General features: G+C 71.4%; 47 protein-coding genes and 1 riboswitch (2 of these 48 running past the window's edge). Of the genes, 33 read left to right on the top strand and 14 right to left on the bottom strand.

The features are described 5' to 3' along the window. On the top strand, nucleotides 1-902 hold the 3' portion of the coding sequence (locus ACIBI4_RS25320; RefSeq protein ID WP_399206316.1) for a hypothetical protein. 247 nt of this gene lie to the left of the window's left edge; the window shows 902 of its 1,149 coding nt (coding positions 248-1,149); its start codon lies beyond the left edge, outside the window; its stop codon occupies nucleotides 900-902. A 63-nt stretch (nucleotides 903-965) separates the two neighbouring features. On the opposite strand, the gene ACIBI4_RS25315 is transcribed toward ACIBI4_RS25320, so the two are convergent. Continuing rightward, complete coding sequence (locus ACIBI4_RS25315) at nucleotides 966-1,493, bottom strand: TerD family protein (protein ID WP_399206315.1); 528 nt, start codon at nucleotides 1,491-1,493, stop codon at nucleotides 966-968. A gap of 109 nt (nucleotides 1,494-1,602) precedes the next feature. Here ACIBI4_RS25315 and ACIBI4_RS25310 point away from each other — a divergent pair, with 109 nt between their 5' ends. Continuing rightward, entirely contained in the window at nucleotides 1,603-2,208 is a 606-nt protein-coding gene (locus ACIBI4_RS25310; protein WP_399206314.1) for a YdbC family protein, read from the top strand. Between the two features lie 16 nt (nucleotides 2,209-2,224). On the opposite strand, the gene ACIBI4_RS25305 is transcribed toward ACIBI4_RS25310, so the two are convergent. Then, the gene (locus ACIBI4_RS25305) at nucleotides 2,225-2,935 is read right to left on the bottom strand and encodes a TetR/AcrR family transcriptional regulator (RefSeq protein WP_399206313.1); all 711 of its coding nucleotides are present in this window, start codon (nucleotides 2,933-2,935) and stop codon (nucleotides 2,225-2,227) included. 83 nt (nucleotides 2,936-3,018) lie between these two features. Between ACIBI4_RS25305 and ACIBI4_RS25300 the strand changes: the two genes are divergently transcribed. From ACIBI4_RS25300 to ACIBI4_RS25275, 6 genes are all read left to right on the top strand, one after another. Continuing rightward, complete coding sequence (locus ACIBI4_RS25300) at nucleotides 3,019-4,500, top strand: purine-cytosine permease family protein (RefSeq protein WP_399206312.1); 1,482 nt, start codon at nucleotides 3,019-3,021, stop codon at nucleotides 4,498-4,500. Further along, nucleotides 4,479-6,125, top strand: coding sequence for an amidohydrolase (locus ACIBI4_RS25295; protein WP_399206311.1), 1,647 nt, complete (start codon nucleotides 4,479-4,481; stop codon nucleotides 6,123-6,125). The genes ACIBI4_RS25300 and ACIBI4_RS25295 overlap by 22 nt, the downstream gene beginning before the upstream one ends. Before the next feature lie 92 nt (nucleotides 6,126-6,217). Further along, the gene (locus tag ACIBI4_RS25290; protein WP_399206310.1) at nucleotides 6,218-7,324 is read left to right on the top strand and encodes a C45 family autoproteolytic acyltransferase/hydolase; all 1,107 of its coding nucleotides are present in this window, start codon (nucleotides 6,218-6,220) and stop codon (nucleotides 7,322-7,324) included. A 98-nt stretch (nucleotides 7,325-7,422) separates the two neighbouring features. After that, nucleotides 7,423-8,088 (top strand): histidine phosphatase family protein, encoded by a 666-nt coding sequence (locus ACIBI4_RS25285; protein ID WP_399206309.1) that lies wholly within the window; start codon nucleotides 7,423-7,425, stop codon nucleotides 8,086-8,088. Nucleotides 8,089-8,212: 124 nt separating this feature from the next. Continuing rightward, a complete protein-coding gene (locus tag ACIBI4_RS25280) occupies nucleotides 8,213-9,133 on the top strand; it encodes an ADP-ribosylglycohydrolase family protein (RefSeq protein ID WP_399206308.1) in 921 nt (306 codons plus the stop codon). Nucleotides 9,134-9,490: 357 nt separating this feature from the next. Next, nucleotides 9,491-11,260: a DUF4153 domain-containing protein gene (locus ACIBI4_RS25275; protein ID WP_399206307.1), complete on the top strand. Its 1,770-nt coding sequence runs from the start codon at nucleotides 9,491-9,493 to the stop codon at nucleotides 11,258-11,260. 87 nt (nucleotides 11,261-11,347) lie between these two features. Here the strand turns inward: ACIBI4_RS25275 and ACIBI4_RS25270 are convergent, their stop codons facing one another. Continuing rightward, a complete protein-coding gene (locus tag ACIBI4_RS25270) occupies nucleotides 11,348-12,835 on the bottom strand; it encodes an MFS transporter (RefSeq protein WP_399206388.1) in 1,488 nt (495 codons plus the stop codon). 523 nt (nucleotides 12,836-13,358) lie between these two features. Here ACIBI4_RS25270 and ACIBI4_RS25265 point away from each other — a divergent pair. From ACIBI4_RS25265 to ACIBI4_RS25255, 3 genes are all read left to right on the top strand, one after another. After that, on the top strand, nucleotides 13,359-14,045 hold the full coding sequence (locus ACIBI4_RS25265) for a TetR/AcrR family transcriptional regulator (RefSeq protein ID WP_399206306.1): 687 nt from the start codon (nucleotides 13,359-13,361) through the stop codon (nucleotides 14,043-14,045). A 74-nt stretch (nucleotides 14,046-14,119) separates the two neighbouring features. Then, the gene (locus ACIBI4_RS25260; RefSeq protein WP_399206305.1) at nucleotides 14,120-14,824 is read left to right on the top strand and encodes a ribonuclease HII; all 705 of its coding nucleotides are present in this window, start codon (nucleotides 14,120-14,122) and stop codon (nucleotides 14,822-14,824) included. Nucleotides 14,825-14,928: 104 nt separating this feature from the next. Continuing rightward, nucleotides 14,929-15,597, top strand: coding sequence for a hypothetical protein (locus tag ACIBI4_RS25255; RefSeq protein ID WP_399206304.1), 669 nt, complete (start codon nucleotides 14,929-14,931; stop codon nucleotides 15,595-15,597). A 132-nt stretch (nucleotides 15,598-15,729) separates the two neighbouring features. On the opposite strand, the gene ACIBI4_RS25250 is transcribed toward ACIBI4_RS25255, so the two are convergent. Further along, nucleotides 15,730-16,455 carry a hypothetical protein gene (locus tag ACIBI4_RS25250; RefSeq protein ID WP_399206303.1) on the bottom strand — a complete coding sequence of 242 codons (726 nt, stop codon included), beginning with the start codon at nucleotides 16,453-16,455 and terminating at the stop codon, nucleotides 15,730-15,732. Between the two features lie 319 nt (nucleotides 16,456-16,774). On the opposite strand from ACIBI4_RS25250, the gene ACIBI4_RS25245 reads away from it, so the two are divergent. From ACIBI4_RS25245 to ACIBI4_RS25210, 8 genes are all read left to right on the top strand, one after another. Continuing rightward, complete coding sequence (locus ACIBI4_RS25245) at nucleotides 16,775-18,973, top strand: RecQ family ATP-dependent DNA helicase (RefSeq protein ID WP_399206302.1); 2,199 nt, start codon at nucleotides 16,775-16,777, stop codon at nucleotides 18,971-18,973. Between the two features lie 187 nt (nucleotides 18,974-19,160). Next, a complete protein-coding gene (locus ACIBI4_RS25240) occupies nucleotides 19,161-20,801 on the top strand; it encodes a DUF4192 domain-containing protein (protein WP_399206301.1) in 1,641 nt (546 codons plus the stop codon). A 278-nt stretch (nucleotides 20,802-21,079) separates the two neighbouring features. Further along, complete coding sequence (locus ACIBI4_RS25235; protein WP_399206300.1) at nucleotides 21,080-23,161, top strand: glycogen debranching N-terminal domain-containing protein; 2,082 nt, start codon at nucleotides 21,080-21,082, stop codon at nucleotides 23,159-23,161. A 310-nt stretch (nucleotides 23,162-23,471) separates the two neighbouring features. After that, a complete protein-coding gene (locus ACIBI4_RS25230; protein ID WP_399206299.1) occupies nucleotides 23,472-24,218 on the top strand; it encodes an NUDIX domain-containing protein in 747 nt (248 codons plus the stop codon). Between the two features lie 326 nt (nucleotides 24,219-24,544). Continuing rightward, on the top strand, nucleotides 24,545-26,392 hold the full coding sequence (locus ACIBI4_RS25225; RefSeq protein ID WP_399206298.1) for an ATP-binding cassette domain-containing protein: 1,848 nt from the start codon (nucleotides 24,545-24,547) through the stop codon (nucleotides 26,390-26,392). 193 nt (nucleotides 26,393-26,585) lie between these two features. Then, nucleotides 26,586-27,476: a FadR/GntR family transcriptional regulator gene (locus ACIBI4_RS25220; protein WP_399206297.1), complete on the top strand. Its 891-nt coding sequence runs from the start codon at nucleotides 26,586-26,588 to the stop codon at nucleotides 27,474-27,476. A gap of 330 nt (nucleotides 27,477-27,806) precedes the next feature. Further along, a complete protein-coding gene (locus ACIBI4_RS25215) occupies nucleotides 27,807-29,360 on the top strand; it encodes an RNA polymerase sigma factor (RefSeq protein ID WP_399206296.1) in 1,554 nt (517 codons plus the stop codon). Nucleotides 29,361-29,519: 159 nt separating this feature from the next. Continuing rightward, a complete protein-coding gene (locus tag ACIBI4_RS25210; protein WP_399206295.1) occupies nucleotides 29,520-30,356 on the top strand; it encodes a S1 family peptidase in 837 nt (278 codons plus the stop codon). Between the two features lie 136 nt (nucleotides 30,357-30,492). Here ACIBI4_RS25210 and ACIBI4_RS25205 read toward each other — a convergent pair whose 3' ends face one another. After that, nucleotides 30,493-30,723: a hypothetical protein gene (locus tag ACIBI4_RS25205; RefSeq protein ID WP_399206294.1), complete on the bottom strand. Its 231-nt coding sequence runs from the start codon at nucleotides 30,721-30,723 to the stop codon at nucleotides 30,493-30,495. A 497-nt stretch (nucleotides 30,724-31,220) separates the two neighbouring features. Between ACIBI4_RS25205 and ACIBI4_RS25200 the strand changes: the two genes are divergently transcribed. The 6 genes from ACIBI4_RS25200 to ACIBI4_RS25175 all read left to right on the top strand — a co-directional run bounded on the left by ACIBI4_RS25200 (nucleotide 31,221) and on the right by ACIBI4_RS25175 (nucleotide 38,205). Beyond that, on the top strand, nucleotides 31,221-33,338 hold the full coding sequence (locus ACIBI4_RS25200) for a type IIA DNA topoisomerase subunit B (RefSeq protein WP_399206293.1): 2,118 nt from the start codon (nucleotides 31,221-31,223) through the stop codon (nucleotides 33,336-33,338). 173 nt (nucleotides 33,339-33,511) lie between these two features. Then, the gene (locus ACIBI4_RS25195; protein WP_399206292.1) at nucleotides 33,512-34,012 is read left to right on the top strand and encodes a DUF1453 domain-containing protein; all 501 of its coding nucleotides are present in this window, start codon (nucleotides 33,512-33,514) and stop codon (nucleotides 34,010-34,012) included. 44 nt (nucleotides 34,013-34,056) lie between these two features. Beyond that, a complete protein-coding gene (locus ACIBI4_RS25190) occupies nucleotides 34,057-35,211 on the top strand; it encodes a sensor histidine kinase (protein ID WP_399206291.1) in 1,155 nt (384 codons plus the stop codon). A gap of 32 nt (nucleotides 35,212-35,243) precedes the next feature. Beyond that, nucleotides 35,244-35,954, top strand: a complete 711-nt coding sequence (locus tag ACIBI4_RS25185) for a response regulator (RefSeq protein WP_399206387.1) — start codon at nucleotides 35,244-35,246, stop codon at nucleotides 35,952-35,954. Between the two features lie 182 nt (nucleotides 35,955-36,136). Beyond that, nucleotides 36,137-36,616: a DUF485 domain-containing protein gene (locus ACIBI4_RS25180; protein ID WP_399206290.1), complete on the top strand. Its 480-nt coding sequence runs from the start codon at nucleotides 36,137-36,139 to the stop codon at nucleotides 36,614-36,616. Continuing rightward, entirely contained in the window at nucleotides 36,613-38,205 is a 1,593-nt protein-coding gene (locus ACIBI4_RS25175; protein ID WP_399206289.1) for a cation acetate symporter, read from the top strand. The genes ACIBI4_RS25180 and ACIBI4_RS25175 overlap by 4 nt, the downstream gene beginning before the upstream one ends. 9 nt (nucleotides 38,206-38,214) lie before the next feature. Here the strand turns inward: ACIBI4_RS25175 and ACIBI4_RS25170 are convergent, their stop codons facing one another. The 5 genes from ACIBI4_RS25170 to ACIBI4_RS25150 form a co-directional block, all read right to left on the bottom strand. Continuing rightward, nucleotides 38,215-38,895, bottom strand: coding sequence for a response regulator (locus ACIBI4_RS25170; protein WP_399206288.1), 681 nt, complete (start codon nucleotides 38,893-38,895; stop codon nucleotides 38,215-38,217). Then, nucleotides 38,892-40,640 carry an ATP-binding protein gene (locus ACIBI4_RS25165; RefSeq protein WP_399206287.1) on the bottom strand — a complete coding sequence of 583 codons (1,749 nt, stop codon included), beginning with the start codon at nucleotides 40,638-40,640 and terminating at the stop codon, nucleotides 38,892-38,894. The genes ACIBI4_RS25170 and ACIBI4_RS25165 overlap by 4 nt, the downstream gene beginning before the upstream one ends. 100 nt (nucleotides 40,641-40,740) lie before the next feature. Beyond that, nucleotides 40,741-41,694, bottom strand: coding sequence for a sucrase ferredoxin (locus ACIBI4_RS25160; RefSeq protein WP_399206286.1), 954 nt, complete (start codon nucleotides 41,692-41,694; stop codon nucleotides 40,741-40,743). Between the two features lie 185 nt (nucleotides 41,695-41,879). Beyond that, on the bottom strand, nucleotides 41,880-42,890 hold the full coding sequence (locus ACIBI4_RS25155) for a LacI family DNA-binding transcriptional regulator (protein ID WP_399206285.1): 1,011 nt from the start codon (nucleotides 42,888-42,890) through the stop codon (nucleotides 41,880-41,882). Nucleotides 42,891-43,034: 144 nt separating this feature from the next. Continuing rightward, the gene (locus ACIBI4_RS25150; RefSeq protein WP_399206284.1) at nucleotides 43,035-44,288 is read right to left on the bottom strand and encodes a citrate/2-methylcitrate synthase; all 1,254 of its coding nucleotides are present in this window, start codon (nucleotides 44,286-44,288) and stop codon (nucleotides 43,035-43,037) included. A 105-nt stretch (nucleotides 44,289-44,393) separates the two neighbouring features. Between ACIBI4_RS25150 and ACIBI4_RS25145 the strand changes: the two genes are divergently transcribed. Both ACIBI4_RS25145 and ACIBI4_RS25140 read left to right on the top strand, forming a co-directional pair. After that, nucleotides 44,394-45,548, top strand: coding sequence for a citrate synthase (locus ACIBI4_RS25145; RefSeq protein WP_399206283.1), 1,155 nt, complete (start codon nucleotides 44,394-44,396; stop codon nucleotides 45,546-45,548). A gap of 67 nt (nucleotides 45,549-45,615) precedes the next feature. Continuing rightward, on the top strand, nucleotides 45,616-46,257 hold the full coding sequence (locus ACIBI4_RS25140; RefSeq protein ID WP_399206282.1) for a DUF6082 family protein: 642 nt from the start codon (nucleotides 45,616-45,618) through the stop codon (nucleotides 46,255-46,257). Nucleotides 46,258-46,338: 81 nt separating this feature from the next. On the opposite strand, the gene ACIBI4_RS25135 is transcribed toward ACIBI4_RS25140, so the two are convergent. Together ACIBI4_RS25135 and ACIBI4_RS25130 are read right to left on the bottom strand one after the other, a co-directional pair. Then, a complete protein-coding gene (locus tag ACIBI4_RS25135; RefSeq protein ID WP_399206281.1) occupies nucleotides 46,339-46,575 on the bottom strand; it encodes a hypothetical protein in 237 nt (78 codons plus the stop codon). 186 nt (nucleotides 46,576-46,761) lie between these two features. Next, nucleotides 46,762-47,334, bottom strand: a complete 573-nt coding sequence (locus ACIBI4_RS25130; RefSeq protein ID WP_399206280.1) for a DUF6082 family protein — start codon at nucleotides 47,332-47,334, stop codon at nucleotides 46,762-46,764. A 347-nt stretch (nucleotides 47,335-47,681) separates the two neighbouring features. Between ACIBI4_RS25130 and ACIBI4_RS25125 the strand changes: the two genes are divergently transcribed. After that, complete coding sequence (locus ACIBI4_RS25125) at nucleotides 47,682-48,794, top strand: CobW family GTP-binding protein (protein ID WP_399206279.1); 1,113 nt, start codon at nucleotides 47,682-47,684, stop codon at nucleotides 48,792-48,794. A gap of 26 nt (nucleotides 48,795-48,820) precedes the next feature. On the opposite strand, the gene ACIBI4_RS25120 is transcribed toward ACIBI4_RS25125, so the two are convergent. Then, the gene (locus tag ACIBI4_RS25120; RefSeq protein ID WP_399206278.1) at nucleotides 48,821-51,274 is read right to left on the bottom strand and encodes a DNA topoisomerase (ATP-hydrolyzing) subunit A; all 2,454 of its coding nucleotides are present in this window, start codon (nucleotides 51,272-51,274) and stop codon (nucleotides 48,821-48,823) included. Between the two features lie 187 nt (nucleotides 51,275-51,461). Between ACIBI4_RS25120 and ACIBI4_RS25115 the strand changes: the two genes are divergently transcribed. The 4 genes from ACIBI4_RS25115 (at nucleotide 51,462) to ACIBI4_RS25100 (ending at nucleotide 56,242) form a co-directional block, all read left to right on the top strand. After that, complete coding sequence (locus ACIBI4_RS25115) at nucleotides 51,462-52,805, top strand: M16 family metallopeptidase (RefSeq protein ID WP_399206277.1); 1,344 nt, start codon at nucleotides 51,462-51,464, stop codon at nucleotides 52,803-52,805. Further along, nucleotides 52,802-54,187 carry a M16 family metallopeptidase gene (locus tag ACIBI4_RS25110; protein ID WP_399206276.1) on the top strand — a complete coding sequence of 462 codons (1,386 nt, stop codon included), beginning with the start codon at nucleotides 52,802-52,804 and terminating at the stop codon, nucleotides 54,185-54,187. Before ACIBI4_RS25115 ends, ACIBI4_RS25110 begins: the two co-directional genes overlap by 4 nt. Nucleotides 54,188-54,417: 230 nt before the next feature. After that, nucleotides 54,418-54,579, top strand: a riboswitch (cyclic di-AMP (ydaO/yuaA leader). Between the two features lie 14 nt (nucleotides 54,580-54,593). Further along, a complete protein-coding gene (locus ACIBI4_RS25105; protein ID WP_399206275.1) occupies nucleotides 54,594-55,364 on the top strand; it encodes a M23 family metallopeptidase in 771 nt (256 codons plus the stop codon). 191 nt (nucleotides 55,365-55,555) lie between these two features. Next, a complete protein-coding gene (locus tag ACIBI4_RS25100; protein WP_399206274.1) occupies nucleotides 55,556-56,242 on the top strand; it encodes a GntR family transcriptional regulator in 687 nt (228 codons plus the stop codon). 156 nt (nucleotides 56,243-56,398) lie between these two features. Here ACIBI4_RS25100 and ACIBI4_RS25095 read toward each other — a convergent pair whose 3' ends face one another. Continuing rightward, a complete protein-coding gene (locus tag ACIBI4_RS25095; RefSeq protein ID WP_399206273.1) occupies nucleotides 56,399-56,680 on the bottom strand; it encodes an HPr family phosphocarrier protein in 282 nt (93 codons plus the stop codon). Between the two features lie 194 nt (nucleotides 56,681-56,874). Between ACIBI4_RS25095 and ACIBI4_RS25090 the strand changes: the two genes are divergently transcribed. Next, on the top strand, nucleotides 56,875-57,671 hold the start of the coding sequence (locus tag ACIBI4_RS25090; RefSeq protein ID WP_399206272.1) for a GNAT family N-acetyltransferase. Its footprint extends 2,107 nt past the window's final position; the window shows 797 of its 2,904 coding nt (coding positions 1-797); its start codon is at nucleotides 56,875-56,877; the stop codon falls past the right edge of the window.

Here is a 57,671-nt window from a genome sequence, read left to right as displayed (position 1 = left end):
TACGTGCGGTGGCTGAGCGGGCCGAGCCCGAACTGGTGCGGGCGACCGGGGCGTGGCTGGTCGCGAAGGGGTCCGATCAGTGCGCGCTTGTCGTGGGGTTGGCGCTGCTCGCCGTGGCCGGCAACCGTGAGGACATTCCGCTGATCCGGACGGCCGGGCTGCTCGGCAACTGGTGCGGGTCGCTCGCGGCGGATGCGCTGGAGCGGCTGCCCGGGGGGACGGAATCGTTGCTGTGGCTGGCCGAACGTGTGGAGGGCTGGGGGCGGGTTTCGGTCGTCGAGGCGCTTTGCGGAGTCGATGAGGACGGCGTCAGGGCGTGGTTGGCGCGGCGTGCGTGCGACGGGGACTTCCTCAACGGGTACTTCGTGGGCCAGGTCGCACACGCCGTGCGCCTGCACGAGCTCCTGGACGAGCCGGTGGTGGATGCGGAAGTCGTCGCTCACACCGGCCAGTTGCTGGTGAAGATGACCGAATGCGCGGGGGTGGGCACGACGCTCCTGCGCTATGAGCATGCCGAGCGAGTGCTGGGCGCACTGCTGCGGCACCTGGGCCAGGTGCCGCCGACCGCAGAGACCTTCTGCAGGGTGGCCTGGCTGGTGCATGGGCTGCGCGGAGGGCTTGACGCGCAGTCCGTCGGGCCGGTGGAGCGCTGGGAGCCCCATGCCATGGCGTACGCGGCGGTGTTGGAGCGTACGCCATGGTGCGAGGCGGCCCGGGGCGGGCGGGCGGCCGGACACCCCGGTGTCGCCTGGCTCTTGGAGCAGGACTGGGGCCGCGCGCTGCGGGCGTTCGCCGAAGCGGGGGCTGGAGCCGAAGCGGGCGCTGGAGCCGGAGCAGAGGCGGGAGCCGGAGCCGAACCGGGAGTGGATGGTGGCGCGCCTGGCGGGCACGGCAGCGCGTAGGCACAGGCGTGCCGGGGACCGGCCCGCTCGGCCGGTCCCCCGGGACACTCCGATACGGTGCGGTCAGACGGAGGCCCCCATGGCGAGCGCGAACGCCGCCGGGTCCAGCTCGAACCCCTTGAACGCCGGGCGCAGTTGCCAGGTGTGCGCGCCGTCGCGGGTGAGTTCGGCGAGCACGGCCGCCGTGCAGCCGGGAATCGCCGTGAAGTCGAAGTGGGCGAGGTCCTTGTGGCCTTCGCGCAACCGCACCGCCGAGTTGAAGGTCTCGCCGAAGGTCAGATCGCCCTGGGACTGCTGGATCGCGACGCCGAGCACCACCCGTACATAGCGCTCGTTCAGGCGATCGAGTTCGAGCGTCATCACCTCGTCGTAGCCGAAGCCCTGACCCGTCTTGCTGTCCCGGTTGAGCGTGATCGTGCCATCGGGGGAGCGGCTCCCGAAGTGCACCAGATAGGCCGGTGTGCCCTCCGGATCGTTCGCCTCGTACACCGCGGCCACCAGGTCGAGGTCGTGCTGCGGGCCGCCCGGAGGGGCGGGATCCCACTTGAGGCCCGCCTCCACCTTCGTCAGGCCCTTGCTGAAACTGTTCATCTGCTCTCCCCTGATGCGTGCTTCCTGAGGACACGCTACGACGTCAATCCGACAACTCACTGCGCGGCGAGCGCAGTTGGGACCACCCTGCGCGCCGTACTATGGCGCGGTGCTGGTCAAGTGGATGCGCTGCACCGTGACGGACCGCAGGGGGTTCGAGCAGGGACAGCGGAGGTGGGCGGGGCTTCTGGGGGAGCCGGGGTTTCGGGGGCAGGGCGGGGGATGGAGCACGCGGCGGGGCGATGTGGTGCATGTCTTCGCGTTCTGGGAGAGCCGGGCGTTCTACGACTCGTTCATGGCGCGCTCCCATGACCGGCTCGCGTCCGCACAGGCCGGTACGTACGGCGATATGCGGGTCAAGCTTTTCGACTACCGCTTCGACGTGAAGACCGGCTTCGAGCCGCGGTTCACCGATGCCGATCTGGTGCGGATCGCGCACTGCCGTGTGCACGAGGAGCAGGTCGAGCACTTCGCGCTGATGCAGCAGAAGGTGTGGAATCCGGCGATGGCCGGATCGCCCGGGATGGTGCGCGGACTGTTCTCCGAGGCGCCGGGCAGCGAGTTCCTGATCCTCTCGATGTGGCAGTCCGACGCCGAGCACGGCAAGTACCGCGAGGAACGCGTGGAGCGGCTTTCGCTGCGCGCTCAGACCCGTCGGGATCTGATCGCGCTCGACGGGGACATCGTGCGGCTGCTGCCGCAGTGGACGGTCTAGGGCCTGGCGATACGGATCACGCCACGCCGGCTCGTTCACGCAATGTGCCCGAGGGCAGCCCGAGTTGGGTCTCCGCCGTCTCCAGGACCAGGTCGCCGAGGTCGATGGTCTCCGTGAGCGCGGCGCCTTCCCCGGTGTCCGTGTTGGCGTAGGACCCCATTCCGTCGACCGCGACGAGGATGTGCAGTGCGGCGCGCAGCGATCCCGCGCGCGTCTCGAACCCGCCCCGTTCGATGAGGTCGACGAGCTCCGTCCGCGTCACCGTCTCCTGGCCGTCCACCGCCTCGCGCAGAGGCTGCTTGAAGCGGCTGAGGTGGCGGGCGTTGAGCCATAGCCGGCTGAGGTCCGTGTGCGCGCCGCCCGTCAGGCGCACGAGGAAGCGCGCGATGCGGTCCAGGGGCGCGAGGTCCTGCTCGTGCTCCGGCATCAGTGCGTCGCGCTCCTGTGTGGCCGCGTACGCGAACGCCTCCGCCACGAGGTCGTCGGCCGCCGGGAAGTAGTGGCCGATCAGACCCGGGCGCACCCCGAGCTCGTCGGCGACCCGGCGCAGGGTCACCAGTTCCAGGCCGTGGGCCAGTGCGATGCCCGCCGCGGTCCTGACGATCTCTGTGCGGCGCTCCTGCGGGGGCTTGCGGGTGCGCTTCGGCGGACCGGCCGGGCCAGGTGCTTTCGCCGGGCTTGATGTCTTGGCCGGGCTCGACGGATTCACCGGGGCTCTTGACGTCATACCGAGCAGCCTATTGGATAAGCGACCAACAGTTATTGGGTGTGCGACCAATAAGTCGCACCTCTCTCCCCCGAGAGGCCACGATGACCACTGAGCGCAGCGAACGTGCAGGTCAACCCGAGAAGCGGGGTATCGGTTTCGTCGCCGACGAGGAGCGGACCGGGCGTCCCCGACAGCTTTTCGCGGTCTGGGCCGCACCGAATGTGAGCTATCTGAGCTTCGCTGTCGGCGCCACCTTGATCCTCATGGGTCTGACCCTGCCGCAGGCGATCGGCGTGATCCTGGCGGGCAACCTGCTGTGGATCGCCACCGGCGTCGTGGCCGCGAGCGGCCCGGCGGCCGGGACCAGCGGCTCGGTGATCTCGCGGGCGTTCTACGGCGTGATCGGCAACAAGATCGTCCTGATCGTGACCGGCTGGCTGATCGCCTCCGCCTATCTGGCCCTCAACTGGTCCGCGGCCTCCGTGGCCGGGATCGGCCTCGCCCAGCACTGGGGGCTGCCCGCCTCCGCGGGCGTCGACGCCGGCGTGATCTGCCTGATCGCGGGCGTCACGCTCCTTGTGGCGATCTACGGCTACGCGACGATCGTGCGGCTGTACGCGGCCCTCAGCGTGCTGCTCACGGTGGTCTTCGTGATCGTCACGGTGTACGTGCTCGGTTCCGTGGACTGGTCGTACACGCCCGCCGCACCGCTGCACGGCACGGCGCTCGCGGCCGCGCTCGGCGCCGGGTTCACGATCATCGGCTCCACGGCCCTCTCGTACAGCAACAGCCCCGACCTGGCCCGCTACCTGCCGCGGACCAGCTCGATCACCGCCATCGCGGGCTGGACGGCCTTCGGCGCGTACCTGCCGAGCGTGGTCTTCACCTCCGTGGGCGCGCTCGCCGCCACCACCCTCGACATGGCCGACCCGCAGGCGGCCCTGGAGACGGTGCTGCCCGGCTGGTTCGTGCCGGTCTTCGTGATCGCGGTCGTGCTCAACACCGTCGCGAACAACGGCATGACCGCGTACAGCGCGAGCCTGTCCATCCAGTCCGTGGGCGTCCGGCTCGCGCGGATCCCGGCCGTCCTGGTGATCGGCGCGCTCGGCACCGCGATGACGCTCTACGCGATCCTCGTCTTCGACTTCCTGACCAGCGTCAACACCATGCTGCAGCTGGTCGTCGTGAGCACCGGACCGGCCATGGCGATTGCCGTCACGGACCTCGTCATGCGCCGCAACCGCTACCACGGCGAGCTGCTGCTGCGACAGGAGCGCGGCGGGCCGTTCTGGTACCGCGGCGGGCTCCACTGGGCCGGTCTCGTCGCCCTCCTCGCGGGCGCGCTGGCCTCCGTCATGTGGGTCAGCACGACGTTCTGGACCGGCCCGCTCGCGACCGCGGCCGGCGGCGTGGACCTGGCGATCCCGGCCGGGATGGGCGTCGCGGCCCTCGCGTACTGGGGGATCGCGCGGGCACTCGGGACGATTCCGCGCTCATACGGAGAGGGCGCGCCCGAGGGCGCCCCGCAGACCGAAGACAGCACCACGAAAGGCAGCGAGCTGTGCACGCCGACCTCATCCTGACGGCCGCCCGCGTCGAGACCCTCGCCGAGGAAGGTCCGGGTGAGCTCTCGGACGACCTGACCCGGGCCCCGTACGCCGACTCCATAGCGATCACCGGCGGCCGGATCACGAAGGTCGGCACCGCCGAGGAGCTCGCCGCCCTGCGCGGTCCCGGCACGGAGGTGCACGAGTTCCCGGGCGCCACTGTGCTGCCCGGCCTCGTGGACACCCATACGCATCCGGTGTGGGGCTCGATCGAGACGGGCCGCAGTATCGATCTGTCGACAGCAGTCACCCCGGACGCCGTGCTCGGCCTGCTGGAGGAGGCCGTCGCGCGCACGCCCGCGGGCGGCTGGGTCGCCGGGATCGACCTGGACGTCGCCGTCTTCGACACCCTCGGCGGCGAACCCTCCGGCGCCTTCCTAGGCGCGCGCTTCCCCGACCACGCGGTCTCCCTGATGACCAAGGACGCCCACGCTCTGGTGATCAGCCCGCGGGCCGTGGAACTGGCGGGCCTGACCGGCCGCGAGACCTTCAGCGACGCCTCGTGCGTGGTGACCGGCCCGGACGGCACCCCCACCGGCTACATCCTGGAACTCCAGGCCATGGATCTCGTCTTCGCGCACTACCCCGAAGTGCCGCTGGAGACCGCCGCCGATTATGTACGCGGCCGGCTGGAGGAGTTCGCGCGCACGGGGTTGACCGGCGTGCACGCCCTCGACTTCGGTGAACCCTCCGAGGACGTCTACCGCCTCATCGAGGCCACCGGCGACCTGCCCGTACGGATCCGCTGCTCACCCCTCGTACCGGCCGATTCCGCGCCGGACGTCTGGCAGCGGATCGCCGGCCAGCAGCGGCTGCGGGGACGGCGGTGGTACGTGGAGGGCGCCAAGTTCATGCTCGACGGCACCGCCGACAACGGCACCGCCTGGTTCGAGCACCCGGACAGCCACGGCGAGAACCGCGAGCCGCTCTGGCGCGACCTCGACGCCTACCGTGCCGCCGTGCGTTTCTTCACGGAGCGCGGCATCCCCACGGTCACGCACGCGATCGGAGACCAGGCCGTACGGCACACGCTGGACGTCCTGGAGGAAGTGGGCCCGGCGGGGCGCGCCCCGCACCGCATCGAGCATCTCGAAGCGCTGCCGGACGATGTGGTCCCCCGGTTCGCGAAGCTCGGTGTCGTGCCCGGTCTGCAGCCCGTGCACGGGACCCGGCACACCCGTGCGGACGGCACCGACTCCTGGTCGCGCCGGATCGGCCCGGACCGTGCGGCCCGCGGCTGGCGCACCCGCGACCTGCTGGACGCGGGCGCCGTGGTGGCCCTCGGCTCGGACTGGCCGATCGGCCCCGGCGACCCGCGGACCGGCCTCGCGGACTGCCAGCTGCGCCGGCCCGTCGAGGAGCCGCAGACGGAACCGGTCCAGCCCGCGCAGGCGCTCGCCGCCCGCGACGCGTACCGCGGGATGACCTGGGCGGCTGCCGAGGCCGCCGGGTCCGCGCACGAACTCGGGTCGATCGCACCCGGCTACCTCGCCGATCTCACGGTCCTGGCCGCCAACCCGCTCGACCTCGACCCCGAGGCCCAGGCCCGCAACCCCGTGCTCGCCACGGTCGTGGGCGGCCATGTCCAGAGGCACGCCTGAGTCCCGCACAGCTGAGCGCCCGTAGCTGAGCGCCCGCACAGCTACGGCCCCGACTCCTGAAGCCCACACCCTTCCCCGTACGAGGAACCCCCATGTCCGTGATCCCGCGCCCCGCCCACCGCCTCCACATCGCCCTCGACGATCCGGACCCGTACGCACGCGGTGTCGCCCGCGGTGAGCGGCTGCGGGACGGCATTCCCGCCGCCCTCGACGTGTACGCGCGGCTCTTCGCGCTCGGTGGCATCACCTGGTCCGGCATCCGCGAGGACGCCGAGCGCGCCCTCGACGCCATCGGCGCCTTCCGGCCCGCGGCCCGCGCGGAGATCGCCGGGATCGCGCGGGGCGCGGGGGTTGACGAGTGGCAGATCGGTGCGCTCAACGCGCGGACCGAGATCCTGGCCCGCTCCACGGCCGTACCGCCCGGCGAGTGCTCCACGCTCGTACGGCGCGACGCGGAGGGCGGGAAGGCCCGGACGTTCGGCGCGCAGACGTGGGACTGGCACGTCGAGCTCTCCGCGCACTGGCACACCCTGGAGTCCCGGGGCGCGCGGCACACCGTGGCGGGCCTCACCGAGCACGGGATCCTCGCCAAGATCGGCATCAACAGCGCAGGGCTCGCCCTGCACTTCAACATCCTGGGCCACATCAAGGACGGGATCGGCGGTGTGCCGATGCACGTCCTCGCCGCGGTCGTCCTGGCCGAGGCGGGCAGCGTGGCCGAGGCGGTCGAGCTCGTACGCTCCGCCCCACTGGGCTCGTCCGGCTCCTTCGCGCTGTTCGACGCGGCCGGGGACGCCGTGCTCCTCGACATCAGCCCCGAGGGCGTCCACGAGATCCGGCCCGACGAGCGGGGCATGCTCCTGCGCACCAATCACTTCCTGACCCCGGCCCTCACCGCAGGCGAGAAGTCCTGGCTCTACCAGCCGGACTCGGACGAACGCCACGCGTTCCTCACGGGCCGGCTGCGCAGCGCCGCGCAACTGCCGTCGGACGCCGATGCTTTGACCGCGTTCCTGGTCACCGAGGAGGGTCAGCCGGCCGTCACCTGTCTGCCTGACCTGTCCAAGCCCCTGGGGCAGCGGTGGGCCAGTCTGGCCACGGTCACCCTGGACCCGGCGACCCGCACGGTGAGCGTCCTCGACGGGACCCCGGCCGACACGGACGGCGGGCCGTGGCGGTCACTCACCGTCGCGCCCTGACGGCCTGAGCGGCGCGGACGAGCGCCGGCCGCGCGCGCCGGAGTGCCGGAGGTTCCCGTTCCCGCGCGATTGTCAGTGCGGCGATCTAGGGTTTCGACATGGCACGACCTCGGCGCATCGTTCTCGTCCGGCACGGCGAGTCGGAGGGCAATGCCGACGACACGGTGTACGAGCGCGAGCCCGACCATGCCCTGATGATGACCGGCCGGGGCTGGGAGCAGGCCGAGGAGACGGGGGAGCGGCTGCGCGAGCTGTTCGGCGAGGAGCGCGTGAGCGTCTACGTGTCGCCGTACCGGCGGACGCTGGAGACGTTCGACGCGTTCGGGCTCGACCCCGAGCGGGTCCGGGTGCGCGAGGAGCCGCGGCTGCGGGAACAGGACTGGGGGAACTGGCAGGACAGGGACGACGTCAAGCTGCAGAAGGCCTACCGCGATGCGTACGGGCACTTCTTCTACCGCTTCGCACAGGGCGAGTCCGGGGCCGATGTGTACGACCGCGTGGGTGCCTTCCTGGAGAGCCTGTACCGCAGCTTCGAGGACCCGGAGCACCCGCCGAACGTGCTGCTCGTGACGCACGGGCTGACCATGCGGCTGTTCTGCATGCGCTGGTTCCACTGGTCGGTCGCGGAGTTCGAGGCGCTGTCCAACCCGGGCAACGCGGAGATGCGGATCCTGGTGCTGGGGGAGGACGGGCGGTACGCGCTGGACCGGCCCTTCGACCGGTGGCGCGAGCCCGAGACGTACGAGCGGGGGCGGCGCGTATGAAGGGCGCGACGACGCGTGTGCGGGACACAGTGATCCGTATGCGGCACTCGGTCAGGGGCACGGACACTGGGGTGTCGGGAATTTATTCGAGGCGTATGCCCGGATTCGTTAAAGTGAGGCCGCGATGATCGCTGAATCCTCCTCCCCTGCCTCGGAATCCACCGACCCCCGCCTGCGCCGCGCACTGCTCAGCCTGCGCGGCCTCACCGTGGGCGATGCCCTCGGCTCGCAGTACTTCGTCCCCGACAACTACCCGCTGCTCCAGCGCCGCGAGGTCCCCGCAGGGCCCTGGCAGTGGACCGACGACACCGAGATGGCCTGCTCTGTCGTGTCCGTCCTCGTCCAGTACGAGCGCATCGACCAGGATGCGCTGGCCCGGTCCTTCGCCCACCACCACGACTTCGACCGCGGCTACGGGCCCGCCGTGAACCGGATGCTGCGCCTGATCCGCGAGGGCGGCGACTGGCGTGAGCTCGCCGCCGGCCTCTTCAACGGACAGGGCTCCTGGGGCAATGGCGCCGCGATGCGGATCGCGCCGCTCGGCGCCTGGTACGCGGACGACCCCGAGCAGGCCACGCACCAGGCCGAGATCTCCGCGTACACCACGCATCAGCACCGCGAGGCGGTCGTCGGGGCGATGGCGGTGGCCGCCGCCGCGGCGCTCGTGGCCGGCGCCAAGGGGCCGCTGACCGGGCATGACCTGCTCGACGGAGTGATCGCGCTGGTGCCGCGCAGCGCCGTCGGCGCGGGGCTGCGGCGGGCCCGGGACATGCTCGACTACGACGACGCGAGCACCGTGGCCGCCGTGCTCGGCAATGGGCGGCGCACGTCCGCGCATGACACGGTGCCGTTCGCGCTGTGGTCGGCGGCGCGCGGGCTCGGTGACTACGCGTCGATGTTCTGGACGACCGCGCAGGCCGGCGGCGATGTCGACACCACGTGCGCGATCGCCGGCGGGGTCGTCGCCGCCGCGGAGCCGGGCGCACCGCCCGCGGAGTGGGCGGCGCATACGGAGGCGGCGCCGGGCTGGGTGCTGTCGGGCTGAGCGCTGTCCCCCTGAGTGGGGTGGCTGTGGCGTAAGTGACGAGTGAGGCGAACCGCCTCAAACTGGCTTGTGGAGCAGGGCCGTTGGCGCTCCGGGAAACCTCCCGACTGTCACGGTCCTGCCACAGAGCCTCCGTTGAGCCCACCGAGCCCCCTCCGCTGTGCTGCGCTGGGGCTACTCTGACGGCCCACACCGCCCGATGATCTTCGCCGTTCCCGGCGGATCCCCGAGCTCACGGCGCTCGACGCCCATGGCGTACGAGACCCGTGGCGCTCGACGGGCGGGTGCCGACGAGACACCGGCGCGGGCCCTCGGTCACTTCCAGGTCCCGGTGCACGCCGGTCGGGAGGGGGTCCCGTGTCCGATTCACCAGCCACACCGTCCACACCCGAGGTGCCTGAGCCGACTGAGGCCCAGGGAGGGGGTGTTGAGGGAACCAAGGGCGCCCAGGCGGTTCCGGAGCCCGCGGCCGACGCCGCGCCGGCACCCGCGCCCGGGCCCGAGCCCGAACCGCAGGACGCCGTCCCGCCCCCACGCGCCGGCGCCGCGACCCGTACCGCCACCCCGGCGCGTACGGCCACACCTCCCCGTACCGCCTCCGCCAACCCCCGCGCCGGTTGGGAGCCTCCCGCCGCCACCCCGTCGGTCTTCGACGGCATCACCGCGCAGGAAGCCGCGCCCGTCCGCACCGCCACCCTCGTCGCCGCGCTCGCCGCCGGTGTCCTGAGCGCGCTGCTGCTCGCGGACGGGGTCGGCGCGAACCTGCTGATCGTCGCCGTACCGCTCGCGCTCGCCGCGTACTTTGCCGCCCAGGCTGCCGGACGCGTACCCCGAGGCTGGACGCTGGTGTGGGCGGCCGGCGGCCTCGCGCTGCTCGCCGTCCCGGCGCTGCGCGACGCCGACTGGCCGTCGTTCCTCGCCGCGGCCGCCGCCTTCGGCCTCGGCTCGCTCGCGCTGCACGGCGCGCGCCGCTGGCCCGGGGTGCTGCTCAACCCGCTGGGCCTCGTGGGCGCCGTCGGCCCGGGCGCCGTCTGGGCCTGGCGGGGCGTGCGGGCGCGTGCCGGGGGCTCGCACGGCTCCCTGGCCCCCATCCTGCGCGCGGTCGTCGTGGCGATCGTGCTGCTGCTCGTGTTCGGCGGGCTGTTCGCGGCCGCGGACTCGACCTTCGCCGATCTGCTCACCGGACTCTTCCCGGACACCGACGTGGCCGACGGGCCCTTCCGGTTCCTGCTGTTCCTGCTCGGTGTGCTCGGCGCCGTCGCTGCCGCCTACACCGCCGCCGCCCCACTGCGCTGGGACCGCATCGAGGTCACGCCGGGCCGCGCCCGCGGGCGGGTCGAATGGGCCCTGCCCCTTGTGGTCCTCAACCTGCTCTTCGCCGTCTTCAACATCATCCAGCTGACCGTCCTGTTCGGCGGCTACGAGGCCGCGCTCCAGGACGGACTCACCTACTCCGAATACGCCCGGCAGGGCTTCTGGCAGCTCCTCTTCGCCACCGTTCTCACCCTCGGCGTGATCGCACTCGCCTCTCGCTGGGCGCCCCGCGACGGACAGCGCGACCGCGCCCTGGTCCGCGGAGTCCTCGGCACGCTGTGCGTGCTGACCCTGATCGTCGTCGCGTCCGCGCTGCGCCGGATGCAGATGTACGTCGACGCGTACGGCCTCACACGGCTCAGGATCTCGGTCACCGCCATGGAGCTGTGGCTCGGTGTGGTGATCGTGCTGATCATGGTCGCGGGCGTGTGGGGCGGCGCGCGCCGGCTGCCGCGCGCCGTCGTGGCGAGTGCGGCGGGCGGGGTCCTCGCGTTCGGGCTGATCTCGCCGGACGGCCTGATCGCCGAGGAGAACGTCCAGCGGTACACGGACACCAGGAAGCTCGACCTCGACTATGTGTCGGGGCTCTCCGCCGACGCCGTACCCGCCCTCGACCGGCTCCCGGAACCCGTACGCTCCTGCGCCCTGCAGCCGCTGGCGGACGCGCTCGGCGAGGACAACACGCCTTGGTACGCGATGAGTTACGGGGAGGCGCAGGCCAGGTCGATCCTGGAGAAGCGCCCGCCGGCCGCGGGTGTCGACTGCTCGGCCGTCGACGTGATCGACACGGGCACGGACCGCGGGGACTACTGAGCGGCGGCATGACGAGGCCGGGGCACCCTTCACGGAGAAGGGTGCCCCGGCCTCGTACGAGATGCCGTCCTTGTGGTGCGGCGACCGTCAGTGCGCCACCGGTGTGGACGTGCCGGCCAGCGCATCCAGGTCGCTCTTGCGGACCTTGATCACCACGATGGCGGTGATCAGCGCGAGGACCGCCATGGCGACCGCCGGGATGAAGCCGGTGGAGATGCCCTCGGAGAGGATCTCGCGGGCCCACGGCGAGTCCTTCGGCAGCTCACCGGTCTTGGCGAACGCGGCCTTCTGCTCCGGGGTGGCGTTGGCCATGAAGTCGGCCATCTGGGTCTTGGCCTCGTTGCGGCTCGCGGTGCCGAACACCGTGGTGAGGATGGCGAGGCCGAGTGAACCGCCCACCTGCTGCGTCGCGTTGAGCAGGCCGGAGGCCGCGCCCGCCTCGTGCTGGGCGACGCCGGAGACGGCGGTGAGCGTCAGCGTCACGAAGTTGAGCCCCATACCGAAGCCGAAGAGCAGCATCGGGCCGAGGATGCCGCCGAGGTAGGTGGTCTCCGGGTCGATCAGCGTCAGCCAGCCGAGGCCCACGATGACGAAGGACGCACCCACGACCATGAAGGGCTTCGGGCCGAGCCGGGGCAGCAGGTTCTGCGAGAGTCCGGCGCCGAACACGATGGCCACTGTCACCGGCAGGAACTTCAGACCGGCCTCGATGGGAGTGTCCCCCAGCACGTTCTGCACGAAGAGGACGATGTAGAAGAACATGCCGAACATCGCCGCCGCGAGGCTGAGCATGATCACATACGTGCCCGAGCGGTTGCGGTCGCGGAACATCTTCAGCGGGGTGATCGGGTCCTTCGCCTTGGTCTCGATGAAGACGAAGAGCGCGAGCAGCACGACGGCGGCGACGAAGGAGGCCACCGTCAGGCCGTCCTTCCAGCCTTCGCCCGCGGCGCGGATGAAGCCGTAGACCAGCGCGGCCATACCGAGGGTCGAGGTGATCGCGCCCGCGATGTCGAAGCGGCCCGGGTGGCGCTCGGACTCCCGGATGTACTTCGGGGTGAGCACCGCGATCATGACGCCGATCGGCACGTTGACGAAGAGCACCCAGCGCCAGTCGAGCCACTCGGTGAGCATGCCGCCCGCGAGCAGACCGACCGCGCCGCCGCCCGCGGAGACGGCGGCGAACACGCCGAAGGCCCGGTTGCGCTCCGGGCCCTCCGGGAACGTGCTGGTGATCAGGGCGAGGGAGGTCGGCGAGGCGATGGCGCCGCCGACACCCTGCAGGGCGCGGGCCGCGAGCAACTGCCAGGGCTCCTGGGCGAAACCGCCGAGCAGCGAGGCGGCCGTGAACAGCAGGATGCCGAACATGAACACCCGGCGCCGGCCGAGGATGTCGCCCGCGCGTCCGCCGAGCAGCAGCAGTCCGCCGAAGGTGAGGGTGTAGGCGGAGACCACCCAGGTGAGGTCGGTGGTGGAGAAGTTGAGTGCGTCCTGGATGTGCGGCAGAGCGATGTTCACGATGGTGGCGTCGAGGACGACCATCAACTGACAGGCCGCGATGATGAACAGGGCGATGCCCGCATGCGGCGATTTCGCGGTGGGTGCGCCAGGGCCCGGAACCGGGTCTGTGACGCGAGTGTCCTCATGTGCCTGTGCCACGGTTGCTCCCCTGACGACTTAGTGAACGGCAGCGTTCACTAGAACGACCCTAGCGAGCGATTCTTCTTGAACACAAGGAAAATCTTGGGGTGTTGAGGCAAAGCGAAGGTAATGCGAGACGTTCATATGCGTAAGTGCGCGCATACAGAACGTCATGCCTTCAGGTCAGAGGCGTCGCTCAAGCGGTTTACGCCCGCGGGCAGGCGAGTACGGCGAGTATCCGGCGGTGGCCCTCCGTGTCCGCGGGCAGACCCGGCTTAGTGAAGATCGGCGCGGCCCCGCGCGAATATTGACGTTCGGCCCATCGCGAGCCGCCCGCGCGCCTGCAATGCTGGAGGGACCCCACGTAGGACCGGAGGGGGAGATTCCCCCGCGGCGCGGCCCCACCGCACCGCCTCCGCTTCCGGAACGCGCGACCGGTCTCAACGGAGAGATACACATGGCTACTTCGCGCTGGACGGCCGCTCCCGCCCAGGCCTCCGTCCCCGCAGCGGCATCCGCGGCCGCTGCTCCGTCCGTCACGGCGTCGGTTCCGGTTCAGGCGGCCGCGCCCCGCAGGCGCGGCGCCGTCCTGGAGCGCGCCATCCTCGATGCCGCGCTCGAGCAGCTCAGCAAAGTCGGCTGGAACGGGCTGACGATGGAGGGCGTCGCCGCCCGCGCCCAGACCGGCAAGGCGGCGGTCTACCGGCGCTGGCCCTCGAAGGAGGACCTGGTCGCCGACGCCCTGGAGGCCGGCATGCCCCCCTTGTCCCGCACGCCGGACACGGGCAGCGTCCGCGAGGACCTCCTCACGCTGTGTCTGACCATGCGCGAGGCGATGTACTCACGCCCCGGGTTCGCGCTCCGCGCGGTCCTTCACGAATGCGACGGGAGCGTCGCCGAGCGCTTCCAGTCGGTGATCTTCGGGCGTGTGGTGCGGCCCGCCATCGATGCCATACGGGAAGTCCTCAGCCAAGGCGTACGCCGAGGAGAGGTGCGTGGCGGGGCGGTGAACGACCACGTCTGCGAGGTTATTCCGGCGATGATGATGTACCGCGCCAAGGTGTACGGAAGCGAATGGCAGCCCGCCGAGGTGGCCCGTCTGATCGACGATCTGATGGTTCCGCTGGTGCGTCGCGAGGCATGACGGGAGAGCGCGGAGGCGGGGGACGGGGGCGGGGCTGTCGTCCCGGTCCCGCGCAGGCGTACGCTGACAGCGTCATGCCGTACGAAGCACCCACCCACACCGTAGAGCGGTCGATCCGGGCCAGAACCGGCGCGAAGATCGTCGCCGGTATCGATGAGGTCGGACGCGGTGCCTGGGCGGGTCCCGTCACGGTCTGCGCAGCGATCACCGGACTCCGCCGCCCGCCCGAAGGGCTCACCGACTCCAAGCTCCTCACCGTCAAGCGCCGCGGCGAACTCGCGGCCGAGCTCAGCGGCTGGGTCACCGCCCACGCGCTGGGCCACTCCTCACCGCAGGAGATCGACGACCTGGGGATGACGGCCGCGCTGCGGCTGGCCGCCATACGCGCGCTGGAAGCGCTGCCCGTACGGCCCGACGCGGTGATCCTCGACGGCAAGCACGACTACCTGGGCGCGCCCTGGCAGGTGCGCACGGTCATCAAGGGCGACCAGTCCTGTGTGGCCGTGGCCGCCGCGTCCGTACTCGCCAAGGTGAAGCGCGACGCGATGATGGCCGAACTGGGCGCGGCCTGCGCCGACTTCGCTTTCGAGGCCAACGCGGGCTATCCGTCACCGGTGCACAAGGCGGCCCTCGCGGAGCAGGGGCCGACCGAGCACCACCGGCTGTCGTGGTCCTACCTCGACGCGCTGCCGAAGTGGCGGCACCTGAAGAAGCAGCGGGTTCCCGTGCTCGGCGGACCCGTCACGGAAATTGAGGGGCAACTCGGCTTCGATTTCTGACACCATGCCGCACGCCGCTCCGTCCACCCGTCCGTGGACCGATGGTCGCACTCATGTGCCACCCGCCGTTACGGTTCGTACCGGCGTTTGATAGACATCCAGTCATGCCTCTCCCTCCCGAGGAGCCTCAGATTCACGAGAGTGTCCAGGGTCCCCGCGCCGCATCGGCCGCCGGCCGCACCGCGCCGACCCCCCGTCCCGTACCCGGTCCGCGTTCCGCGGCCGCCCCGCGTCCCGGCCCCGGCCGTCCAGGCCCCGGCCCGGCCCGGCCCGCGCCGCCCGTGCAGCGCACCCCGCGCGACGCGGCCAAGCCGACGCCCGCCCCGGCCAAGCCGACGCCCGCCCCGGCCAAGCCCGCGGCTGCCCCGGCCGCCGATGCCTCGGCACCCCAGATCCAGCTGATCCCCGCCTCCGTCGAGGGTGCGCTCGACGCGGCCGAGGAAGCGGTGGACCTGCTGCTCGACTCGGGCCGCGCGCCCGGCGACGTCCTGGTGCTCACCACCGGCGAGCAGCACCCGTGGGCCGCCCACGAGTTGAGCTTCGGCGACACCGCCTACTGGGCGCAGCACGATGCGGGGGACGACGTGTTCTACGCCGCGTCCGCCCACGCGTCCCGTGCGGCCACCCGCCCCGTGGTGGTCGTCGCGCTCAACGGCGGCACCGACGAGCAGGCCGCGGCCACGCTCCCGGTGGCGCTGGGCCGCGCGAGCGCGCTCCTGATCGTCTGCGGCGACCCGGAGCGGATCAACTCGGCGCTGGGCGCCGGAGTCTGAGGACCGCTTCCCGTACGAGGCGCGTGGGGCCCATCCCGGAGGGTGGTCCCCGGACGCCTCGTGTCCGGGGTGCGGCCTTGGTGCCCCGCGTACGCGTGGTGCGGAGTGCTGGGCGCGGCGCGCCGGGCGCGGTCAGAGTGACGCGGCCCGGCGCAGAAGTCCCGTATCGCCATGGCCATGCGCGGTGTACGCGGTCTCGGCGCCGTTGATGCCGTGACCACCGCGTACGTCGCGTATGTCGCGGCCGGCGGAGGTCTCCTGCGTGTCCGCCGTGCCGTTGACCGCGCTGCTCACCTGGTGGCTGTTCACCGGATTGGCCCGGCCCGCGTTCGGCTGCCGTCCGCCGCGGCCTTCGCCGAGCACCTGCCAGCCGCCGCCGGTCAGCGTGATGTACGCGCCGCAGCGCAGCCCGTGCAGTGTGCACGCGTCGCGCAGCCCCCACATCCAGGCGCCGTCCTCCTCGGTCCACCCCTCGCCGCCGTCCCGGCAGTAGAGGAGCACTGCGGTGCGCACCGGTGTGCGGCGCCGCAGGTCGTGCGGGATCACCCGGCGCAACTGGGCGAGCAGCGCGTTGCGGAACACCCAGCCGTCCACCGGCGTGGAGCGGCGCGCGAACGAGGCGCTCGCTCTCAGCCGTTCCTCCTGGTCGAGCACGGCGACCACAGCCGTCTCGCGTGCGGGTCGGTGCCGTTCGTACAAGCCTCGAACGACGTCGCGCGGATCGCGCAGCAGCGGGATGCCCGCGGCGGACCACTCGGCAGGTTCGAGCAGTCGCCCCAAGGGGCTTGACGCGTCGGCGGGCGGTGACACAGACGCGAGTCTCGTCGGATCGGTGGACGGAGCGAATCCGAAGGTCACGGTCCTCCCTTCGGCTACGCGCCCGACGAAGCGGGCGAAGTCGGACGTGCGGGAGCGCACCGCGGCACAGCACTGCCGGAAAGAAGTGAGCCATGCGGGAGCGCTCCAATTCTCGCCGCCTCATCGGCCCCTAGGCAACGAGCAATTGACGATGCTGACCGAAATCGGTGTGTCCGCCGCCAATATCCCTTCCCCATCCCTTCCCGGGGCGGCGCCCCACGACGCGTGCGGACGCCGTCGGCGCCTGCTTACCGCAGGTAAACCCGATCGAGTCCTGATGGAGTGGCCGATTGTCGGTGCCGTCCGGTTGCATGGGGGGATGCACCGAGCAGACGAACCCGACGGAGCCACGGCTTCCACATCCCAGGAATCCACCGATCTGCGCGCCGAGGCCGATGCGGTCCTCGCCGAGCTGGTCGGCGACCCGGGCGGAACCGCGCGCCTGCGCGAGGACCAGTGGGCGGCGGTCGCGGCGCTGGTCAGAGACCGGCGCAGGGCTCTCGTGGTGCAGCGCACCGGCTGGGGCAAATCGGCGGTCTACTTCGTGGCGACCGCGCTCCTGCGCCGCCGCGGCGCGGGCCCCACGGTGATCATCTCGCCGCTGCTCGCCCTCATGCGCAACCAAGTGGAGGCCGCGGCCCGGGCCGGCATCCGCGCCCACACGATCAACTCCGCGAACCCGGAGGAGTGGGAGGCCATCTACGGCGAGGTGGAGCGCGGCGAGACCGACGTCCTCCTGGTCAGTCCCGAGCGGCTCAATTCCGTGGACTTCCGCGAGCAGGTCCTGCCCCGCCTCGCCGCCACCACCGGCCTCCTCGTGGTCGACGAGGCGCACTGCATCTCCGACTGGGGCCACGACTTCCGCCCCGACTACCGCCGCCTGCGCGCGATGCTGACCGAGCTGCCCGCGGGAGTCCCGGTCCTGGCCACCACGGCGACGGCGAACGCACGGGTGACCGCCGACGTCGCCGACCAGCTGGGCACCGGCGGCGGCGAGGCGCTCGTGCTGCGCGGCCCGCTCGACCGCGAGAGCCTGCGCCTGGGCGTCGTCCGACTGCCGGATGCCGCACACCGGTTGGCCTGGCTCGCCGAACACCTCGACCAACTCCAGGGCTCCGGGATCGTCTACGCGCTGACGGTCGCCGCCGCCGAGGAAGCCACCGCATTCCTGCGCGCACGCGGCTTCGCGGTCTCCTCCTACACGGGGCGCACCGAGAACGCGGACCGGCTGCAGGCCGAGGACGACCTCATCAAGAACCGGGTGAAGGCCCTCGTGGCCACCTCGGCGCTCGGCATGGGCTTCGACAAACCGGACCTCGGTTTCGTCGTGCACCTCGGCTCGCCGTCCTCGCCCATCGCGTACTACCAGCAGGTCGGCCGCGCGGGCCGCGGTGTCGACCACGCCGACGTACTCCTCCTTCCCGGCAAGGAGGACGAGGCGATCTGGCGCTACTTCGCCGATACGGCCTTCCCGCCCGAGCAGCAGGTACGGCAGACCCTGAGCGCCCTGTCCGGCGCGGGCCGCCCCCTGTCGGTGCCCGCCCTCGAAGCCGTCGTCGACCTGCGGCGCACCCGCCTGGAGACCATGCTCAAGGTGCTCGACGTGGACGGGGCGGTGCGGCGCGTGAAGGGCGGCTGGACCGCCACGGGCGCCGACTGGATGTACGACGCGGAGCGGTACGCGTGGGTGGCGAAGCAGCGCGCCGCCGAGCAGCAGGCCATGCGGGATTACGTCACCACATCCATGTGCCGGATGGAGTTCCTGCGACGTCAGCTCGATGACGAGGGTGCGGTGGCCTGCGGGCGCTGTGACAACTGCGCCGGGCCCTGGGTGGACTCGGCCGTCTCCGGTGACGCGCTCGCGGGTGCGACGAAGGAGCTGGACCGGCCCGGTGTCGAGGTCGAGCCGCGCAAGATGTGGCCGACGGGCATGGCCGCCCTCGGCGTGGAGCTCAAGGGCCGGATTCCCGCCGGGGAACAGTGCTCCACGGGGCGCGCCCTGGGCCGGCTCTCGGACATCGGCTGGGGCAACCGGCTGCGGCCGCTGCTCGCCGAACAGGCCGCGGACGGCCCGGTTCCGGACGACGTCCTGCGTGCGGCCGTGGCGGTGCTCGCGGACTGGGCGCGCTCGCCCGGCGGTTGGGCGCCGGGCGTCGCGGACGCCGTCGACCGGCCGGTCGGCATCGTCGCCGTGCCCTCGCTGAGCAGGCCGCAGCTCGTCGGATCGCTGGCCGAAGGGATTGCGACGGTCGGACGGCTCCCGCTGCTCGGCTCGCTCACGTACGCCCGCGGCGAGAACGTCGTACGGCGGAGCAACTCCGCGCAGCGCCTCAAGGCGCTCTCGGACGCCTTCGTGGTGGGCGAGGAGCTTCAGGCGGCGCTCGACCAGGCCAAGGGGCCGGTCCTGCTCGTCGACGACTACACGGACTCGGGCTGGACGCTCGCGGTCGCGGCGCGGCTGTTGCGGCGGGCGGGGAGCGGGGGCGTGCTGCCGTTGGTGCTGGCGGCGGCGGGGTGACGGCGTTGCCTGTCGCCGGGTTTCTGTGAGGTGAGGTGTGGGCGCCGCGCATCGGTCGGTGCGTGGCGCACCTGTGAGGTGACGCGGTGCCCGAGATGGCGCGACGTCGGCAGTCGATTGACATGCCCGGAACGGGAGTTATCCACAGGCTCAACCGGAATCCGGCGATCCGGTGCACTCTCGACGCATGACGCAACGCAACGACACCACAGCAGCCGGTGACACTCCGATTCCGCCCGTCACCCTGCGCACCCCGGACGAACTGGCCGACGCACTCCCGTACTTCATGGGCTTCCACCCCTCCGACAGCCTCGTGCTCGTCGCGCTCCAAGGCGGCCGAGGACACTTCGCCGGACGGGTACGGCTCGGCATCCCCGAGGAAGCCGAGGACTGGGACTTCATCGGCCGCGAACTGCCCCGCTGCCTCGTCCAGGAGGTGGAGCGGCGGTCGGGCGGCACACCGCCCGACGGAGTCGTCGCCTATCTGTGCCGCGAACCGCGCCCGGGCGAGACCGGCCGCCAGGTGATGGAGGCCCTGCGCCCGCTGGCGGACTCCCTGCTCGCCTCCTGTCGCGACCTGGGCCTGCGAGTCCTGGAGATCCTCTGCCTGTCCGACGACCGCCACTGGTCCTATGTCTGTACGGAGAAGGGGCAGGCCTGCTGTCCACCCGAGGGGCGGCCGATGCTGCGGCCCGGCACCTCCGTGATGGCGGCGTCGGCGACCTTCGCGGGCATCCAAGTGCGCGGCACCCAGCGCGACATGGAAGCACGGCTCGCACCGCTGACCGGCCCGCGGGCGGTGAGCCAGGAGGAGGCGATCGACGACGCGGTCGCCGAGGCACTGCCCCGGCTGATGGAACCGAACGGCGAGGTGGCCTTCGCGGCGGCGACCCTGTCGACGGTCAGTACCCTCATCGCCAGGCTGCGGGAGAGCCCGCCGCTTCCCGCCGGGCAGGGCGGGGACGCACGGGACGACCGCCTGCTCGCGGATGCCGAGGTCGCCCGCGTGCTCGTGGGCCTGCAGGACGTGCGGACCCGCGATCGGGCCACACTCTGGATGGACGGCCCGCACGCCCCGGCGGCCCTCCGCCTCTGGCGCGCCCTGGCCCGGCGCTGCACCGGGGTGTACGCGCCATACGCGGCGGCGGTACGGACCCTGGCGGGCTGGGTGGCCTGGTCACTCGGCGATCTGACGGAGGCGCGGCTCGCCCTGGAACTGGCGCTGGCCGTAGACCCCGACTGCACGCTGGCCGCGGTGCTCTACGAGGCGACGGGATCCGGGTTGCGGTTGGAGCAGATGCGCGAGGCACTGCGCAGCGGGGTCGCGGAGTATCCGGCGCTGAGCCTGCCGGCGAGCGTGTGGCCGCCTGTGGATGTCGGGCGGGGGGAGCGGGATGGGGTGCAAGGGGAGTTGTTCGGGGTGCTTGAGGTGGGTGAGGAGTGCGCAGGCGGGTTGGGTGCGCCGGGTGCGCCGGGTGCGCCGGGTGTGCCGGGTGCGCCAGGCGTGCAGAGTGCGCCCGGCTCCTCGGAGGGGTCGGGTGATGGTGCGGAGGGGGTGGGGCTGCCACATGTGAGGCGGCCCGGTGCGGTGGGCGGGCGGCCTTCGGGCGGCCGTCCGTCGGGTGGGCATCCGTCGGGTGGGTCCAGGGCGCCTGGTGGTGGGCGGCCGAAGGGGCGGTCCTCGAAGTCCGTTCCCCGGCAGCGGAAGCGGTCGTTTGAGGAGGCTTCGGGATCTGGGCCAGGTTCTGGGTCCGGGTCCGGGTCCGGGTCCGAGGCATCCGGACCCGGGTCGGGCTCAGGGGAGCGCGGGATCGGAGGCGAGGAGTGAGCGGCGTCCGGGCGCTTGCGCGGGGCTGCCGTTCAGGCCGGCGGGCGTACCTGCCGGTCGCCTCGATCGTGGCTGCCCGTGACCCCGGCCACCTGCGGTCCGTTCAGGTGAGTGGCGCAAGCCGTTCGTCCTGCGGCCCGCAGTGGTCGGCGGCTCAACGGCCCCGCCGCACGGGCCGATTGCGACAGACGGCGAGGTCGGTGCGTACCGCACTCGGCGCCGTCATCACGGCGCTCCCCGAGGTGCCCGGCCAGAGAAAGCGAGGCAGGAAGCCCGCCATGCCCCCACCGTCGTCCTCCACGACACGAGCGGATCCCGCGACCGCCGCCCCTCTCCGATCGCGGCCCGCACCGCGTCCCACCGGCGGCGAAGGCGGGCCGGGTGTGCGACCGCCAAGCCAACTGCCCCCTGTCCACGCCTCGTTGATCTGTGTCGCCCTGCCGGGGCTCGCGATCTCCGCCGAACACGGCCAGCTGACCGGTCACGGCCTCGAAGGCATCTACCGCGCGGGAAGGCGGCTGCTCTCCCGCTGCCGGCTGCGCATCGCGGGCCGCGAACCCCTGGCACTGCAAGGACGGTTGCTGTCCGCGGACCGCGCGCGATTCGTCGGGGTGGTGCGGCATGTCGATCCGTCCAGCCCCGACCCGGTGGTCACGGTGGAGCGAACCCGCAGCGCCGAGGGCACCGAGCGGATCACCCTGCACAGCTCCGCCACCCGCCCGCTCCGGCTGCCCGTCGAGGTGACCCTGGCGACCGACCTCGCCGAACTGGGCGCCGTCGCCTCGGGTGCCGCGGGGCCCGAACTGCCCGCGAGCGTCTACGGCTCCGGTCTGCGCTGGAGCTCGGGAACCGCCCGTCCCGCCGTGGTCTCGGCCCACCCCGCACCGCAGGACGCCCTGGCCTCGGCCGGGCTGCTCCGCTGGGAGGTCGACCTGCCGGCTGGCGGCAGCCACACCATCGACCTGACCGTACGGCAGGACGGCACCGGACAATCCCGCCCGGCCGGGCACGGTGCGCACGCCCCACTGTCACCGGCGCGCGCCGAAGGGGATCACCCAGGGGTGCCGCAGTTCATGGCCACCTGCATCGACGACCTCCAGGCGCTGCTGCTGCGGGACCCCGCGCACCCGTCCGACCTGCACCCCGCGGCGGGCGCACCCTGGCGGTGCGGGCTCGCACCCGCCGAAGCGCTCGCCACGGCCCGGATGACCCTGCCCCTCGGCACCCGCCTCGCCGCCGGCACCCTGCGCACCCTCGCCCGTACCCAACTGGGCGGCGACGGGCCCGACGCGGGCCTGATCCCCGGGCCGCTGCGGGACGCCGGGCCGCATCTGCCGCCCAGCAGCACCGGCGTCGAGGCCACGCTGCTCTTCCCGGTGCTGCTCGCCGAGGCGCGACGCTGGGGACTGCCCGAGCCGGAGACGCGCGAGTTGCTGCCCGTCGCGGAGCGGTGTCTGCGCTGGCTGCGCACAGCCGGCGGAGGCGGCGTCTATCTCCCCGAACCCGGCCCAGGAGGACTTCTCCGCTGCGAGACCCAGGCCCACGCCCATCGCGCCGCGCTCCTCGGCGCGGACCTCCTCGACATGCACGGAAGGTCCGGCGGCGATCAATGGCGGAACTGGGCCGGTGAGTTGAGAGAGGCGTTCCGGCGCGACTTCTGGATCGACGATGTCGGCGGCGGCCGCCCCGCCGCGGCCCGTACCGCCGACGGCCGGCTCGTGCCCCATCTCGGGGGCGCCGCGGCCCACCTCCTCGACACCGGGCTGCTCGGCGGAGGATCCCTGGCGCCCGGGCTGCTCGGCCCGGTCCGTACGGAACAGCTCGCCCGGCTCCTCGGTGGCCCCGCGCTCGACTCCGGCTGGGGGCTGCGCAGCCTCGGGGCGAAGGAAGCGGGGTACAACCCGTTCGGGCACCGTGGCGGGGCGGTCCGCGGGCACGAGACAGCCGTGGCCGTCGCCGGGCTCGCGGCGGCGGGCTACGAGAAGGAGGCGTCGGCGCTGCTCGAAGGAGTGCTCGCGGCGGCCGAGCACTTCGGCGGGCGGCTGCCCGAGATGTACGCGGGCGATCAGCGTGCGGCAGGCTGCGCTCCCCTGCCGCACCCGGCGGCGTGCCGCCCCGCGGCGGTCTCCGCGGCAGCGGGCCTGCACCTGATCCTCGCCCAGGCGGGCATCCGCCCGGACGCGGCCGCCTCCACGGTCTCGCTGGCCCCGATGACGAGCGCCCCACTGGGCGAACTCAGCCTGACGGGCCTCCACCTCGCTGGCTCCCCGTTCGCCGTCCGCATCAGCAGGCTCGGCCTCGCGATGGTCGAGGAGGCGGGGGAGGGGCTGCAGTTGGGAGTGCGTACGACTGTCGGGTGACGGGCTCGCGGGCAGGCGGGCTGACGGTGACGGGCTCGCGGGCAGGTGGGCTGACGGGCTCGCGGGCAGGCGGACTGACGGGCTCGCGGGCGGCTGGCCCTCATGGATTGCCGGAGGGGCGGGCGGCTGGCGGGAGCGCCGGCCTTCGAGGCGGCCCCGCCCGCCCGCCCACCCGCCGCCCACCTTCGCCCGCATCCCTGCACAGGCCCCACCCCACCCCACCCCACCCCACCCCACAAAGCCCGCTCACCCTCACCAGAGACGACCGGAAGCAGGTGTTTATCGTCAGCCAGACGACTATGATCGCGTCATGTCGCCCTACGACCCGTCGGCCTATCCGCCCTTCGCCGTCACCGTCGACCTGGTCGTACTGACCGTGCGTCGGCACTCGCTGTGTGCGCTGACGGTGCGCCGCGGGGAGCCGCCGTTCCAGGGGCGGTGGGCGCTGCCCGGCGGATTCGTGAAGGACGACGAGGACCTCGCCGCCGCCGCGGCCCGCGAGCTCGTCGAGGAGACGGGGCTCTGCGTCCACGACCCGGCCACCCCCGCCGCCTCGGGCAACGGAGCGCATCTCGAGCAGCTCGCCACCTACGGCGACCCGCAGCGCGACCCCCGGATGCGGGTCGTCAGCGTGGCCCACCTAGCGCTCGCCCCCGACCTGCCCGCCCCGCGCGCGGGCGGCGACGCGCACAGTGCGCGCTGGGCACCCGTCGAGACCTTCCTCGATCAGGAGGGCGAGCAGGGCAGCCTCGCCTTCGACCACTCCCGCATCCTCGGGGACGGGGTGGAGCGGGCCCGTTCGAAGATCGAGTACTCGTCGCTCGCGACGGCCTTCTGCACACCCGAGTTCACCGTCGGTGAGCTGCGTCGCGTCTACGAGGCCGTGTGGGGTGTTGCGCTCGACCCGCGCAACTTCCACCGCAAGGTCACCGGCACTCCGGGCTTCCTGGTGCCCACCGGCGGCACCACCACCCGCCAGGGCGGCCGCCCCGCCCAGCTTTTCCGCGCGGGCGGCGCCACACTCCTCAACCCGCCGATGCTCCGCCCCGAAGTCTGACCCGCCGCCTCACCACCCCACCGCGCCCCGCGGGGCACGGCCACGCCAATGTACGCGTGCCCCCCGTCCAAGCGCCGGCATCCACCCCAGTAGAGCGCCGCCCGCCAATTCCTTTAACCAGCACCTGACTTGGGGCGCCCCACCCAACGCGCCCACCCTCACACCCCCACCCGCACCCGCACACGCGAGCGAGCCGGCCCGTACGCGCGACCGAAGCGCGACGGAGATCGGGGCTCAACCCTGCCCGGAAACAGGCAAATACCCCGTTATCGTGCTGAAGGTACCCAGGGCCACAACCGCCCGCCGCCCCGCGTGCGAGAGAAGCGATGATCCAGGCCACCGGACTGACCAGCACCGCCAAGAAGGGCCTGCCGCCCACGATCGACGACGTCTCCTTCGAGGCGCGCACCGGCCGCGTCACCGCACTCCTCGGCGCGGCCCCCGCCGAGACCACCGAAGTGCTCCGGCTGATGCTCCAACTCCGGCCCGGCCGCGGCGTGACGTACTTCCGCGGCCGCCCGCTCAGCCGGATCACCCATCCCGCCCGCGAGGTCGGCGTCATGCTCGGCGACGTCCCGGGCCACCCGGCCCGCACGGTCCGCGGCCAGCTGCGGATGCTGTGCGCCGCGAGCGGTGTGCCGGTCGGCCGGGCCGACGAAGTCCTCGAAGCCGTCGGCCTGGTGAGCCTGCGCGACGAACGGCTGGGCGCTCTCTCGCGCGGCATGGACCGCCGGCTCGGCCTCGCCTGCGCGCTCCTCGCCGACCCGCACACCCTGGTCCTGAACGCCCCCTCCGAAGCCCTGTCGGCCCGCGAATCCACCTGGCTCCACACGATGCTGCGCGCCCACACCGCGCAGGGCGGGACGGTCCTGTTCACCACGTCGGACCCCAAGGAGGCGGCGCGCACCGCCGATCGCGTCGTCACGCTCGAGCAGGGCTGCGTCGTAGCCGATCAGGACGTCGCCGACTTCGCCCGCACCCGTCTGCGGCCGCGTGTGGCCGTCCGCTCCCCGCACGCCGCCCGCCTCCTGGCCCTGCTCACCAAGGAGGCCCGGGTGGCCCGCCGCTCGGTGGAGATCGTCCGCGAGGAGGGCAACCGCCTCTCGGTCTACGGCAGCACCACGGCGGACATCGGCGAGACCGCGTACAAGCACGGCGTCCTGATCCACCAACTCGCGGACGAAGTCGGCGACTCGGGCCCACCCCACCCCCAGAGTCCGATCGCCACCACAACCACAACCACAACCACAACCACAACCACAACCGCCACCACAACCGCGACCGCCGCCACCACTGCGACCGCTACCCCCGACCCCGCGCAGACGCAGACCACAGACACCCCTACCCCCCGCCCCGCCGGCACCCCTCTCCACCCCCTCCCACCCCCCATCACCGTCCGCCCAGCCCGCTCCCCCCTCCGCCCCCTCCGCTACGAACTCCGCCGCGCCACGGGCATCCCCACCGGGTACCTCACCGCCGCCCTCGTGCTCGCCGTCTCCGCGGTGCTCTCCGTCGTCCTGGCGCGCACGGGGCACACCCCGCTGCCGCGCCTTCTCGCCGCCTGGCCGCAGGAGCTCCCGCTGCCGCCGGCCGCGCTGGGCGCCGGCCTCCTGGGCGCGCTCTCCTTCGGTGACGAGTTCCGGCACCCGGCACTGGCGGCCGACCGCGGAACCGTGCCGCGCCGTCTGGGTCTGCTGACCGCCAAACTCGCTGTCTGCGCGGCGACCGCCCTGCTCCTCGCGGCCGTCGTGCTGCTCTCGGACGCCGTGCTCCTGCACCTCGTATACGGCGAAGAGCTGACGAGACTGCCCTCAGACTGGCCCGCATTGACCGCGAGTTGGCTCGGTCTCGTCACCGGCTGCTCCTGGGCGGGGCTGCTGGCGGCGGGCGTCTTCCGCTCCACCGCCGCGGGCCTGGCAGCCCTCCTCGCCGTACCCGTCGTGCTCGTCCCCGTCGTGCAGAAGGCGCTGGAAGGGCCGTCGGTGCGCACCACGGCCGGTCTGGCGGGCCGCCTGCGCGATCTCGCCCTGGTGCAGTGGCCGATCGGCAGCGAGCGCTATGTCACCGCGGCGGTACGAATGTTCGCCCAACCCATCGCGTTCACCTTGGGGTTGAGCCTGATCGCGCTGCTCGCCGCGTACCTCCTGACGTCGATGCGCGCCCGCGTGCGATAAGGCGCTTCCGGCTCGAACTGCCGTGCCTCGTAGCAGAGAAGAGCGCTCGTTCGGCCTGATCGGCCTACAACACCCAGGTAATGCCGCTTTCTTTACGATAAGGCGTCAATTGCGGCAAGGAACGCGATCACCCTTTCGTGTGCTTTTCACCAAAGACCTCAAGGGGGTTGGGAGCCGCGCCGACAAAAGATCCGTGAGTACCCTTGCGCACACCATGATGACCACCGCCCGCTCCGCCGAATCAGGCCTCGCAGGACCGGGCGAACTCGACCGCTACCCCTACGCGGAGGCCCCCGGCGTGGACCGCGTGCCCGCACCGTCCTGGGAGGGACACGAGCAGGACCTCGGCCGCGTCGGACGGCGCGCCGCCGGCAGCCGCGGACGCGGCCTGCACGGCCAACTCGTCCAGCAGCTCGGCCAGATGATCGTCTCCGGCGACCTCGGCGCGGACCGCCCGCTGGTTCCCGAGGAGATCGGCCAGCGTTTCGAGGTGTCCCGGACCGTCGTCCGTGAATCCCTGCGCGTCCTTGAGGCCAAGGGCCTCGTGAGCGCCCGTCCCAATGTCGGCACGCGCGTGCGTCCGGTCAGCGACTGGAACCTGCTCGACCCGGACATCATCGAGTGGCGGGCCTTCGGACCGCAGCGCGACGACCAGCGCCGCGAGCTGACCGAGCTGCGCTGGACGATCGAGCCGCTCGCCGCCCGCCTCGCCGCGGGCCACGGCCGTGACGAGGTGCAGCAGCGCCTCGCCGACATGGTCGAGATCATGAGCCACGCGTTCGGGCAGGGGGACGCGCTGACGTTCTCGCGCGCCGACGCCGAATTCCACTCGCTCCTGATCCAGCTCGCCGGCAACCGCATGCTGGAGCACCTCTCCGGCATCGTCGGTGCCGCCCTGCAGGTGTCCGGCGGCCCGGTCACCGGCTGCGACCGTCCCGGCGAGGCCTCGCTGGGCCACCACGGCCGGATCGTCGACGCGCTCGCCGCGGGCGACGGCATCGCCGCCGAATCGGCGATGCGTCAGCTGCTCACCGCGCACCCCGAAGGCGAGCGTGTCGTGCCGGCGCCGCGCGAGCAGCGCTGACCCCCGTATCGCGGGGGCGGTCGCCGGACCCGGACCGGTTCGTACCGGGTCCGGCGGCTGGTTTGTGTGGGCCTATGTCTGCTTCTGAGCGTTATCAGTAGTTACGCGGTGTGACTCGGGCCACGAAGATTGGGCGTAACGCTCCTCGTGGCAGCGCGATGACCTAAGAGGTGACTGCCGAGGAGGGAATACAGCAGCCGGTTCCGGCGCTGTGTGAGCTCCACGGATCGCCCGCCCCGCCGTCGGCCAATCCCCAGCCGGCGGACGTCGGCTCCGCTGCCCTCGTGGGCGGGGCCGGAAGCCGTTTTCCATCGTTCCGAGAGGTTGTTCGTGTCGGCCAGCACATCCCGTACGCTCCCGCCCGAGATCGCCGAGTCCGCATCTGTGATGGCGCTCATCGAGGCGGGAAAGGCTGAGGGGCAGATCGCCGGCGATGACGTGCGTCGTGCCTTCGAAGCTGACCAGATTCCGGCCACTCAGTGGAAGAACGTTCTGCGCAGCCTCAACCAGATCCTCGAGGAAGAGGGTGTGACGCTGATGGTCAGTGCCGCGGAGTCGCCCAAGCGCACCCGCAAGAGCGTCGCAGCGAAGAGTCCGGCCAAGCGCACCGCGACCAAGACCGTCGCCGCCAAGACCACGGCGAAGAAGGCCACCTCCGCCGCGACCGCCGCCCCTGCCGCCGAGGTCGAGGCCTCGGTCGAGGACGAGGCGACGCCGGCCCCTGCCAAGAAGGCCGCCGCCAAGAAGACGGCCGCGAAGAAGACCGCCGCGAAGAAGACGGCGGCCAAGAAGACCACCGCCAAGAAGACCGCGGGCAAGAAGGACGAGGACCTCCTCGACGGCGATGAGCCGAACGAGGAGCCGACCGCGGGCAAGGATGACGACGAGGAGGAGGGCGAGGCCTCGGAGTCGAAGGGGTTCGTCCTCTCCGACGACGAGGAGGACGCGCCTGCCCAGCAGGTCGTCGTCGCCGGCGCCACCGCCGACCCCGTCAAGGACTACCTCAAGCAGATCGGCAAGGTCCCGCTGCTCAACGCCGAGCAGGAGGTCGAGCTCGCCAAGCGCATCGAGGCCGGCCTGTTCGCCGAGGACAAGCTGGCGAACGCCGACAAGCTCGCCCCGAAGCTCAAGCGCGAGCTGGAGATCATCGCCGAGGACGGGCGCCGCGCCAAGAACCACCTCCTGGAGGCCAACCTCCGTCTGGTGGTCTCCCTGGCCAAGCGCTACACCGGCCGCGGCATGCTCTTCCTGGACCTGATCCAGGAGGGCAACCTCGGTCTGATCCGCGCGGTCGAGAAGTTCGACTACACCAAGGGCTACAAGTTCTCCACGTACGCCACCTGGTGGATCCGTCAGGCGATCACCCGCGCCATGGCCGACCAGGCCCGCACCATCCGTATCCCGGTGCACATGGTCGAGGTCATCAACAAGCTGGCCCGCGTCCAGCGTCAGATGCTCCAGGACCTGGGCCGCGAGCCCACCCCGGAGGAGCTGGCCAAGGAACTCGACATGACCCCCGAGAAGGTCATCGAGGTCCAGAAGTACGGCCGCGAGCCGATCTCCCTCCACACCCCCCTGGGTGAGGACGGCGACAGCGAGTTCGGTGACCTCATCGAGGACTCCGAGGCGGTCGTCCCGGCCGACGCGGTCTCCTTCACGCTCCTCCAGGAGCAGCTGCACTCGGTCCTCGACACGCTCTCCGAGCGTGAGGCGGGCGTCGTCTCCATGCGCTTCGGCCTCACCGACGGTCAGCCGAAGACCCTCGACGAGATCGGCAAGGTCTACGGCGTGACGCGCGAGCGCATCCGTCAGATCGAGTCGAAGACCATGTCGAAGCTGCGCCACCCGTCGCGTTCGCAGGTCCTGCGCGACTACCTCGACTAGGCCCTTCTCCAGGCCCCATTGAGGCTGTACGACGACGAGCCCGGCACTCCCGCCCAGCGGGGGCTGCCGGGCTCGTCGCATGTCGCGGCCGGGTCGCGGCCCTTGCCGTCCTGCCTGACGCTGTGCGTACCCATGACCACGAGGAGTCAAGGAGTGTGCATGCGTCGACCTCTGAGCAGGCGGCTTGCGGCCGCCGCCGCACTGGTGGCGGCGGCCGTGGCCGTGCCGCTGGCCGCCCCGCTGCCCGCGTCCGCCGACAGTGTGGTGATCGGCGGCAGTCCCGTGCAGGTGTCGGACAGTCCCTGGGCGGTGGCGCTCGCCAGCCGTGACCGGTTCGGGGGTACGCGCGCGGGCCAGTTCTGCGGCGGCGCCGTGGTCGCCCCCACGACCGTGCTCACGGCCGCGCACTGCCTGAGCGAGGAGGTGCTCGGCGCACCGCTGGAGGACGTGGAGGACCTGCGGGTCATCGCCGGCCGCAACGATCTGCGCGAGGCGGGCGGGCGCGAGGTGCCGGTACGCAGGGCCTGGGTGAACGAGGAGTACGACCCCTTCACCAACGCGGGAGACCTCGCCGTCCTCACGCTGGAGAACCCGCTGCCCGCCGACCATGTCATCCCCATGGCACCGGCCGGTGACCGTGCGTACGAGGCGGGCGCACGGGCGCGCGTGTACGGCTGGGGCGACACCACGGGGCAGGGCGACTACGCGCGTTCTCTGCGGGCCGCACGCGTGCAGGTGCTGCCGGATACGGCCTGCGAGGCGGCGTATCCCGGCACCGCGGACGGCACGTATCTGCGGGACGTGATGCTCTGCGCGGGCGAACCGGAGGGCGGCAGGGACGCCTGCCAGGGGGACAGCGGCGGTCCGCTGGTGGCCCGCGGGCGGCTGATCGGGCTCGTGTCCTGGGGGAGCGGCTGCGGGCAGGCCGGCAGCCCCGGTGTCTACACGCGGATCAGCGAGGTGGTGGGCAGGCTGACGACGCCCTCGGAGCGGTAGCCGCGGGTGCCGGAGCAAGGCGACGGGCGGGCAACCCCTGTGGGGGATGCCCGCCCGTCGCCTGTGGACCGGCCTGGCCGGCGCTGGCTCGCTCGTCGTGGATGCGAAGTGTCAGCGTTCTCCGAGGCCCGAAGAGTCAGCGCTCTTCGGTGTCAGCACTCGCCGGAACGGCAGTGAGCCGCTCCGTCTCATCCTGTATCTCAGCGGCGATCTTCTTGAGTTCCGGCTCGAACTTGCGACCGTGATGGGCGCAGAAGAGCAGCTCTCCTCCGCTCAGGAGTACGACGCGCAGGTATGCCTGGGCGCCGCAGCGGTCGCAGCGGTCAGCGGCCGTCAGCGGGGTCGCGGGGGTCAGAACAGTAGTCACGTCGCCTCTTCTCTAGCTCGACGAGCTGTCGTACCAGGGTCAACATCCAACCAGCCCGAAAACGTTCCCGCTCGGGGCTTTTCCTCGAAACTTTCTTCTCTGAAGCCTCGAGGAAGAGGCTGGCTGCAACCGGGTGGCGGCGAAGGTGCCGTAGTGCTGGCTTAGCTGCGTACGGTTTCGCTTGTCTGCCGAGTTGCCTGTCGTGTCCTGTTGTCGGTCGTTGGTGCGGCTGGCCTGCCTGGTCCTCCCCGACCTGGGCGGGTCGGGTTGTTCATGAGGACGTGCCCGGAGCCTAAATGGTTCATGCCTGCTTGGGAACGTGATATCCGCATCACCCCTTCGAGGGATCGAACAGGCATACGACTCTGCACTAGTCTGTCGTCAGCCGAGGGTGGCGTTACATCCGCTCTACCAGGCCTCGGTACCCTCTAGCGCGGCACCTGGTGCCGGACCCCGAGCACGGGGCCCCAACTGAAATTCAGCGAGGAGCGAAACGCGTGACCGCCGAAACGTCCGTGCCGTCCACAGCGCTGCTGACCGGAGCAGACCGGGACGGTTCCAACTACACCGCGCGGCACCTCCTCGTCCTCGAAGGACTCGAAGCGGTCCGCAAGCGCCCCGGCATGTACATCGGGTCCACCGACAGCCGCGGTCTGATGCACTGCCTGTGGGAGATCATCGACAACGCGGTGGATGAGGCCCTGGGCGGCCACTGCGACCGCATCGAGGTCTTCCTGCACGAGGACGGGTCGGTCGAGGTCCGGGACAACGGGCGCGGCATCCCGGTCGATGTCGAGCCCAAGACAGGCCTGTCCGGCGTCGAGGTCGTGATGACCAAGCTGCACGCGGGCGGAAAGTTCGGCGGCGGCTCGTACGCGGCCTCCGGCGGTCTGCACGGTGTGGGTGCCTCCGTCGTGAACGCGCTGTCGGCGCGTCTCGATGTCGAGGTGGACCGCTCCACCGTCCACTCGATCAGCTTCCGCCGCGGTGTCCCCGGCGCCTTCGAGGGCGAGGGGCCCGACGCGAAGTTCACCGCGGGCAGCGGTCTGACCAAGGGCAAGCGGGTCCCCAAGGGCCGCACCGGCACCCGCGTGCGGTACTGGTCGGACACCCAGATCTTCCTCAAGGACGCCAAGCTCTCCCTGGAGAACCTGCACCAGCGCGCCCGCCAGACCGCCTTCCTGGTGCCCGGCCTCACGATCGTCGTCCGCGACGAGCGCGACCTGGACGGCGTGGGCAAGAGCGAGGAGACCTTCCGCTTCGACGGCGGGATCAGCGAGTTCTGCGAGTTCCTGGCGCCGGACAGGCCGATCTGCGACGTGCTGCGGCTGACCGGGCAGGGCACCTTCAAGGAGACCGTGCCGGTCCTCGACGACCTCGGGCACATGACCCCCACCGAGGTCACCCGCGAGCTCGGCGTGGACATCGCGCTGCGCTGGGGCACGGGCTATGACACGACCGTGAAGTCGTTCGTGAACATCATCGCCACCCCCAAGGGCGGCACCCACGTCACGGGCTTCGAGCGTTCCATCACCAAGACGGTCAACGAGGTGCTGCGCTCCGCCAAGCTGCTGCGCGTCGCCGAGGACGACATCGTCAAGGACGACGCCCTGGAGGGCATGACCGCGGTCGTCACGGTCCGCCTGGCCGAGCCGCAGTTCGAGGGCCAGACCAAGGAAGTGCTCGGCACCTCCGCGGCCAACCGGATCGTCGCCACCGTGGTGGCCAAGGAGCTCAAGGCTTTCCTGACCTCCACGAAGCGGGACGCGAAGGCCCAGGCCCGCGCCGTCATGGACAAGACGGTCGCCGCCGCCCGTACACGCATCGCCGCCCGTCAGCACAAGGATGCGCAGCGCCGCAAGACCGCGCTCGAGTCCTCCTCGCTGCCGGCCAAGCTCGCGGACTGCCGCAGCGACGACGTGGAGCGCAGCGAGCTGTTCATCGTCGAGGGCGACTCCGCGCTCGGCACGGCGAAGCTCGCACGGAACTCCGAGTTCCAGGCGCTCCTGCCGATCCGCGGCAAGATCCTCAACGTTCAGAAGGCGTCCGTGTCGGACATGCTGAAGAACGCCGAGTGCGGCGCGATCATCCAGGTCATAGGAGCCGGGTCGGGCCGGACCTTCGACGTGGACGCGGCGCGCTACGGAAAGATCATCCTGCTGGTCGACGCCGATGTGGACGGCGCGCACATCCGCACGCTGCTCCTGACCCTGTTCCAGCGGTACATGCGGCCGATGGTCGAGGCCGGGCGGATCTTCGCCGCCGTGCCGCCGCTGCACCGCATCGAGCTGGTCCAGCCGAAGAAGGGCCAGGACAAGTACGTCTACACGTACTCGGACAACGAGCTGCGGCAGACCATCCTGGAGTTCCAGCGCAAGGGCGTCCGCTACAAGGACTCGATCCAGCGCTACAAGGGCCTCGGCGAGATGGACGCGGACCAGCTGGCGGAGACCACGATGGACCCGCGCCACCGCACGCTGCGCCGGATCAACATCGGTGAGCTGGACGCCGCTGAGCAGGTCTTCGATCTGCTGATGGGCAATGACGTGGCGCCCCGCAAGGAGTTCATCACCAGCTCGGCGGCCACACTCGACCGCTCGCGGATCGACGCCTGACACACCAGTTGCGCACCTCTTGACGGAAGCGGGCTCCACCCCTGGGTGGAGCCCGTTTTTCCACCTCGGTTCCACCCCGGCTCCGATCCTCCGACCTGCGCTTTTCCCTACCTTCGAAGCATCGAAGCCGTAGGCGGAAGTCCTACGGGGAACCGCAAGCAGGGGAGGACGTCATGTCGGAATTCCTCAATGGCCTGGTGATCATCGGGGTTGTCGCGCTGGTCGTGTCGCACCAGTTCAAGGCGCGGCGGCTGACCGACGAGCGGCGTTGGTGGGCGCTGCCCGTGGTGCTCGCCATCGTGGCGCTGGGCAAACCGGATCTGCTGGACGAAGGCCACACCGCCGCGGCCGCGGCACTGCTCTCCGTGGAAGTCGTGCTCTCGCTGGCGATGGGCGCGCTGTTCGCCCGTACGGCCACGGTGTGGCGGGCGGACGACGGCGCGGTGTGGACCAAGGGCACCAAGCTGACGCTTGCGGTGTGGGGCGGCGGGATCGCCGTCCGGGCCGGCCTGTACGGGATCGGTGCCGTGTTCGGCGTCCACCAGAGCGGCCCCGCCCTCATGCTGGGGCTCGCCGCGATGATCCTGGCCCGCGCGGGCGTCCTGCAGTGGCGCACCCGCACGTACCGTGAGGTGGTCGGCTCCCCGCGGCCCGCGTGGAAGCACCACCTGTGAGCCGGGGGGGAGGAGCACGTGCGGCCCGGAGCGAAGGAGCACATGTGACCGGCAGCAGCCTGCGGCGCTGGCCCTCGCGGGAGTCCCTGACCCGCGAGCGGCTCGGGCCGCAGCGCCTCCTGATCGCCTGGACGGGACGGGTGGCGATCGCGGGGTTCGTCCTGTGGAACGTCATCGACGAACCGGCCGAACCCACCTGGCAGAGCGCGGCCGACGTGGCCGCGCTCCTCGCGTGTGCCGTCCTGTGGCAGCTGTATCTGCGCACCACCCTCGCCCACCGCCTGGTGCCGTCCCTCGCGTTGATCGCCGCACTGTTCGGCGCGGCGATCGGTGCGCAGGCCGTCGGGTTCACGACCGTCGGCATGGTCGTGTGGTGCGCGGGGATCGTGCTCGCGCTCAAGCGGCTGCCGCTGGCCGCCGCGGCCCCCGTGGTCGTCCTGGCCTACGCGGGCTTCGCGCCGGTCGCCGAGAACCGCTGGTCGAGCACGATCCTGACCGCGGCCACGTTCTGCCTCATCGGCTACGTGCTGCGCCTGGACGCCGAAGGGCGTGGCCGTGAGCGGCGGTTGCTCGACCAGGAGCGGGCCGCGCTCGCCGCCGAGGCCGAGTCCGCCGCGCTGACCGAGCGCGCCAGGATCGCCCGCGAGATCCATGACGTCCTTGCCCACAGCCTCTCCGCGCAGCTCGTCCACCTGGAGGCCGCGCGGCTGCTCATCGAGCGCGACGCGCCCAAGGACCAGGTGCTCGACCGTGTCGTCGCGGCCCGCGGGATGGCCCGCGAAGGCCTCGCCGAGACCCGTCAGGCGCTGTCGGCGCTCCGCGGCGACCTGGTCCCCGTCGAGGACTTCCTGCGCTCGCTCGACTCCGTCGACGTCCGGCTGACGGGCACACCGCGGCCGCTGAGCGCCGAGACCTCGCAGACGGTGCGGCGCGTCGCCCAGGAGGCCCTCACCAATGTGCGCAAGCACGCGCCCGGGGCGACGGTGCGGGTGTGCTTCTCGTACGAAGGCGACGACGTGCTGCTCGAAGTACGGGACCTGGGCGGCGTCCACGCGAAGGGTGATGAGGCCGAACTCGCCGCAAGCGGCAGCGGATACGGTCTGCTCGGGATGCGCGAGCGCGCCGAACTGCTCGGCGGCTCGCTGGAGGCGGGACCGGAGGACGGAGGATTCGTGGTGCGGTTGCGGGTGCCGGTGTGAACGGCGGAGGCGGTGTGAACGACGGAGTCGGTGTGAACGGCGAAGGCGGTGCGAGCGGGCCGGAAGAGGCCGGGCGAGGTCCCGTGCGCGTGGTGGTCGCCGACGATCAGACCGTGGTGCGCGAGGGCATCGTCATGCTGCTCGGGCTGCTGCCCGGTCTGGAGGTCGTCGGCTCGGCGGCGGACGGCGAGGAAGCACTGCGCCTGGTCGCCGGACTCGCTCCCGACGTCGTCCTGATGGACCTGCGGATGCCGCGCGTCGACGGCGTCGAGGCGACCCGCAGGATCCGCGCCGGGCACCCCGCCACCCAGGTCGTCGTGCTCACCACGTACGCCGACGACGCCTCGCTGTTCCCCGCGCTCCAGGCCGGGGCGCGCGGCTACCTCACGAAGGACGCCGGGGGAGAGGAGATCGTACGGGCCATCGAGGCCGTGATGTCCGGGGACGCCGGGCTCGCGCCGCAGGTCCAACTGCGCCTCCTGGAGCGCCTCTCGGACCCCGCCGTGCCCGCGGCGCAGCCGCCGGCCGAGCTGCCCGACGGGCTCACCGCGCGCGAGGCCGAGGTCCTGGCCCGTATCGCCGACGGGCTCACCAACACCGAGATCGCCCGGACGCTGCAGGTATCCACCGCCACGGTGAAGACCCACATCAACAACCTCTTCGCCAAGGCCGGACTCAAGGACCGCACCCAGGCGGTCCGTTACGCCTACCGTCACGGCCTCGCCGAACCCCCACGCCGCTGAGCCGCCGGCAGTCACCGCGAGATCCACGACCGCACCGCTGAGCCGCCGAGACAACAACCGAGGCCACTTCGCCCACGCTTCACCTGATGGAGTGAACAGATCAGCCAGAAGTGTCCGGGATCTTCCCAGTCCGCCCATCCTTGGGCACGCGACCGAATGGGGCCGCGGACAAGGAGAGTTCGGTGGAGAAGCACGACGGGCGGCGGACCGGACAGATCCGGTTCGACGACCCCTGGTACGACGCGCTGGCCTCGGGCTGGGGTGAGCTGGACAGCACCGGCGCCCCCGCATCCGCGCCCGGGCCGCCCGCCCCCAGGGGACCGGAGCAGCGGGCCGACGCGGCCGGCATCTACCTCGAGGTGCAGCGGAGCGCGGCTTTCCAGGAGGTGCGCAGCCGCTACCGCCGCTTTGTGTTCCCCGCGGCGATCGCTTTCTTCACCTGGTACGTCGCGTATGTCATGGCCGCCACGATGGCGCCGGACCTGATGGCGCAGCCGGTCGCGGGCGCCGTCAACGTCGCGATGGTCGCCGGGCTCGGGCAGTTCCTCACCACCTTCCTTCTGACGTGGGCGTATGCCCGCCATGCCCGGCTCCGCCGGGACCGTGCCGCGCTCGATCTGCGATGGGACACCCAGGAGCTCACACGGGGGGTCGGGCGTTGACGGGCGACCACCAGACCCTTGCGCTGCTCCTGTTCTGCGCGTTCATCGCGGTCACCCTCGGGATCACCACCTGGGTCAGCCGCAACCGGCACGGCAGCGCTGAGGAGTTCTACGCGGGCGGTCGGCTGTTCTCGCCGATGGAGAACGGTTTCGCCATCGCCGGTGACTACATGTCCGCCGCCTCCTTCCTCGGCATCTCCGGCCTCATCGCGCTCTACGGCTACGACGGCGTGCTCTACTCCGTCGGCTTCCTCGTCGCCTGGCTCGTCGTCCTGCTCCTCGTGGCCGAACTGGTCCGCAACTGCGGCAAGTTCACCCTCGCCGACGTGGTCGCCGCGCGGATGAGCGAGCGGCCCGTGCGGATCGCGGCGGGCACCTCATCCGTGACCGTCTCCGTGCTCTACCTGGTGGCGCAGATGGTCGGCGCGGGCAGCCTCGTCGCGCTCCTGCTCGGCGGCGAGAGCGAGGCCGCGCAGGCCTGGACGGTGATCGGCGTCGGCGCGCTCATGGTCGTCTACGTGTCCTTCGGCGGGATGCGTGCCACCACGTGGATCCAGATCGTCAAGGCCGTGCTCCTGATGGGCGGCGCGATCACACTCACCGTGCTCGTCCTCGTGCGCTTCCACGGCGACTTCAACCAACTGCTCACCAGCGCCGCCGAGAAGAGCGGCCACGGCAAGGACTTCCTTGCGCCGGGCCTGCGCTACGGCGGGGACTGGACCTCGCGCCTTGACTTCATCAGCCTCGGCCTCGCGCTCGTCCTCGGCACGGCCGGTCTGCCGCACATCCTGTCGCGCTTCTACACCGTGCCCACCGCGCGGGCCGCGCGCCGCTCCGTCGTCTGGTCGATCGGACTGATCGGCAGCTTCTACCTGATGACGATCGTCCTCGGTTTCGGCGCCGCGGCGATCGTCGGCACCGAGGAGGTCCGCAGCTCCAACGCCTCGGGCAACACGGCGATCCCGCTGCTCTCGCTGATCCTCGGCGGCGGCGCGGGTTCCACGGGCGGAACGGTTCTCTTCGCCTTCGTCGCCGCCATCGCCTTCGCCACGATCCTCGCGGTCGTCGCGGGCATCACCCTGGCCTCGTCGGCCTCGGTCGCCCACGACCTGTACGCCTCGCTCAGGCGCAGGCACGCCAAGCAGCGCAGCGAGGTCACCGTCGCCCGGATCGCCGCGGTCGGCATCGGTCTCGCCGCGATCGGACTCGGGCTCCTGGCCAAGGACCTGAACGTGGCGTTCCTCGTCGGCCTCGCCTTCGCCGTGGCGGCCTCCGCGAACCTGCCGGTGCTGCTCTACTCGCTCTTCTGGCACCGCTTCACCACACGGGGCGCGGTCTGGTCGGTGTACGGCGGGCTGATCCCGGCGATGCTCCTGGTGATCTTCTCGCCGGTCGTCTCGGGCTCCCCGCGGGCGATGTTCCCCGGCGTGGACTTCCACCTGTTCCCGCTGGAAAACCCCGGCCTGATCTCCATCCCGCTCGGCTTCCTCGCGGGCTGGCTCGGCACCGTCACCTCACCCCAGGGCCCGGACCCGGCCAAGCACGCGGAGACCGAGGTACGGTCGCTGACGGGGGCCGGTGCCGTCTGAGCGGGGGCTTCAGAGGCTGGCCGCCCACTCGTAGCGGTGCTCCGGGCGGCCCGTATCGCCGTACTTGAGGCCGAGGCGGACGCGGCCGGACTTCTCCAGGAGCTTGAGATAGCGCTGGGCGGTCTGCCGGCTCAGACCCGTGCGGTCCGCCAGCTCCTGGGCCGAGAGCGGACCGTCCGCCGACATCAGGGCGCGGCGGACCAGTTCGGCCGTCTCGGGGGAGTGGCCCTTGGGGAGCTGCGGCGAGGTGTCCGCCGACAGGGCGCCGAAGATCCGGTCCACCTCGGCCTGTTCGGCCTCACCGCCGCCGTCGAGGGTGCGCCGCAGCGCCGCGTACGCCTCCAACTTGCCGCGAAGACCGGCGAAGTTGAACGGCTTGACCAGGTACTGCAGCGCGCCGAGGCGCATCGCGGCCTGCACCGTCGCGACGTCCCGCGCCGCCGTCACCATGATCACGTCGGTGTGGTCGCCGCGTTCACGCAGCTTGCGGACGACCGCGAGACCGGTGTCGTCGGGCAGGTAGTGGTCCATGAGGATCAGATCGACCGGCCCCGCCGACTCGATCAGTTCCAGCGCCTCGGCGGCGCTGTGTGCCTGCGCCGCCACGTGGAAACCGGCGACCTTGCCGACGTAGGCGGCGTTCACCTGCGCCACTCGCAGGTCGTCGTCCACGACCAGGACTTCGATCATCGTGCTTCCCCGATCGCTCGCGCTTGATCCGCTGTGCTGTGTGGGCCGTCGGCGGCATCCCGTGGGCCATCCATGGCATCCCGTGGACCGTCCACGGCATCCCGTGGGCCGTTGATCCTCGGCCGCAGCGCTTCCGGCAGTACGACGGTGAACTCGGCGCCCCCGTCGGCCGCGTCGTCGACCCGGGCGCTGCCGCCCTGGCGCTCCGCGAGCCTGCGGACCAGCGCGAGGCCGATCCCGCGTCCGCGATGCGCCGGCGACTCCTTGGTCGACCAGCCCTCCGTGAAGATCAGTTCGCGCTGCCGGGTCGGCACACCGGGACCCGAGTCCCGTACGCGCAGCACCACCTCGCAGCCCTCCGTCCGCACCTCGACCTCGACCAGGGCCCGCGTACTGCCCGCCGCCGCGTCCAGCGCGTTGTCCACGAGGTTGCCCGCGATGGTCACCAGGTCCTGCGGCCCGACCAGGCGGTCCGGCAGGAGCGTGCCCGGGCACAGGCGCAATGTGACGCCGCGCTCCGAGGCGACCGTCGCCTTGCCGACGAGCAGCGCCGCGAGCAGCGGATCGTGGATCTTCTCGGTGATCTGCTCGGCGGTCACACGCTGGGCACCGGCCGCCTCGCCGACGAATTCCACCGCGTCGTCGTACATCTCCAGTTCCAGAAGGCCCAGAAGCGTGTGCAGATGGTTGGCGTGCTCGTGGTCCTTCGCTCGCAGCGCGTCGATCAGGCCGCGGGTCGAATCGAGTTCACGGCCCAGCTGCTCCAGCTCGGTGCGGTCGCGCAGGGTCGCCACGGCGCCGCCGTCGTGCGTGGGCATCCGGTTGGCGACCAGGACGCGCCGGCCCCGTACCGTCACCAGATCCGTGCCGGTCACGCGGCCGCCGAGCACATCGGCGGTACGTCCCTCGCCCAGCGCCGCGTCGAGCGGCTTGCCGACGGCCTCGCCGCCGAGTCCGAGCAGCCGCTGTGCCTCGTCGTTGAGCAGCCGGATCCGGCCGTCGCGGTCGAGCGCGACGACACCTTCGCGGATGCCGTGCAGCATCGCCTCACGCTCGGCGAGCAGCGCCGAGATATCGGAGAACGCCAGGTCACGCGTCTGCTTCTGCACCCTGCGCGCGATCAGATACGCGGCCAGTGCGCCCACCGCCAAGGCACCGCCCGCGTACGCGAAGAGGCCCGGGATCGCGTTGAGGAGCCGTGCCCGCACGCTGTCGTACTCGATGCCGACCGACACCGCGCCGACCACCGCACCGTCCGCGCCGCGCAGCGGCACCTTGCCGCGGGCCGAGCGCCCGAGCGTGCCGTTGTCGATCTCCATCACATCGCGTCCGGCCAGCGCGTCGCTGGGATCGGTGGAGACCACCTTGCCCACCTGCTGCGGATTGGCGTGCGACCAGCGCACCCCGCGCCGGTCCATCACCACGATGTACTCGGCACCCGTGGCCTTGCGGATCCGCTCGGCCTCCAGCTGTACGGGACCGTCCGCGGCGGGTTCGGTGCGTTGCAGGTCCTCGGCGATCTGCGGCGCGGCGGCCGTGGCCTCGGCGATGGCGAGTGCGCGGCGCATCGCCTGGTCGTCCAGCTGCTGCCCGAGCGGCGCGAGGAACAGACCGGTCGCGAGGACGGCCACACCGGCGGCTATCCCCAGCTGCATCAGGAGCACCTGCGAGAACACCTTGCGCGGCAGGCCGAGACGCGGCCGGCGCAGGCGTGGCCGGGTGCGGCCGGGTGCGGGAGGGGTCATGCGCAAAACGGTACGGCCGTACGCGGCTCCGGCCGAAACGCACAGGGGTGCGCTGTGACCGGCCTCACGTCTTGTGCCGGGGTGCGCGGGAGGGTTGGGGTCACACCCCGGCGAGCTCCCGCACCGCCAGGACATCCATCCGCGCGGGCGTCCCCAGCGCCCCGCCGCAGCTCTCCGGGCGCGGCGGCCGGGCTTCCCCCTGCGCCACCGTCACGGCCCAGTTGCGCCCGTCGGCGTGCGCGACGGTGATCTGCCACTGGGGCGCGCCGTCGCCGTCACCCTTGCCGCCTCCCGCCGGATCGCTCCGTACGACAGAGAGCACCCCGGCCCGCTGCTCGCCCGCGGCGCGGCGCACCGCGAGTTCGGCGGCCTGGCCCGGGCGGTCCCAGGCGGAGTTGCCGCGGCAGCCCTCGGTGAGGACCCGCCCGTCGCGTACCGCCGTGAGGACCTCCTTGACGGCGGCGGCGTCGAGCCGGCCGTACGCGTAGCCGTACGGCAGCACGAGCAGCGTCGGCGAGAAACGGTGGCCGCCGAGGTGTGTGATCTCCCAGGTGCCGGCTGCGCCGGCGGCGGCCAGCTCGGCGGCGAGCGGGCGGCCCAGGAGGGCGCAGCAGCGGTCGCGCTTGCCGTTGGTGCAGACGAGCGCGAGGGGCTCGCCGCTGTGCTCGGCGCCCGCCAGCCGGGCGTCGAACGAGGCGGCCTCACCCCGTCCGAGCGCGGCGAAGTCGAGCGCGAGCAGTCGTGCCGGGTCGTCGATCACGGCGGAGTGCAGCCAGGTGCCGCCCGGCTTCACATGGGCCGCGTACACCTGGCGCGCGCCGGGGGAGTGCTGGTCGGCGTGCCGGCCCGGGCGGCGGATCAGGGCGATCCGTACGCCGGTGCCCGCGGCGGCGGCTTCGAGCGCGGCGCCGAGCGAGCGGTCGAGGTGGCTGGACGTGAGCGCCTTGGCGCCCCACGGTCCCGGCTGTTCGAGGAGCAGCCAGGTGGTGGCGGTGGCCGCGGTGCCCGCGAGCGGTTCGTCGAGGTCGCGGGAGGCGGTGGCGCACGTACTCACGTAGGTGAGCCTAGCCTGAGCCGGCTCGGGTGATCGAGGGGCTGTGCCCGGCGGTACGGGGACATGTGCGGGCGTACGCACGGAGGCGCGCACGGCGGCCACGTACGCGAAATGCCGCGCGTATCCCGCAAATCATTGACAGAAGCGTGTCATACGTCGCGGGGGCGTCGTCAGCCGCCTGGTGCTCAGTTGCGTACCGCCTGCGCCGTCGAACCCCGTACGACCAGCTCGGGCTCGAACAGCAGCTCCTCCGGCGGCACCGAACTGCCCGCGATCTGCAGCGAGAGCAGCTCGACGGCCGCACGACCCATGGCCTCGATGGGCTGGCGGACCGTGGTGAGCGGGGGCTCGGTGCAGTTCATGAACGCCGAGTCGTCATAGCCGACCACCGAGATCTCGCGTGGCACGTCGAGCCCGCGGCGGCGGGCCGCGCGCACCGCGCCGAGCGCCTGCGGGTCGCTCGCGCAGATGAGGCCCGTGACCCCGGCGTCGATCAGCCGGGTGGCCGCGGCCTGGCCGCCCTCCAGGGAGAACATGCCGCGCACCACGTGCTCGTCGGGCAGCGTGCCACCGGCCGCCTTGGCCGCCGCGCGGGCGCCGAGCAGCTTGCGCTGCGAGGGCATGTGGTCGGCGGGGCCGAGCACCAGACCGATCCGCTCGTGGCCGAGCGAGGCGAGATGGCGCCACGCCTGCTCGACGGCGGAGGCGTCGTCGCAGGAGACGGCGGGGAAGCCGAGGTCGGCGATGGCCGCGTTGATCAGGACGACCGGGATGTTGCGCGCGGCCAGCTGCTTGTAGTGGTCGTGCGGCGCGTCGGCCTGCGCGTAGAGACCGCCCGCGAACACGACGCCGGAGACCTGCTGCTGGAGCAGCAGCTCCACGTAATCGGCCTCGGAGACACCGCCCTTGGTCTGGGTGCACAGGACCGGGGTGAGGCCCTGCTGGGCGAGGGTGCCGCCGATGACCTCGGCGAACGCCGGGAAGATCGGGTTCTGCAGCTCCGGCAGGACGAGGCCGACGAGCCGGGCGCGCTCGCCGCGCAGCTGGGTGGGGCGCTCGTAGCCGAGCACGTCGAGCGCGGAGAGCACGGACTGGCGGGTGGCCTCGGAGACCCCGGGCTTGTTGTTGAGCACCCGGCTGACCGTGGCCTCGCTGACCCCGACCTTCTTGGCCACCTGAGCAAGTCGTCGCGTCATGGCCGCAAGATTAGCGCAAGCTTTGCGGTCTGTTTGCGGTCCGGAGCAGATGAATGCAAACGGGCTGGTCGTGGGCTTGCGGTGGCTGTACGGGACTTACGGAGTCGGCGTTCGGCTCACGGAGGTCCGCTCACGGAAGTCGGCTCACGGCGTCGGCAGGGGCAGCGGCTGTGGCGGACGGGCTCCCGTGTAGTTCCCGCTCGGGCGCATCCGCAGTGGCCGCTCGCCGTACTCCTCCAGGGCGTGCGCGATCCACCCGGCCGTACGGGCCACGGCGAACACCGTCTCGCCCGCCTCCGAGGGCATCCCGGCCGCCACCGTCATGACGGCGAGCGCCAGGTCGACGTTGGCGTACAGCTCCGTGTGCCGGGCGGTCGTGCTCACCACATCGCGTGCCGCGGCGAGTGCGTCATGCGCCTCGGGTACCTGTTCCAGGGCGGTGAACAGCGCCTGTGCGCGCGGGTCCTCGCGCGGGTACAGCCGGTGCCCGAGCCCCGGCACCCGCCGCCCCGCCCGCAGATGGTCGGCGACGACCGCGGCGGCGCTGCCCCGTTCGATCACCTCGGTCAGCATCCGGTGCGCCAGACCGCTGGCCGCCCCGTGCAACGGGCCTTCGAGGACGCCGAGTCCCGCGGAGATCGCGGCGTACGGATGGGCGCGCGCGGAGGCCGCGACGCGTACCGCGAGCGTGGACGCGGCGAGATCGTGGTCGATGAGCAGCGCGAGTGCCAGGTCGAGCGCGTTCATCCAGCCGTCGTCGGGTGCGCGCGTGGCGAGCCGGGGCCAGAGCCGCCCGGCGATCGTGTGCTCGTCGCGGGCCCAGGAACCCACGGTGGGCAGGGCGTCGACGAGGGTCGGCACGAGGGCGCGCGCGGTGCCGAGCACGGCCTGTTCGTCGAGGTCGAAGCGGAGCGGGTCGGCCGCGGCCGCGGCGATGGTGGCCACCCGCAGCCGGTCCGTCGGGCTGCTGTGCGCGGGCAGCGCCTGCACCGCGCGGCGGGCGGCGGTGACGATTTCCTCGGGCGCGGTGAAGCGCACGTCCGCGGGCAGTTCGCCGGTCCACAGCCATTCGGCGACCTGCTCGTACGCGTAGTGCGCGGCGAGCTCGGTCGCGTCGACGCCGCGGAAGTAGTAGTGGTCCTGCTCGATGAGTGTGATCCGGGTCCTGACGGCGAGCTCGCCGCCCGCCGAACTCGCCGCGGCCGCACGGGTGTTGCGCCGCGACAGTGCCTCGACCTCCTTCGGGTCGAAGGTCGAGCCCCGGCCGCCCGGCCCGCGCCGGCTGCTCAGGAGCCCTCGGCTCACATACGCGTACACCGTCTCGGCCTTCACGCCGAGCCGCTCGGCCGCCTCTTTGGTGGACAGCCGTCGCCCACCGTCCCGCTCACCGCCGCTCATGGGCCTCACCGTATCCGTATCGCCGATATATTGATTGAATCAATATTGACAATGACAAACTCAAGGATAGACAGTCGAATCAACTTCGGAACAGGGGAGAGAACGATGACGCTGACCGGTGGGATCGAGGTGCCGCGCGGACTCGCGGGCGTGGTCGTCACGGACACGGCACTCGGGGACGTGCGCGGACGCGAGGGCTTCTACCACTACCGCCAGTACTCGGCAGTGGAGCTCGCGGAGCACCGCACCTTCGAGGACGTCTGGCATCTGATGGTGCTCGGCGAACTGCCCGACGCCGCGCAGCGGCAGGCCTTCACCGAGCGGACGGCGGCGCTGCGCGTCCTGCCCGACGAGGTGCGCGCGGCCCTCCCGGCCATCGCCCGGGCCTCCGTGCTCTCGGGCCCGCTGGCCGGACTGCGGACGGCGCTCTCGCTGTTCGGCGCGGCCCGGGCCTTCCGGCCGGTGTACGACCTCACGCCGGAGCAACGGCTCGCGGACACCCTCGCCGCGAGCGCTGTCGTACCCACGCTCCTGACGGCGCTGCACCGGCTCGGACAGGGCCTCGACCCGGTCGAGCCGCGCGCGGACCTCTCGTACGCGGCCAACTACCTCTACATGCTGACCGGTTCGGAGCCGGATGCCGCGCGCACGCGGGCGATCGAACGGTACTTGATCTCCACGATCGACCATGGATTCAATGCGTCAACCTTCACGGCCCGTGTCATCACCTCCACCGGAGCGGACGCGGCGGCCTGTCTGGTCGGAGCGGTCGGCGCGCTCTCCGGACCCCTGCACGGAGGAGCGCCGAGCCGGGCGCTGGACACACTGGACGCGATCGGAACCCCCGACCGCATCGACGGCTGGATCCGCGAGCGGGTCCTGGCGGGCGACCGCATCATGGGCTTCGGCCACCCCGTGTACCGCACGGAGGACCCGCGCTCGCGCATGCTGCGCGGCATCGCCCGCGAATTCGGCGGCCCGCTGGTCGAGTTCGCGATCGAGGTGGAACGGCAGGTGGAGGCGATCCTGGCGGAACTGAAGCCGGGCCGCGAACTCCACACGAACGTCGAGTTCTACGCGGGCGTCGTCATGGAGCTCTGCGGCCTGCCACGCGAGATGTTCACTCCGACGTTTGCGGCGGCACGGGTGGTGGGGTGGAGCGCGAACGTTCTCGAGCAGTCGGAGGACTCGAAGATCATCCGCCCGGCGGCGCGGTACGTGGGGGCGGAGCCGCCGGTTTCGGTGCCTGCGCTCGGCTGATCCTCGCCTTGAGTGGCTGTGTCTCTGCGCCGCATGATGCTGCTCGGACCGTAGGCAGGGGGCACGCATGGGACGACTGTCGGACAGAGTCACGCGACAACACCTGATCTGGTCACTGACCGGGGTAGCGGTGTTGTCGGTCATTGCAAGTACGCCGTTTCTGCTCGTCGCTGTCGCGCCGGACGGGCAGAACTGGGGTGAGCTGAGCGACATCAGCCAGACGTACGGGGCCCTCTCGGTGCTGTTCTCCGGAGCGGCGCTCCTGGGCGTGATCGTGTCCCTCGTTTATCAGGCACGGTTGTCGGCGCTGGAGCGGGCGGAGACTCAGCGTTCCGTTCATCGTGAACTGCTGACCATGAGCTTTGGGGACCCGGACCTGATTCCGTGCTGGCCCCCGTGGCCACAGCAAGTGACCGCCACAAGGTGGAAGCAGCTCGCTTATATCAACTTGATCTACAACTCGTGGTACACGGACTACCGGCTTGGCCGATCGAACGAAGAGGTGGCGCGTACAACTCTCGCGAACCACTTTCGAGGCCAGCTGGCGCGGACGTACTGGGAGATGCACGTCGAAGAATGGCGTGAGGTGACGCGGGCCGAAGGCTCGCGGCGGGCTGTTCGCTACTTTCACCTCACCAAGGAGGCGTACGCCCAGGCTGTAGCCGATCGGCGGCCTGCTGTACGTGCCTCTGCCTACCTGCGGTCGTGATCGGGGCCAAGGCAGGGCAGGGTTCAGCCTCGATGGGGCGGGGCGCGGTGCTGCCACGCCCCATCGATGTCCGCGGCGGGATCAGGCGTCCGGAATATCCGCCTTGGCTCGTACGAGAGTCTCTCGGCTGACGATGACCACGCGCTCGTAGTCGGCCACTCCGGCGTCGGCGGGCAGTTTGTCCTTGAGGTCGGCGGTGGCCTCGGTGCCGATCACGGCGAAGTTGCCGTCGCTCAGCTCGAATACATCGGGACATGTGGTAGCTGAGGCGCTCCCGCGGAGCTTTGGAGGTACGCCGATACGCCGAACAATATCCACGGGCGCTGTTCCTTCGGAGTGCGAAGTGACGAAGACGCGCACACGGTATTGCCCCGTGAGACTCGAAGGGTAGTTGCGACCCGCCGATCTCGTTGAGACTGCTGTGATTTGAGCGGCAGGACGCCTCATCTGACGGGAAGAGTGACGGCGGGGCGCAACCTTGACCAGCGGGGAAGCGAATGCCGATCAGTCCGCGGGCGGCACCCCCACAACGAACCAGTCGTCGTCTGCGTCCTGGAGGTCCTGGATCAGCTGGTCCGTCATCCGGCCGATCGCTGCCTCGTCGGAGTCGGTGTCCAGGGAGAGCCGGTGGTGGCGGGTCATCTCCCAGTACTCGCGCAGATACGGGCTCTGGAACAACTCCCGCAGATGACCGAACAGCTCCTGCTTCCTCAGGAGACCGGACAGGTACAGATGGAGCGCGTTCACGTACCAGAGGTTGGCGTACATCATCTGGCGCCGCTTCTCCGGCGTGAGCTCGACGGCATAGGTGTCGATCACCACGGCAAGATCAGGGTCGTCGATCGCCTTGCTCAGCAACTCCCAGTGCATCCGCTGCTGATGGGCGCGGGCCGCACGTCGCTGGGCCTCCTCGTCGAGCGCGCTGCGGGGGCACACGGAGGCGCATACGGTACTTGAGGGCTCGCCCTCCGACGCGGGACTTCGGCCCTGCAGCATCCGGACCGCGGACGTGCCGAAGACGAAGCCGGTCGCTGCCGCGACCGCGTACCGCAACGTGCGGCTACTCTGTGTGGCCATGTCAACCCCCGAGTCAAGGCGACCGACCGCCGGCCGTCGGGTGCGGGGCGACAGGGAAGCGGGACCGGCGAGCGGTGGGCGGTGCGCTTGCCGCCCCCCAGGGTGCCGAGCGGCTCTGGTCGGCGGGAGGCGGAGAGGAGGGCGCACAGTCGCGTACTGATGTCGTGACATGCGCCGTGCAGTTTCATTGCCCCGCTTCCGCGGAGGTAAATCGTTCAGTGGCGGCAAAACTCTGCACTGAGTGCCGGGGACACCACCGCCCCACGGCCCTCAGTGCCCATGTGATGCCCCCGCTCACAGCTGCCTATGCTGTTCCGGTTCCAAGGCCGGCGGACGAAAGGCGCAGCGTGACCGAGCGGCAGATTCCGGTAGTGGTCCTTGCCGGGTTTCTCGGCGCGGGCAAGACCACCCTGCTCAACCACCTCCTGCGCGGAAGCGGCGGCACCCGCGTCGGCGTCGTCGTCAACGACTTCGGCTCGATCGAGATCGATGCCATGTCCGTGTCCGGACAGGTCGGTTCCACCGTCTCGCTCGGCAACGGCTGTCTGTGCTGCGCGGTCGACGGCAGCGAACTCGACGCGTACCTGGAGAAGCTCACCCACCCCTCCGTCGGCCTCGACGTCATCGTGATCGAGGCGAGCGGGCTCGCCGAACCGCAGGAACTGGTGCGGATGCTGCTGGCCAGCGAGAACCCGTACGCGGTGTACGGGGGGCTCGTCGAGGTGGTTGACGCCGCCGAGTTCGAGGCCACGCGGGAGCGGCATCCGGAGATCGAACGGCATCTGGCGCTCGCCGACTTGGTCGTGCTCAACAAAGTTGATCGTGTCGGCAACGACGGGCTCGCACGGCTGCGCAAAGCCATGGCCGCGGCGGGCTCGGCGGCCGCCGTCGTCGACGCCTTGTACGGCCGGATCGATCCCGAGCTGCTCTTCGAGCGTCGCCCGAGCACCGAGCGGATCGGACAGCTGTCGTTCGACGACGTCCGGGAGGGGGAGGAGGGCGACCTCCATGAGGATCACCTCCACGCCGCGTACGACGCCGTCGCGTTCACCGCGAAGGAGCCGATGAGCCCGCGTCGGCTGCTCGACTTCCTCGACACCCGCCCCCAAGGCCTCTACCGGATCAAGGGCTTCGTCGACTTCGGCGCCCACGACCCGCGCAACCGCTACACCCTGCACGCCGTCGGCCGCTTTCTGCGGTTCACGCCCGAGGCCTGGGGGCCGGACGAGGAGCGGCTCACTCAACTCGTGTTGATCGGATCAGGAGTTGACGGGGAGTCGCTGCACGCCGCGCTCGACGGGTGCCAGGACGACGTACCGCAGGTGCCGCGTCCCGAGGCCATGTGGGGCGTGCTGCGGTTCGTCCGGGGCGAGGGCACCGAAGAGGCGGCCGACGGCACAGAGGCAACCGGCACCGAAGAAGCAGCCGACGGCGAAGGGCCGGACCCGGCTGACGCCTGAGTCCGGCCACGTACCGCCGAAACCCGCTACACCAGCCCCGACACCGCCGACACCGGCTTGCCGAGCGAGATGCCCGAGCCGTCACGGCGCGGGTCGAGCTCCGGGAGCTCGGCCGGTGTGCCGTTCTTCTGGGCCGCCTTCGCCGGCACCGGGCCCGCCCACGCGAACGACAGGCAGTCCTCGCCCTTGAGGAAGCGCTGGGCGCGCACGCCGCCCGTCGCGCGCCCCTTGCGCGGGTAGAGGTCGAACGGGGTGGCCTTCGCGGTCGTCTGCACCGAGTCGTCGAGCGTGCCGCGCGAGCCCGCGATGGTGAACACCACCGCGTCCGCCGCCGGATCCACCGCCGCGAACGCGATGACCTTCGCGCCCGCGGTCAGCTTGATGCCCGCCATACCGCCGGCCGGGCGGCCCTGCGGACGGACCTGCGAGGCCTGGTAGCGCAGGAGCTGGGCGTCGTCCGTGATGAAGACCAAGTCCTCCTCGCCGGTGCGCAGTTCGGCCGCGCCGACGATCCGGTCGCCGTCCTTGAGCGTGATCACTTCCAGCTCGTCCTTGTTGGACGGATAGTCCGGCACGACGCGCTTGACCACGCCCTGCGCCGTACCGATCGCGAGCCCCGGCGAGGACTCGTCGAGGGTCGTCAGACAGATCAGCGTCTCGCCGTCCTCCAGGGAGAGGAACTCCGCGATGGGCGCGCCGCCCGCGAGGTTGGGCGCCGACGCCGTGTCCGGCAGCTGCGGCAGGTCGATCACATTGAGCCGCAGCAGGCGGCCGGAGGAGAGCACCGCGCCCACCTCGCCGCGCTGGGTGGCGGGCACCGCGGAGAGGATCACGTCGTGCTTGACGCGCTTGCCCTCCGCGTCGAGTGCGACGTCGCCCGTCGCCGTACGGGCGAGCAGGCCCGTGGAAGAGAGCAGCACCCGGCACGGGTCGTCCGCGACCTCCAGCGGCACCGCGGCCGCCGGGGCGCCCGCCGACTCCAGCAGGACGGTGCGCCGGTCGGTGCCGAACTTCTTGGCCACCGCGGCCAGTTCGGCCGAGACGAGCTTGCGCAGCTCCGCGTCCGATTCGAGGATCTTCGTGAGCTCCTCGATCTCGGCGGTGAGCTTGTCGCGCTCCGACTCCAGCTCGATCCGGTCGAACTTCGTGAGGCGGCGCAGCGGCGTGTCGAGGATGTACTGCGTCTGTACCTCGCTCAGCGAGAAGCGCTCCATCAGGCGCTCCTTGGCCTGCGCGGAGTTGTCGCTGGAGCGGATGAGGCGGATGACCTCGTCGATGTCGAGCAGCGCGACGAGCAGACCCTCGACCAGGTGCAGCCGGTCCCGCTTCTTGCCGCGGCGGAACTCGCTGCGGCGCCGTACGACCTCGAAGCGGTGGTCGAGATAGACCTCCAGGAGCTCCTTGAGGCCGAGGGTGAGCGGCTGCCCGTCGACCAGCGCCACATTGTTGATGCCGAAGGACTCCTCCATCGGCGTCAGCTTGTAGAGCTGCTCGAGGACCGCCTCGGGCACGAAGCCGTTCTTGATCTCGATGACGAGGCGCAGGCCGTGCGCCCGGTCGGTGAGGTCCTTGACGTCGGCGATGCCCTGCAGCTTCTTCGAGCCGACCAGGTCCTTGATCTTGGAGATAACCTTCTCGGGACCGACGGAGAAGGGCAGTTCGGTGACGATGATGCCCTTGCGGCGGGCCGTCACCGTCTCGACCGAGGTCGTGGCGCGGATCTTGAAGGTGCCGCGCCCGCTGTCGTACGCGTCCTTGATGCCGGAGAGCCCGACGATCCGGCCGCCCGTGGGCAGATCAGGACCCGGGACGAAACGCATCAGCGTCTCCAGGTCCGCGCCCGGGTGCTTGATCAGATGGCGGGCCGCGGCGATGACCTCGCCCAGATTGTGCGGCGGCATATTGGTGGCCATGCCGACCGCGATGCCGGAGGCGCCGTTGACCAGCAGATTCGGATACGCGGCCGGCAGGGCGACCGGCTCCTGCTCCTGGCCGTCGTAGTTGGGCGTGAAGTCCACCGTGTTCTCGTCGATGGACTCGGTCATCAGCGAGGTGGCGTCGGCCATCCGGCACTCGGTGTACCGCATGGCGGCCGGCGGGTCGTCGTTGCCGAGCGAGCCGAAGTTGCCGTGGCCGTCGACCAGCGGGACGCGCATCGAGAACGGCTGCGCCATACGCACGAGCGCGTCATAGATCGACGCATCGCCGTGCGGGTGCAGCTTGCCCATGACCTCGCCGACGACGCGGGCGCACTTCACATAGCCGCGGTCGGGGCGCAGCCCCATCTCGTTCATCTGGTAGACGATGCGGCGGTGCACCGGCTTCAGGCCGTCCCGGGCGTCCGGCAGGGCGCGCGAGTAGATGACCGAGTACGCGTACTCGAGGAAGGAGCCCTGCATCTCGTCGACGACGTCGATGTCGAGGATCTTCTCCTCGAAATCGTCTTCCGGCGGCGGGGTCTTCGTGCTGCGGCGGGCCATCGCGCTGCGGCTCCTTCACCTACGAATCGGTTCTCTGACGCGGACCATTGTGGACCGCCCCACTGACAACGCGGACGTCGACCCGTCAGGCCTGCTCGCCGAGGGCGTACAGGGACGGAGAACTTCGCCAGATGTCCGCGCGCTTGCATACAGTGACAGAACTCTCTCTCCGAATCGAAGGGACCACATGCCCATGGGTCACACGGCCACCGCCGAGGCCGGCTCCGGCGGCCTGACAGCGACCGAGCACCGGCTGGCCAACGGCCTGCGCGTCGTGCTCTCCGAGGACCACCTGACCCCGGTCGCGGCCGTCTGCCTCTGGTACGACGTCGGCTCGCGGCACGAGGTCGAGGGCCGCACCGGCCTCGCCCACCTCTTCGAGCACCTGATGTTCCAGGGCTCGGGCCAGGTCAAGGGCAACGGGCACTTCGAGCTGGTGCAGGGCGCCGGCGGTTCGCTCAACGGCACGACAAGCTTCGAGCGCACTAACTACTTCGAGACCATGCCCGCCCACCAGCTGGAGCTCGCCCTCTGGCTGGAGGCCGACCGTATGGGCTCGCTGCTCGTCGCCCTCGACGACGAGTCGATGGAGAACCAGCGGGACGTGGTGAAGAACGAGCGGCGCCAGCGCTACGACAACGTGCCGTACGGCACGGCGTTCGAGAAGCTCACCGCCCTCTCGTATCCCGAGGGCCACCCGTACCACCACACGCCCATCGGTTCGATGGCCGACCTCGACGCGGCCACGCTGGAGGACGCGCGGAAGTTCTTCCGTACGTACTACGCGCCGAACAATGCGGTCCTCTCGGTCGTCGGCGACATCGACCCCGAGCAGACCCTCGCGTGGATCGAGAAGTACTTCGGCTCGATCCCCTCCCACGACGGCAAGCAGCCGCCGCGCGACGGCGTGCTGCCCGACGTCATCGGCGCGCAGAAGCGCGAGGTGATCGAGGAGGAGGTGCCGGCCCGCGCGCTGATGGCCGCGTACCGCCTGCCGCACGACGGCACGCGCGAGGCCGACGCCGCCGACCTGGCCCTGACCGTCCTCGGCGGCGGCGAGTCCTCGCGGCTCTACAACCGCCTCGTACGGCGTGACCAGACGGCCGTGGCCGCCGGCTTCGGGCTGCTGCGCCTGGCCGGCGCGCCGTCGCTGGGCTGGCTGGACGTGAAGACCTCCGGCGACGTCGAGGTCCCGGTCATCGAGTCCGCGGTCGACGAGGAGCTCGCGCGGTTCGCCGCCGAGGGCCCCACGGACGAGGAAATGGAGCGCGCCCAGGCCCAGTTGGAGCGCGAGTGGCTCGACCGGCTCGGCACGGTCGCGGGCCGCGCCGACGAACTGTGCCGGTACGCGGTCCTGTTCGGCGACCCGCAGCTCGCCCTCACCGCCGTCGACCGCGTCCTCGCGGTCACGGCCGACGAGGTCCAGGCGGTCGCCAAGGCCCGTCTGCGCCCCGACAACCGGGCCGTTCTCGTATACGAGCCGGTCCACGCCGAAGCCGACGACGCAGAGGAAGAGGAGGCGGGGCAGTGACCGAGCTCTCCACCATGGAATTCCACCCGCAGCCCCAGGCGGGCGACGCCAAGCCCTGGGCCTTCCCCGCCCCTGACCGCGGCGCGCTGCCCAACGGTCTGACCGTGCTGCGCTGCCACCGCCCCGGCCAGCAGGTCGTCGCCGTCGAGATCTTCCTCGCCGCGCCGCTCGACGCCGAGCCGGAGGGCCTCGACGGGGTCGCCACGATCATGGCGCGCGCCTTCTCCGAGGGCACCGACAAGCTGAGCGCCGAGGAGTTCGCGGCCGAACTGGAGCGCTGTGGCGCCACGTTGGACGCGCACGCCGACCACCCCGGCGTCCGCGTCTCCCTCGAAGTCCCCGTGTCGCGGCTGCCGAAGGCGCTCGGTCTGATCGCCGACGCCCTGCGCGTCCCCGCGTTCGCGGCCGACGAGGTCAGCCGCCTCGTCCGCAACCGCCTCGACGAGATCCCGCACGAGCTGGCCAACCCGGCCCGCCGCGCCGCCAAGCAGCTCTACAAGGAGCTGTTCCCGGCGACCGCGCGCATGTCCCGGCCGCGCCAGGGCAGCGAGGAGACGGTCGCCCGCATCGACGCCGACGCGGTGCGCGCCTTCTACGACGCGTGGGTGCGGCCCTCGACCGCCACCGCCGTGGTCGTCGGCGACCTCGCGGGCACCGACCTCGACGCGCTCCTGGCCGAGACTCTCGGCCAGTGGACGGCCGCGCCGGGCGAGGCCCGTCCCGTCCCGCCGGTCACCGCCGACGACACGGGCCGTGTGGTCATCGTCGACCGCCCCGGCGCCGTCCAGACGCAGCTGCTCATCGGCCGCGTCGGCGCGGACCGCCACGACCGTGTGTGGCCGGCGCAGGTGCTCGGCACGTACTGCCTGGGCGGCACCCTCACCTCCCGTCTGGACCGCGTCCTGCGCGAGGAGAAGGGCTACACGTACGGCGTCCGAGCCTTCGGGCAGGTGCTGCGCTCCGCGCCCGACGGCACCGGCGCCGCGCTGCTCGCCATCAACGGCTCGGTGGACACGCCGAATACGGGCCCGGCGCTCGACGACCTGTGGACCGTGCTGCGCACGCTCGCGGCCGATGGTCTGACCGATGCCGAGCGCGAGACGGCCGTGCAGAACCTCGTGGGCGTGGCGCCGCTGCGCTACGAGACGGCGGCGGCCGTCGCCGGCACGCTCGCCGACCAGGTCGAGCAGCATCTGCCGGACGACTTCCAGGCGCAGCTGTACCGGATGCTCGACGAGACGGGCACGGTCGAGGCGACGGCCGCGGTCGTCAACGCGTTCCCGGTGGACCGGCTCGTCACCGTCCTCGTCGGCGACGCGTCCGAGATCGCCGAGCCCGTGAAGGCGCTCGGGATCGGTGAAGTGACGGTGGTGACCGGCTAGTCGGGACGGCCGCGCGCGCGTGCCTGTCCCCACTGCGGACGACAGGGGCTCCGGGGACTCCCGGGGCCCCTGTTCTGCGTAGTTGTCGCTATATGTCCGAATTGGTATGGAGGTTGGGGGTCTGCCCTGTGGCATGCGCTACAAAAGGCCGGTTCCGTTTGTTGATTGAAAGATGTCCCGTTTAGCGTCGGCTCCGCTGTTCGTCCGCTGTACGCCGCATCCGTGGCAACGGGCAGCCATCGCCGAGTCCCCGTCAGGCGCGAGCCTGGGGAGCCGGGGACCCACACGAAGTCCCTGGGGTGAATCGGGAGCCCGTCGCGAGGCGGACCCCCGTAGGAGACCTTCCTGCTCCGAACCCGTCAGCTAACCCGGTAGGCGAGAAGGAAGGAAAGGACACCGCCGCTCCATGGCTTTCTCCCGTGCCACCGGGAAGCACCGCCGTCCCTCCGCGCTCACCCGCAGGACCGCGAGCATCGCGGGCGTCGCCGCCCTCACCACCACCGGCGTGATCGGCTCGCTCGGCTCCACCGCGTACGCCGCCGACTCCAAGGCCACCGTCGAGGACACCGGACTCACCAAGGCTGTCTCCATCGGTGACACCCTCACCGAGCGGATCGACGCCCAGGCCGCCGCGCAGCAGGAGGAGGCCGAGAAGGCCGCCGCCGAGCTGAAGGCCGAGGCCGAGGCCAAGCGCAAGGCCGAGGCGAAGGCCAAGGCGGAGCGCGAGGCCAAGGAGCGCGCCGCCCGCGAGGCCGAGCGCAAGCGCCTCAACGCCTTCATCGCCCCCGTCGCCGGCAGCTACGTCTCCACCTCGTACAAGGCCGGCGGAGCCGTCTGGTCCTCCGGCAGCCACACCGGCATCGACTTCCACGCCGCCTCCGGCACGTCCGTCCGCTCGGTCGGCATGGGCACCGTCGTCGAGGCCGGCTGGGGCGGCGCGTACGGCAACAACATCGTGATCAAGATGAAGGACGGCACGTACACGCAGTACGGGCACCTCTCCTCCATCGCCGTCACGGTCGGCCAGACCGTCACCCCGGGTCAGCAGATAGGCCTCTCGGGCGCGACCGGCAACGTCACCGGACCGCACCTGCACTTCGAGGCCCGCACCTCGCCCGACTACGGCTCGGACATCGACCCGATCGCGTACCTGCGCTCGCACGGCGTCAGCGTCTGACACCCCGCGCAATTCACGAAGGCCCCGGCAACCCCCGCCGGGGCCTTCGCCGTTGACGGGCCCCGTGCGTTCCTGCCCATGCCGGAAATCGGCCGTAAAGGCAACCCCATGAATTCCCGCCGCCCATCGGGAAATTGGCGCCCGCTGCAATAGAGTCGCAGCACGACGAGCATCAGGGCGGTGGTCAGGTCATGCGCATTCCCGCGCAATCGGTATGCACGGCCATCCGGGACGACATCGTCTCCGGGGTATTGAGGCGCGGCAGCCGCCTCACCGAGGAAGTGCTCGCCCGGCGTTACGGAGTCTCGCGCGTCCCGGTCCGCGAGGCGCTGCGCACCCTGGAGGCCGAGGGCTTCGTCGTCACGCGCCGGCACGCGGGCGCGCATGTCGCCGAGCCCACCGCGCAGGAGGCCGCCGACCTCCTCGAAGTACGGCTGCTGCTCGAACCGCTCGGCGCCGCACGCGCCGCGCAGCGCCGCACCGACGCACACCTCAAGGTCCTCCGCGGCCTGGTCAGACTGGGGCAGGAGCGGGCCAGGCGCGGGCAGCACGAGGATCTGCGCAGCCTCGGCGGCTGGTTCCACGAGACCCTCGCGCAGGCGTCGGCCAGCCCCGGTCTCATCACGCTGCTCACGCAGCTGCGCCACAAAATCACGTGGATGTACGCGGTGGAGTCGCCGGAGCGGCCCGCCGAATCCTGGGCCGAACACGGCGCGATCGTCGACGCCGTGGCCCGCGGCGACGCGGAGCGGGCCCGTCTCCTCACGGCCCAGCACACCGAACGCGCGGGCCGCGCCCACCGGTTGAAAGGGCAGCCGCCGACGGCCCGTGTGAGCGGTTCGCAACATCGCGTAAACATGGCGGGCGGGCGGGCTTAACAAACGGGCCGTATACAAAGAGTGGAATTCGGCGGGGTCTATTTCGTGTGCCCGCACATCATTCACGTACGGAATTGCGGCGCGGTATTCCGGAAAACGACGGAGCCGCCCCCACCGAATCGGTGGCAGCGGCTCCGTGCGGGAAATCCCGGAGGATCAGACCGTCTCGGGAAGCTCCTCGAGCCCCTCGGAGACGAGCTTCGCCAGGCGGTCGAGCGCGGCGTCCGCACCCTCGGCCTCGGAAGCCAGCACGATCTCCTCGCCGCCCTGGGCACCCAGGCCGAGCACCGCGAGCATCGAGGCCGCGTTGACGGGGTTGCCGTCGGCCTTGGCGATCGTCATGGGGACCCCGGCGGCCGTGGCCGCGCGGACGAAGATGGAGGCGGGACGGGCGTGGAGGCCCTCGGCCCAACCGACGTTGACGCGGCGCTCAGCCATGTGATGCTGCCCTTCAGATTTCACTCAAGCCTTGTCTAGACCAGTCTCTCATGCTGCGGCGGATGGTCCTGCAGGCCGAAGGTCCGCAGCCCGTCCGACCAAGGGCCCACCGCCCCGGGCCACCGGGCTTTGTGGCCCGAGGTCTTCCTAGACTGCAACGCTCCCGCCGGGCGCGCGACCCGTACTCTGGCCCCATGCAGCCGCCGTCGGAGCCGATGCAGCAACCGTCCGAGCCGCAGTCGCCGCACGCGTACCCGGCGCACTGGGAAGCCGATGTGGTCCTGCGGGACGGGGGCACCGCGCGGATCAGGCCCATCACCACCGAGGACGCCGGGCGCCTGGTCAGCTTCTACGAGCAGGTCTCGGACGAATCGAAGTACTACCGCTTCTTCGCGCCCTACCCGCGCCTGTCCGACAAGGACGTGCGCCGCTTCACCCACCACGACTACGTGGACCGGGTGGGGCTCGCGGTCACGGTCGCGGGCGAGTTCATCGCGACGGTGCGCTACGACCGGATCGACGAGCACGGACGGCCCGCCTCCGGCGACGCCGACGAGGCCGAGGTCGCCTTCCTCGTCCAGGACGCCCACCAGGGCCGCGGCGTCGCGTCCGCCCTGCTCGAACACATCGCGGCCGTGGCACGCGAGCGCGGCATCCGGCGCTTCGCCGCCGAGGTGCTGCCCAACAACAACAAGATGATCAAGGTCTTCACGGACGCCGGGTACACCCAGAAGCGCAGTTTCGAGGACGGCGTCGTCCGTCTGGAGTTCGACCTCGAACCCACGGAGGCCTCCCTCGCCGTGCAGCGCGCCCGCGAGCAGCGCGCCGAGGCCCGCTCGGTGCAGCGCCTCCTCGCCCCCGCGTCCGTCGCGGTCATCGGAGTGGGCCGGCGGCCCGGGGGAGTGGGCCGGACCGTCCTGCAGGACCTGGTCCGCGGCGGATTCACGGGCCGTGTGTACGCGGTGAACCCGGCGTTCGCGGCCCAGGCACC

Source organism: Streptomyces sp. NPDC050418 (assembly GCF_044458745.1).
Lineage (GTDB): Bacteria > Actinomycetota > Actinomycetes > Streptomycetales > Streptomycetaceae > Streptomyces.
Note: the sequence above shows the minus strand (reverse complement) of the source record. Positions and strands in the feature narration are given on the sequence as shown.

Coding starts and splice junctions, on each gene's coding strand:
- ACIBI4_RS25315 (WP_399206315.1), bottom strand. CDS start 1,493: ATGAACAGTTTCAGCAAGGGCCTGACGAAGGTGGAGGCGGGCCTCAAG.
- ACIBI4_RS25305 (WP_399206313.1), bottom strand. CDS start 2,935: ATGACGTCAAGAGCCCCGGTGAATCCGTCGAGCCCGGCCAAGACATCA.
- ACIBI4_RS25300 (WP_399206312.1), top strand. CDS start 3,019: ATGACCACTGAGCGCAGCGAACGTGCAGGTCAACCCGAGAAGCGGGGT.
- ACIBI4_RS25290 (WP_399206310.1), top strand. CDS start 6,218: ATGTCCGTGATCCCGCGCCCCGCCCACCGCCTCCACATCGCCCTCGAC.
- ACIBI4_RS25285 (WP_399206309.1), top strand. CDS start 7,423: ATGGCACGACCTCGGCGCATCGTTCTCGTCCGGCACGGCGAGTCGGAG.
- ACIBI4_RS25280 (WP_399206308.1), top strand. CDS start 8,213: ATGATCGCTGAATCCTCCTCCCCTGCCTCGGAATCCACCGACCCCCGC.
- ACIBI4_RS25265 (WP_399206306.1), top strand. CDS start 13,359: ATGGCTACTTCGCGCTGGACGGCCGCTCCCGCCCAGGCCTCCGTCCCC.
- ACIBI4_RS25260 (WP_399206305.1), top strand. CDS start 14,120: ATGCCGTACGAAGCACCCACCCACACCGTAGAGCGGTCGATCCGGGCC.
- ACIBI4_RS25255 (WP_399206304.1), top strand. CDS start 14,929: ATGCCTCTCCCTCCCGAGGAGCCTCAGATTCACGAGAGTGTCCAGGGT.
- ACIBI4_RS25245 (WP_399206302.1), top strand. CDS start 16,775: ATGCACCGAGCAGACGAACCCGACGGAGCCACGGCTTCCACATCCCAG.
- ACIBI4_RS25240 (WP_399206301.1), top strand. CDS start 19,161: ATGACGCAACGCAACGACACCACAGCAGCCGGTGACACTCCGATTCCG.
- ACIBI4_RS25235 (WP_399206300.1), top strand. CDS start 21,080: ATGCCCCCACCGTCGTCCTCCACGACACGAGCGGATCCCGCGACCGCC.
- ACIBI4_RS25230 (WP_399206299.1), top strand. CDS start 23,472: ATGTCGCCCTACGACCCGTCGGCCTATCCGCCCTTCGCCGTCACCGTC.
- ACIBI4_RS25225 (WP_399206298.1), top strand. CDS start 24,545: ATGATCCAGGCCACCGGACTGACCAGCACCGCCAAGAAGGGCCTGCCG.
- ACIBI4_RS25210 (WP_399206295.1), top strand. CDS start 29,520: ATGCGTCGACCTCTGAGCAGGCGGCTTGCGGCCGCCGCCGCACTGGTG.
- ACIBI4_RS25195 (WP_399206292.1), top strand. CDS start 33,512: ATGTCGGAATTCCTCAATGGCCTGGTGATCATCGGGGTTGTCGCGCTG.
- ACIBI4_RS25170 (WP_399206288.1), bottom strand. CDS start 38,895: ATGATCGAAGTCCTGGTCGTGGACGACGACCTGCGAGTGGCGCAGGTG.
- ACIBI4_RS25165 (WP_399206287.1), bottom strand. CDS start 40,640: ATGACCCCTCCCGCACCCGGCCGCACCCGGCCACGCCTGCGCCGGCCG.
- ACIBI4_RS25155 (WP_399206285.1), bottom strand. CDS start 42,890: ATGACGCGACGACTTGCTCAGGTGGCCAAGAAGGTCGGGGTCAGCGAG.
- ACIBI4_RS25150 (WP_399206284.1), bottom strand. CDS start 44,288: ATGAGCGGCGGTGAGCGGGACGGTGGGCGACGGCTGTCCACCAAAGAG.
- ACIBI4_RS25145 (WP_399206283.1), top strand. CDS start 44,394: ATGACGCTGACCGGTGGGATCGAGGTGCCGCGCGGACTCGCGGGCGTG.
- ACIBI4_RS25140 (WP_399206282.1), top strand. CDS start 45,616: ATGGGACGACTGTCGGACAGAGTCACGCGACAACACCTGATCTGGTCA.
- ACIBI4_RS25130 (WP_399206280.1), bottom strand. CDS start 47,334: ATGGCCACACAGAGTAGCCGCACGTTGCGGTACGCGGTCGCGGCAGCG.
- ACIBI4_RS25120 (WP_399206278.1), bottom strand. CDS start 51,274: ATGGCCCGCCGCAGCACGAAGACCCCGCCGCCGGAAGACGATTTCGAG.
- ACIBI4_RS25115 (WP_399206277.1), top strand. CDS start 51,462: ATGCCCATGGGTCACACGGCCACCGCCGAGGCCGGCTCCGGCGGCCTG.
- ACIBI4_RS25105 (WP_399206275.1), top strand. CDS start 54,594: ATGGCTTTCTCCCGTGCCACCGGGAAGCACCGCCGTCCCTCCGCGCTC.
- ACIBI4_RS25100 (WP_399206274.1), top strand. CDS start 55,556: ATGCGCATTCCCGCGCAATCGGTATGCACGGCCATCCGGGACGACATC.
- ACIBI4_RS25095 (WP_399206273.1), bottom strand. CDS start 56,680: ATGGCTGAGCGCCGCGTCAACGTCGGTTGGGCCGAGGGCCTCCACGCC.